This window comes from Maribacter huludaoensis (genome assembly GCF_029350945.1).
GTDB classification, from domain to species: domain Bacteria; phylum Bacteroidota; class Bacteroidia; order Flavobacteriales; family Flavobacteriaceae; genus Maribacter; species Maribacter huludaoensis.
In genome coordinates, this window is sequence record NZ_JARKMS010000002.1 from 205,159 (window position 1) to 262,829 (window position 57,671).

Annotated in this window: 46 protein-coding genes and 1 tRNA gene (2 of these 47 only partly in view); 24 read left to right on the forward strand and 23 right to left on the reverse strand. The window is 33.8% G+C overall.

The features are described 5' to 3' along the window. The 8 genes from PXC01_RS05975 to PXC01_RS06010 all read left to right on the forward strand — a co-directional run. Nucleotides 1–498 carry the 3' portion of a non-ribosomal peptide synthetase/type I polyketide synthase gene (locus PXC01_RS05975; RefSeq protein WP_276471417.1) on the forward strand. Its footprint begins 6,876 nt before the window's first position, so 498 of the gene's 7,374 nt are visible here — the last part of the coding sequence; the start codon falls outside the window, past its left edge; its stop codon occupies nt 496–498. A 39-nt stretch (nt 499–537) separates the two neighbouring features. After that, nucleotides 538–1,230, forward strand: a complete 693-nt coding sequence (locus PXC01_RS05980) for a 4'-phosphopantetheinyl transferase family protein (RefSeq protein ID WP_276471418.1) — start codon at nt 538–540, stop codon at nt 1,228–1,230. A gap of 202 nt (nt 1,231–1,432) precedes the next feature. Beyond that, nucleotides 1,433–2,224 carry a polysaccharide biosynthesis/export family protein gene (locus tag PXC01_RS05985; protein WP_276471419.1) on the forward strand — a complete coding sequence of 264 codons (792 nt, stop codon included), beginning with the start codon at nt 1,433–1,435 and terminating at the stop codon, nt 2,222–2,224. A gap of 111 nt (nt 2,225–2,335) precedes the next feature. Then, nucleotides 2,336–4,654, forward strand: coding sequence for a GumC family protein (locus tag PXC01_RS05990; RefSeq protein WP_276471420.1), 2,319 nt, complete (start codon nt 2,336–2,338; stop codon nt 4,652–4,654). A 330-nt stretch (nt 4,655–4,984) separates the two neighbouring features. Further along, complete coding sequence (locus PXC01_RS05995; protein ID WP_276471421.1) at nt 4,985–5,959, forward strand: hypothetical protein; 975 nt, start codon at nt 4,985–4,987, stop codon at nt 5,957–5,959. After that, on the forward strand, nt 5,959–7,326 hold the full coding sequence (locus PXC01_RS06000; protein WP_276471422.1) for a lipopolysaccharide biosynthesis protein: 1,368 nt from the start codon (nt 5,959–5,961) through the stop codon (nt 7,324–7,326). Before PXC01_RS05995 ends, PXC01_RS06000 begins: the two co-directional genes overlap by 1 nt. A 22-nt stretch (nt 7,327–7,348) precedes the next feature. Next, nucleotides 7,349–8,233: a glycosyltransferase family 2 protein gene (locus PXC01_RS06005; RefSeq protein WP_276472112.1), complete on the forward strand. Its 885-nt coding sequence runs from the start codon at nt 7,349–7,351 to the stop codon at nt 8,231–8,233. Next, a complete protein-coding gene (locus PXC01_RS06010; RefSeq protein ID WP_276471423.1) occupies nt 8,230–9,165 on the forward strand; it encodes a nucleotide-diphospho-sugar transferase in 936 nt (311 codons plus the stop codon). Before PXC01_RS06005 ends, PXC01_RS06010 begins: the two co-directional genes overlap by 4 nt. 38 nt (nt 9,166–9,203) lie before the next feature. On the opposite strand, the gene PXC01_RS06015 is transcribed toward PXC01_RS06010, so the two are convergent. Next, entirely contained in the window at nt 9,204–10,658 is a 1,455-nt protein-coding gene (locus tag PXC01_RS06015; RefSeq protein ID WP_276471424.1) for a right-handed parallel beta-helix repeat-containing protein, read from the reverse strand. 437 nt (nt 10,659–11,095) lie between these two features. Between PXC01_RS06015 and PXC01_RS06020 the strand changes: the two genes are divergently transcribed. From PXC01_RS06020 to PXC01_RS06030, 3 genes are all read left to right on the forward strand, one after another. Then, a complete protein-coding gene (locus tag PXC01_RS06020; RefSeq protein ID WP_276471425.1) occupies nt 11,096–11,833 on the forward strand; it encodes a WecB/TagA/CpsF family glycosyltransferase in 738 nt (245 codons plus the stop codon). A gap of 78 nt (nt 11,834–11,911) precedes the next feature. Then, entirely contained in the window at nt 11,912–12,337 is a 426-nt protein-coding gene (locus tag PXC01_RS06025; RefSeq protein WP_420828583.1) for a WecB/TagA/CpsF family glycosyltransferase, read from the forward strand. Nucleotides 12,338–12,681: 344 nt separating this feature from the next. Then, nucleotides 12,682–14,991: a hypothetical protein gene (locus PXC01_RS06030; protein ID WP_276471427.1), complete on the forward strand. Its 2,310-nt coding sequence runs from the start codon at nt 12,682–12,684 to the stop codon at nt 14,989–14,991. A 78-nt stretch (nt 14,992–15,069) separates the two neighbouring features. Here PXC01_RS06030 and PXC01_RS06035 read toward each other — a convergent pair whose 3' ends face one another. From PXC01_RS06035 to PXC01_RS06095, 13 genes are all read right to left on the reverse strand, one after another. Further along, entirely contained in the window at nt 15,070–16,053 is a 984-nt protein-coding gene (locus PXC01_RS06035) for an NAD-dependent epimerase/dehydratase family protein (RefSeq protein ID WP_276471428.1), read from the reverse strand. Continuing rightward, entirely contained in the window at nt 16,050–16,601 is a 552-nt protein-coding gene (locus tag PXC01_RS06040; RefSeq protein WP_276471429.1) for a WcaF family extracellular polysaccharide biosynthesis acetyltransferase, read from the reverse strand. Before PXC01_RS06040 ends, PXC01_RS06035 begins: the two co-directional genes overlap by 4 nt. Nucleotides 16,602–16,614: 13 nt before the next feature. Then, nucleotides 16,615–17,769 carry a glycosyltransferase gene (locus PXC01_RS06045; RefSeq protein ID WP_276471430.1) on the reverse strand — a complete coding sequence of 385 codons (1,155 nt, stop codon included), beginning with the start codon at nt 17,767–17,769 and terminating at the stop codon, nt 16,615–16,617. Nucleotides 17,770–17,798: 29 nt separating this feature from the next. Continuing rightward, on the reverse strand, nt 17,799–18,782 hold the full coding sequence (locus PXC01_RS06050) for a glycosyltransferase family 4 protein (protein WP_276471431.1): 984 nt from the start codon (nt 18,780–18,782) through the stop codon (nt 17,799–17,801). Nucleotides 18,783–18,850: 68 nt separating this feature from the next. Further along, complete coding sequence (locus PXC01_RS06055; RefSeq protein ID WP_276471432.1) at nt 18,851–19,915, reverse strand: sugar-transfer associated ATP-grasp domain-containing protein; 1,065 nt, start codon at nt 19,913–19,915, stop codon at nt 18,851–18,853. A 5-nt stretch (nt 19,916–19,920) separates the two neighbouring features. Continuing rightward, entirely contained in the window at nt 19,921–21,249 is a 1,329-nt protein-coding gene (locus PXC01_RS06060; protein WP_276471433.1) for a phenylacetate--CoA ligase family protein, read from the reverse strand. A gap of 154 nt (nt 21,250–21,403) precedes the next feature. Continuing rightward, a complete protein-coding gene (locus PXC01_RS06065; RefSeq protein ID WP_276471434.1) occupies nt 21,404–22,660 on the reverse strand; it encodes a WcaI family glycosyltransferase in 1,257 nt (418 codons plus the stop codon). A 127-nt stretch (nt 22,661–22,787) separates the two neighbouring features. Beyond that, entirely contained in the window at nt 22,788–23,945 is a 1,158-nt protein-coding gene (locus tag PXC01_RS06070; protein ID WP_276471435.1) for a glycosyltransferase family 4 protein, read from the reverse strand. 71 nt (nt 23,946–24,016) lie between these two features. After that, nucleotides 24,017–25,600: a hypothetical protein gene (locus PXC01_RS06075; RefSeq protein ID WP_276471436.1), complete on the reverse strand. Its 1,584-nt coding sequence runs from the start codon at nt 25,598–25,600 to the stop codon at nt 24,017–24,019. Nucleotides 25,601–25,648: 48 nt separating this feature from the next. Next, a complete protein-coding gene (locus PXC01_RS06080; RefSeq protein WP_276471437.1) occupies nt 25,649–27,022 on the reverse strand; it encodes a lipopolysaccharide biosynthesis protein in 1,374 nt (457 codons plus the stop codon). Between the two features lie 47 nt (nt 27,023–27,069). Continuing rightward, nucleotides 27,070–29,364, reverse strand: coding sequence for a polysaccharide biosynthesis tyrosine autokinase (locus PXC01_RS06085; protein WP_276471438.1), 2,295 nt, complete (start codon nt 29,362–29,364; stop codon nt 27,070–27,072). A gap of 155 nt (nt 29,365–29,519) precedes the next feature. Next, nucleotides 29,520–30,863, reverse strand: a complete 1,344-nt coding sequence (locus PXC01_RS06090; RefSeq protein WP_276471439.1) for an undecaprenyl-phosphate glucose phosphotransferase — start codon at nt 30,861–30,863, stop codon at nt 29,520–29,522. A 577-nt stretch (nt 30,864–31,440) separates the two neighbouring features. Beyond that, nucleotides 31,441–31,920, reverse strand: coding sequence for a UpxY family transcription antiterminator (locus tag PXC01_RS06095; protein WP_276471440.1), 480 nt, complete (start codon nt 31,918–31,920; stop codon nt 31,441–31,443). Nucleotides 31,921–32,165: 245 nt separating this feature from the next. Here PXC01_RS06095 and PXC01_RS06100 point away from each other — a divergent pair, with 245 nt between their 5' ends. Both PXC01_RS06100 and PXC01_RS06105 read left to right on the forward strand, forming a co-directional pair. Next, a complete protein-coding gene (locus PXC01_RS06100) occupies nt 32,166–32,435 on the forward strand; it encodes a hypothetical protein (RefSeq protein WP_276471441.1) in 270 nt (89 codons plus the stop codon). A 205-nt stretch (nt 32,436–32,640) separates the two neighbouring features. Then, the gene (locus PXC01_RS06105) at nt 32,641–33,291 is read left to right on the forward strand and encodes a PorP/SprF family type IX secretion system membrane protein (RefSeq protein ID WP_420828584.1); all 651 of its coding nucleotides are present in this window, start codon (nt 32,641–32,643) and stop codon (nt 33,289–33,291) included. Nucleotides 33,292–33,410: 119 nt separating this feature from the next. On the opposite strand, the gene PXC01_RS06110 is transcribed toward PXC01_RS06105, so the two are convergent. Genes PXC01_RS06110 through PXC01_RS06125 form a run of 4 tightly spaced genes read right to left on the reverse strand, consistent with a single transcriptional unit; the run spans nt 33,411 to nt 39,841 of the window. Further along, on the reverse strand, nt 33,411–35,129 hold the full coding sequence (locus PXC01_RS06110) for a hypothetical protein (RefSeq protein WP_276471443.1): 1,719 nt from the start codon (nt 35,127–35,129) through the stop codon (nt 33,411–33,413). A 7-nt stretch (nt 35,130–35,136) separates the two neighbouring features. Beyond that, entirely contained in the window at nt 35,137–36,357 is a 1,221-nt protein-coding gene (locus PXC01_RS06115) for a DUF4249 domain-containing protein (RefSeq protein WP_276471444.1), read from the reverse strand. Continuing rightward, nucleotides 36,357–39,134, reverse strand: coding sequence for a TonB-dependent receptor (locus PXC01_RS06120; RefSeq protein WP_276471445.1), 2,778 nt, complete (start codon nt 39,132–39,134; stop codon nt 36,357–36,359). The genes PXC01_RS06115 and PXC01_RS06120 overlap by 1 nt, the downstream gene beginning before the upstream one ends. Continuing rightward, on the reverse strand, nt 39,131–39,841 hold the full coding sequence (locus PXC01_RS06125) for a hypothetical protein (RefSeq protein WP_276471446.1): 711 nt from the start codon (nt 39,839–39,841) through the stop codon (nt 39,131–39,133). The genes PXC01_RS06120 and PXC01_RS06125 overlap by 4 nt, the downstream gene beginning before the upstream one ends. A 719-nt stretch (nt 39,842–40,560) precedes the next feature. Between PXC01_RS06125 and PXC01_RS06130 the strand changes: the two genes are divergently transcribed. The 5 genes from PXC01_RS06130 (at nt 40,561) to PXC01_RS06150 (ending at nt 44,343) form a co-directional block, all read left to right on the forward strand. Further along, a complete protein-coding gene (locus PXC01_RS06130; protein ID WP_276471447.1) occupies nt 40,561–40,761 on the forward strand; it encodes a hypothetical protein in 201 nt (66 codons plus the stop codon). Nucleotides 40,762–40,848: 87 nt separating this feature from the next. Continuing rightward, entirely contained in the window at nt 40,849–42,009 is a 1,161-nt protein-coding gene (locus PXC01_RS06135) for a hypothetical protein (RefSeq protein WP_276471448.1), read from the forward strand. A 48-nt stretch (nt 42,010–42,057) separates the two neighbouring features. After that, entirely contained in the window at nt 42,058–42,651 is a 594-nt protein-coding gene (locus tag PXC01_RS06140) for a hypothetical protein (RefSeq protein WP_276471449.1), read from the forward strand. 343 nt (nt 42,652–42,994) lie between these two features. Beyond that, a complete protein-coding gene (locus PXC01_RS06145) occupies nt 42,995–43,417 on the forward strand; it encodes a hypothetical protein (protein ID WP_276471450.1) in 423 nt (140 codons plus the stop codon). A 398-nt stretch (nt 43,418–43,815) separates the two neighbouring features. Beyond that, the gene (locus tag PXC01_RS06150; protein ID WP_276471451.1) at nt 43,816–44,343 is read left to right on the forward strand and encodes a hypothetical protein; all 528 of its coding nucleotides are present in this window, start codon (nt 43,816–43,818) and stop codon (nt 44,341–44,343) included. 381 nt (nt 44,344–44,724) lie between these two features. On the opposite strand, the gene PXC01_RS06155 is transcribed toward PXC01_RS06150, so the two are convergent. From PXC01_RS06155 to dnaE, 4 genes are all read right to left on the reverse strand, one after another. Further along, nucleotides 44,725–44,798 (reverse strand) — tRNA-Asp (locus PXC01_RS06155). A 72-nt stretch (nt 44,799–44,870) separates the two neighbouring features. After that, the gene (locus PXC01_RS06160) at nt 44,871–45,800 is read right to left on the reverse strand and encodes a DUF58 domain-containing protein (RefSeq protein ID WP_276471452.1); all 930 of its coding nucleotides are present in this window, start codon (nt 45,798–45,800) and stop codon (nt 44,871–44,873) included. Between the two features lie 130 nt (nt 45,801–45,930). Next, nucleotides 45,931–46,248: a thioredoxin gene (gene trxA / locus PXC01_RS06165; protein ID WP_024481982.1), complete on the reverse strand. Its 318-nt coding sequence runs from the start codon at nt 46,246–46,248 to the stop codon at nt 45,931–45,933. A gap of 179 nt (nt 46,249–46,427) precedes the next feature. Beyond that, on the reverse strand, nt 46,428–50,864 hold the full coding sequence (gene dnaE / locus PXC01_RS06170) for a DNA polymerase III subunit alpha (RefSeq protein ID WP_276471453.1): 4,437 nt from the start codon (nt 50,862–50,864) through the stop codon (nt 46,428–46,430). A 353-nt stretch (nt 50,865–51,217) separates the two neighbouring features. Here dnaE and PXC01_RS06175 point away from each other — a divergent pair, with 353 nt between their 5' ends. From PXC01_RS06175 to PXC01_RS06200, 6 genes are all read left to right on the forward strand, one after another. Further along, the gene (locus tag PXC01_RS06175; RefSeq protein WP_276471454.1) at nt 51,218–51,781 is read left to right on the forward strand and encodes a 30S ribosomal protein S16; all 564 of its coding nucleotides are present in this window, start codon (nt 51,218–51,220) and stop codon (nt 51,779–51,781) included. Nucleotides 51,782–51,794: 13 nt separating this feature from the next. Beyond that, nucleotides 51,795–52,322, forward strand: a complete 528-nt coding sequence (gene rimM, locus PXC01_RS06180; RefSeq protein ID WP_276471455.1) for a ribosome maturation factor RimM — start codon at nt 51,795–51,797, stop codon at nt 52,320–52,322. Between the two features lie 319 nt (nt 52,323–52,641). Beyond that, entirely contained in the window at nt 52,642–53,511 is an 870-nt protein-coding gene (locus PXC01_RS06185) for a sensor histidine kinase (protein ID WP_276471456.1), read from the forward strand. Then, nucleotides 53,508–54,221 carry a LytR/AlgR family response regulator transcription factor gene (locus PXC01_RS06190; protein WP_276471457.1) on the forward strand — a complete coding sequence of 238 codons (714 nt, stop codon included), beginning with the start codon at nt 53,508–53,510 and terminating at the stop codon, nt 54,219–54,221. Before PXC01_RS06185 ends, PXC01_RS06190 begins: the two co-directional genes overlap by 4 nt. A 10-nt stretch (nt 54,222–54,231) precedes the next feature. After that, nucleotides 54,232–54,945, forward strand: coding sequence for a tRNA1(Val) (adenine(37)-N6)-methyltransferase (locus PXC01_RS06195; protein ID WP_276471458.1), 714 nt, complete (start codon nt 54,232–54,234; stop codon nt 54,943–54,945). Nucleotides 54,946–55,000: 55 nt separating this feature from the next. Further along, entirely contained in the window at nt 55,001–56,179 is a 1,179-nt protein-coding gene (locus PXC01_RS06200) for an acyl-CoA dehydrogenase family protein (RefSeq protein ID WP_276471459.1), read from the forward strand. A 139-nt stretch (nt 56,180–56,318) separates the two neighbouring features. On the opposite strand, the gene PXC01_RS06205 is transcribed toward PXC01_RS06200, so the two are convergent. Beyond that, on the reverse strand, nt 56,319–57,671 hold the 3' portion of the coding sequence (locus PXC01_RS06205) for a GH1 family beta-glucosidase (protein WP_276471460.1). 3 nt of this gene lie beyond the right edge of the window; 1,353 of the gene's 1,356 nt are visible here — the last part of the coding sequence; its start codon lies beyond the right edge, outside the window; it ends in the stop codon at nt 56,319–56,321.

Genomic DNA, 57,671 nt, shown 5'->3' on the forward strand with positions numbered 1-57,671 from the left:
TCTTTGTTATATATGAAAGAGCAAGGTCCAAGTCTGCAGGCAAATATATCCGCTATGACAGAACGCATGGCCAAAAGCTTGAACGATACATTTACGAAAGAAGGTCTACCCATAGAGATTACTTATTTTGGTTCGTTATGGAGATTAAAGTTCAAGAAAGACATTCCGTATTCAGAATTGCTTTTTGTTAGCATGCGTGAAAAAGGTATTCATATTTGGGACGGTTTCCCTTGTTTCTTGACCACTGCATATACTAGTGATGATGTTGATTTCTTAATGAAAACCTTATTGTCTTCTGTAAATGAATTGGTAGCCGTAGGTATACTTTCTAAAGAGGGGGTAAACGGTAATCATGTTACAAACACAAAATCGTCTTTTGAAAAATTAAATACACCACCGGTTCCTGGTGCGCGTTTGGGTAGAGATGAAAAAGGGCAACCTGCTTGGTATGTTGAAGATGCTAGTCAAGAAAGCGGATACTTAAAAATCGATATCTAAAGAACAGAAAAGGTTTTAAACTTAGCAATGACCGTTTAAATGACATATTTACTGTTTACTAATTTAACCGATGAAAAAAACGATTCTTTTTTTGTTGAGGCTCGGCTTTGTTTTTCGGAGGAATTTGTAACTAAGTTTGAAAAGTATAAACGTTGGCAAGATGCAAAATCTACCATATTGGGAAGATTGCTTTTGGCATACGGATTAAAGAATTTATATCAAATAGATATAGACGACCTCCAAATGAATTTTACAAAGGATAAAAAACCCTTTATAGAAAATTCGGCTATCAAATTCAACATATCACACTCCAATGATGTAATTGTTTGCGCAATTACATCTGTAGGTGAGGTAGGTGTAGATGTGGAGAAGATCAATGATGTAAATATCCAAGATTTTAAAGGTCAATTTTCGAAGGTAGAATATGATGCTATAATAAATTCATCAAATGAACTGCAACAGTTTTATACGTATTGGACCCAAAAAGAAGCTGTTGTAAAATGTTATGGGTCTGGCTTGAATATACCTTTAGATTCTTTTGAAATAATAGATAATGTTACTGTGGTAGACAAACAACGCTATTATGTAAAGGAGTCTATTTTAGGTACTGCATACAAGTGTCATACGGCCACCAACACTTATTTATCTGATGATAAAATGGAGATAATTAAAATCGGTTCATCAAATTTATCGGATTTTATGTCGTTATACAGTTTCAGGTCTTTTAAATAATGGCGGTAAACATCGCGTTTGGCCGTTAAAGTGTTCTCTGCTTAATTTAAACTACGCCGTAGTCAGGTTAGAATTACCGTAATTCTTTATTACGACGATTTTATAAACTAGAATATCGGAATAAAGATGAAACAGGTTTTTGTTTAAATTAATTTTGAAGTTCACTATGAACATTAACTAAAAGCTACAAATTATTTATTTTATGAAAGCTGTATTCTCCCAAATTAACCTAAAAAGAACAAAAGCCAATCTGCTTAAATTTTCTTTGCTACTGGTAGTTGCATTACAAATTACATCGTGTGGCAGTGCTAAAAAATCATCTTACTTTAATGAGGTGGGCAACAACTCGTTCGCAACTTATTTTGAGCCTTTAGAGCCTATTTTGCAAAAGAACGATTTGTTAAGTATAAATATAACCAGTTTAAATGCAGAAGTAACAGAGATGTTCAATCTTGCCAATAAATCTGGAGGAGCACAACCTACAGGATATTTAATAGATCAAGACGGGTACATACGTTTTCCAGTTTTGGGTAAAATAGAAGTATCTGGGTTGACCAAAAAAGAACTGAGAGAATATATTAGAGGTGAGTTGATTTCTAAAAAATTATTAATGGAGCCAATTGTGGATATCCGTTTTATGAACTTTAAAGTTTCTGTATTGGGAGAGGTAAATCAGCCTGCTGTATTTACAATCCCTAATGAGAAAGTAACTTTATTGGAAGCTTTAGGTATGGCCGGTGATATGACGATTTATGCACAACGCAACAATGTGTTGCTGATCAGCGAAGAAGATGGTATTAAAAGCACCAAGAGAATAGATTTGACTTCAGACGAATTATTTACCTCACCTAACTATTATCTAAAACCAAATGATATTGTGTACGTGCAGCCAAACGATAGAAAGGTTAGAAACACCTCTAATGCTGCCCAATGGTTTTCTGTAATACTAGGCTCTTTATCATTGGCGGTAATCTCTATTTCTACTTTTAAGTAAACGTAACAATATATGCCAATAAAAAACAGTTTACTTAAAACTTAAGTTCCTGGAGCCAATTTAAATTGGTTATAGGTACTGTAGCTTAATTACCTTATAAAATTGAATGTAATGACCGAAAAGGAATATTTCGATTCACAACTATCTTCTAAAGAAAATGAAGAAAATTTTGATTTGAAAGCACTATTTAGCAAATACCTTAAATCATGGAAGTTGTTCTTAATTTCCTTGATTGTTTTCTTGACATTGGCAATTCTTGCTTTGCAGTTTGTGAATACCTCATATGAGGTAACCAGCAAAATACTTTTGAATAACGAAACCTCTAATATTGATGCCTCTGGTAACAACCTGGTAAACAATAATCCGTTTAGTAATTCAGAAAAAGTAAACAATGAAATTGAAGTACTTACTTCTGTACATTTAATGCGCTCCGTATTGGACAGTTTGTCATTGCAGGGTAAAGTAATGACTCCGGATGTTTTTCCGGAAACAGAATTGTACGGGTCTCAATTGCCTTTCAAAATTGTGGTAGACACGTTGTTTCCATTAGCATATGACACCACTTTAAAGATTAAAATTGAAGGTAGCGATAGCTTTAGTGTTTCCGAAGAGTTTGAAGATGCCGGGGATGTTTTAAGTTCTACAAGTTCATCTTATGGTTTTAACAAATACAATTATGGTTATAAGATTGAAAAACCATATGGTAACTTCCATTTAGTGGCAAATAACAAGTCAGTCTCAACAGCTAAAGAATTTGTAGTTGAATTTAGGGATATTGATGAGCTGGCACACGATTATGTTAAAAAAGCTTTGAACGTATATGTTGTAAATAAAGATGCTTCAGTTATAAACATCGTGTTAAAAGAATCAAATCCTGAAAAAGGTGAGGACATTATCAACGGTTTGGTTGAAATGTACGGGTATAAAGCGTTTTTAGAAAAAAATGCCATTGCATTAGAAAATGTAAAATTTATAGATAATCGTTTAAACAGCCTTTCTGCAGAACTTAGTGAAGTAGAAATGAACGTAGCTCAGTTTAAAACAGAGAATGAGCTCGCCAATGTTGAATTGGATGCAAATTCTTTTTCTGAACAAGAAATTGATTATGATCGCAAATTGGCAGATTCTGAAATTGAATTGAAAGTATTGAGTTCAATTGAACGTAATTTAAAAAGGGGAGATAATGAGTCTACTATCAACTCTTTAAATGTATCTAGTTCTAACCTAACGTATTTAATAGATAGTTATAACAAGTTACAGATAGATAGAAAAAGGTTGCAACGAACAGTGCCGGAAAACAACCCGAGAATGGTTGATATTAGAGATCAATTGGCACAATTAAAGCGTAATATTCTAGGTAGCCTTTCTACTTCTAAGCAAAGTTTGCGTACAACCATTGCCAGTATCAAGAACAGGTCTGATGAATTTGCGGAGAAAAAACAGAGGATACCGTCAATGCAACGTCAATTGCTTGAAATTAGTAGAGAACAGGGAATAAAGGAAAATTTGTTTTTATACCTACTTCAAAAGCGAGAGGAAGCTGCTTTAATGGTTGGCGCCAAACAAGATAATTTTACTGTAATAGATAAAGCCATTACGGATTATGAGTCTGGTTCTTCAAGTAAAAAATTATATGTGCTAATAGCTTTATTGATGGCTCTTGCGTTACCAATAGGTATCATTCATTTAAAAGATATTTTAAATACCAAAGTAAAGGGTGCCAAAGATATTGAGAAAAGAACAAGTGTACCGGTTATAGGTGAAATTGCACATAATAATTCTAGAAAAAACTTAATAGAAAAAGGGGAGGAAGTAAGTGCCTTGGCAAAAGGTTTTAGAATGATGAGAATGAACTTGGACTTTATTTTGTCGAAAAAGAAAGTGCAGACCGTTTTGGTTACCTCTGCAATAAAAGGTGAGGGAAAAACATTTTTCTCTTCTAATATGGGTGTAGCATTGGCATCATCAAGTTCTAAAGTGGTGATTTTGGAATTGGATAAACATAACCCGGAACTTATTGAAACCTTAGGGGAGACAAAAAGGGAATTTGGTGTTACCAATTACCTTAATCAACCCTATAATACCATTACCGTAAATGATCTTTTAATTCCGGTTAGTGGAAATGCCAATTTATTTGCTATTGGTTTAGGAAATGAAAAAATAGATGGCCTGGAGTCTTTTGGCTCTAAGAAAATGGAAGAGTTAATGGAACAGTTAAGAAAAGAGTTCGATTATATCCTAATTGATTCGTCACCTATAAAAACATTGGCAGATACCCTTGCATTATCAAAGTACACGGATTGTTGCCTTTATATGGTAAGGTCTGGACATTCTAAGCTAGAAGATTTAAGTATTATAGAAGATGTTAGAACCAACAAAAAATTCAAGAACCCAATGGTAGTAATGAATGATGTTAGTTCTAATAAATAGGTTGATCATTATCTATAATACTAAGCTCAAGGAAAAACAAAAATGAATATAAATTATATTGTCACTTTATTCTTTTTACTGTTCGCTTCTAAAGCAAATATCTTAGTTAAAAGTAATTTAGCTTGGTTTTGTTTAGAGGTGTTTATGATAATAATTGCCCTTAAGTTTAATAGGGTAAAGAAAAAAGATGTACAGTTTTTTATATTAAGTATTGTAATTTTTTTCATCTATATCTTATTCCGATTTAAATTAAATCAATTGCCTACAGATTATTTAAAGAGCGATATATTTTATTTTTTCAAATTTGTCTTAACATCTTATTTGTTCTGTTTGATCTTAAAGGAAAAAACATTATACTATTTGGTAAAGGTAATTTCACATTTGGCATTGATATCCCTTGTATTTTATGTAGTACAATTTTATCAAGACGGTGCAATAGTAAAGGCAATAGGTAAAGCATTTGAAAGTGTTACCGTAGAAACATTTTCTTTACGTTATACTAACTTTTTAATATTTACATATGATACTGTTCATTATTATAGAAATTCTGGCTTTTGTTGGGAACCTGGTGCTTTTGGTTCATTTTTGACATTGGCCTTATTATTTAATTTCCTAATAAATAATTTCAAGCTGAATAAAGAGGCCTTCATCATTACGTTGGCAATTTTAACTACGGTGTCCACAACGGCATATTTAGGGGTGTTCCTATTATTTTTCTTAAGGTACAGAGTACTTAACAAAGGAAGTAAAGTGGCAATAATCGTGTTTGCGATCGTGTTTGCAATAGCCATTCCTAACGTGCCTTTTTTAGGAGAAAAAATTGTTGAAATCTATGATCAAGATATTAGGGACCTAAAAGAGCTGGAACAATTGTCCAACTATTACGAAGATGTGCAAAGACAAATACCTTTAAATAGATTTGCCAGTGTAATTTTTCTTTATGAACAGTTTGACTGGAAACTTTTCTTAGGGGTCAGTAATCAGTATGACGAGTATTATATCAATGAATACAATGTAAATATATCTAATGGTATAATGGATTTTATCACAAAATTCGGGGTTGTAGGCCTGTTCGTGTTGCTCTATCGATATGGTAAACTTTGTAAGGTTTATTTAAGAAAAATGGAGTATGTAGTCTATGCTATACTTATATTGATAATTCTAAGTTTTGGTGAACCTATTCTTATGCTACCTATATGTGTCATGTTCATATTTTTACCGACATTTAAAAACAAAGATTTTTCAGCTTTGTCCTTTTATTACAGAACTAAATACTTAGCATTGCAAAAAACCGAAAATTTATAATGGTCAAAAGGTTTAATTCCATAAAAGTGCTTATTCAATCTTATTTCCAAGGAAATTCTAGGACTAGTCTGTTGATTAAGAATGTTTTTTCTTCGTTGATTTTAAGAGGCTTGGGTACGGCCATTAACTTCTTGTTCGTTCCTTTGGTTATAAATTTTGTAAACGCGGAACGTTACGGTATTTGGTTAACGTTAAGTTCCGTATTAACATGGTTTACCCTGTTGGATATTGGTTTTGGCAACGGTCTACGCAATAAATTCTCGGAAGCCGTAGCGCTAGATGATATTAAGGAGCAGCGTAAACTGGTTCATACCACTGCGGCCGTTTTAATATTGATATCGACCATCATATTTATCTTAAACGTGATATTTACGGATCAAGTGAAATGGGATGAATTTTTGGGTGTAGATGCATCGTACCGTACAGAACTACAACAGTTGGTGTTTCTATTAATATCTTTTTTTAGCTTACAGTTTATTTTTCAAATTTATAATCCTATACAATTTGCCCTGCAAAAGCCCGCAATGATTGCTAGAACAATTTTACTGGGTAATGTACTGGGCTTAATGGGTATTCTGTACCTAAGGGAATTCTCAGAGCCTTCTTTGTTTAATTTAGGTTTTGTGGTTATGGGTAGTAATGTACTCTCCATATTTCTATTTACCGCATATTTCTTTGTAGTACAAAGACCGGATTTAATACAGAAAATAGAAAAACCTACTATGGATACCTTAGGGTCTATCTTTTCCCTTGGTATCAAATTTTTCTTTTTGAACATTGCCTACATGGTGCAGTTTCAAACAAGTAATTTTTTAATAAGTAAATACTTTACCCCAGAAAAGGTAACGGAATTCAATATTGCCTTTAAGCTCTTCAGTGTTGCTTCTTTGATATTTGGTATCATATTAAGTCCGGTGTGGAGTTCTGTAACCAATGCCCAAGTAAACAATGATTATACTTGGATTAAAAAATTAATTAAAAAGCTACTGCTTATTTGGGGCGTAATTGCCGTAGGCTGTTTGATCGGGCTGTTATTGGCGCCTACCATCTATAATTTATGGATCGGTGATATCATAACCATACCGTTCATAACCTCGTTGGGTGTTGTTCTTATTGTGCTGTCCAACTGCTTTTCAGAAATATTTATCAGTGTGCTCAATGGTATGGGCAAGGTTAATTTACAGTTCTATATATCCATATTTGTAATCATATTTTTTGTGCCAATAGCTTATTTTCTTTCTGTAGAAATGGGTTATGGAATTTTTGGAATATGTATGGCAATAGTAGTTACCAATGTCAACGGGTTACTCGTTGCACCGTACCAAGTGTATGTAGAAATGAGAAAAAATCGAAAGTTACCAGCTTAAGAGTTGAAATAATATAGAGATGATGTCAACTAAAGAAAAGAAAATAATTAGTGTTTTGCTTACATGTCACAACCGTAAGATGAAAACGTATAGCTGTTTGCAAGCATTGTCTAAATGTACTTTGGATGATAATTTTGAATTGAAGATTTTCTTGGTAGATGATGGTAGTACGGACGGTACTACGGATTATTTACAAGGAAAATTTGAAAACCTTCATATCATACAAGGTTCCGGAGATCTTTTCTGGGCCGGCGGTATGCGTAAAGCTTGGAAGTTTGCAAATGAGCACGAAAAAAATACAGATTATTATTTACTGTTAAATGATGATACTATTGTTTTTGAAGATACTATTACACGCTTGTTCAGCGACCTAAAATATACTAATGAGCCTAAAAGTATTGTTGTAGGGCCCACTTTAGATCCAGATACTAAAAAGATTTCATACGGTGGGCATCAACTACTGAACAGACTTACGTTTAAAAGCAAAATGTTGATACCAAATAACGAGTTTCCGCAAAAGTGCGAATTGGGCAACGCCAATATTATGTTGGTACCCAAGGCCGTTTATGAAGAAATTGGTTCGCTTACGGAAAGCTATACCCATGGTATCGCAGATTTTGATTATACCTTAAAGGCTTTGGATAGTGGTATAAGCACCTATATTTCTAGTGCAAGTTGTGGGTACTGTGTCAACGATCATGGCGTAAATTGGCTCACCCAAAAAAGTAATTTAAAGGATAGAATCAAGTACTTGTATAGTCCTACAGGATTATCGTACAAAGAATATTTACAATTTATTAAAACACATTTTCCATTACACCTGCCACAAGCGTTTATATTGTTGTGGGGTAAGACCTTGTTCCCTATTATTTGGCAATTATTTAAAAATGAAGACTATTTAAAATGATGATAACAACACCGCAAGCACCAGTACTTTTTATCATTTTCAATAGACCTGAGCAAACAAAGAGGGTATTTGAAATGATACGGAAGGCGCAACCTAAAAAACTTTACGTTGCGGCAGATGGACCACGAAGTAATGGTAAGGATGATCAACGCTGTAAAGAAACTAGAGCTATTATAGATTTAGTGGATTGGGACTGTGAGGTTAAAACGTTGTTCAGGGAACAAAATGTTGGCTGTGGCCTAGGACCCAAAACGGCCATAGATTGGTTTTTTGAAAATGAGGAAGAGGGTATTATATTGGAAGACGATTGTTTGCCATCAGAAAGTTTTTTTAGGTTCTGTTCAGAACTGTTGGAAAAGTATCGGGATAATAGCCAGATAATGCACATTGGTGGCTCTAATTTTCAGAATGGTTATGTGTCAGATTCCGAGTACTCTTATTACTTCTCTTATTTTAGTCATGAATGGGGCTGGGCAAGTTGGCGCAGAGCTTGGAAACATTATGACTATGAAGTGTCAACGTATCCGGAATTAAAGAAGAAAGGATACTTTGACAACTATTTCTCTAACTTCATTGAAAAGAAATACAGACTTAGTAAAATTGAAAAAACAATGAAAGCCAAAGATGTTTCATGGTGGGACTATCAGTGGGATTATACAAAACTGGTCAATTCCGGCCTATCTATTATACCCCATCAAAATATGATTCAAAATCTTGGTTTTGGGGAAGATGCAACACACACCATTAGTGCAAACGATGACAGGCAGCATAATATAGCTCATGAAATAAGCTTTCCTTTGGTGCATCCTAATTTTGTAATAAGAGATACCAAGGCAGATAGAAGGTACTTTAATTGCTTTTTCAAAAGGACTATCTTACGTAGAAAAATATTGGGGTTCTTAAGAATACCCGGGTATTCTACTCGCGGGTAAGCACACGAAACAAGTGTTACTTTAAGGCGTCGTTGCTGTTAATTATCCGTAGTACAACCAAAATCCAATACTATAGGGTCTCTTGGTTCAAAATCGATATCGTCCCTGTAATCTGCCAGCTCAAAACTATAGGCAGGCCAAATGATGTTGGTTGGGTTACAAGATCCATAAACTAGGCAGTCAATTATTTTATTACCGCCAGAAGTATCAAAAGCTGCAAATATTAATGAGCCAGATTCCGGTACACCTCTATTTTGACCTAATTCTCCACAGATTATTTCTTTTGCACGTAATCTGTTAAAGGTTACATTTCCGGAACCTTCAACTGATGATGCAACACCATTGCCCATCTGTAAAAAGTCAACATCTTCCACAAGTCCGCCGGTACCGCCACGTGCACCTTCCGTATTCTGGTCTTCGAACATGACACCAACGCCCCTTGGGCTGTTGTTGCCTACGATCAATCCTTTCTTTATTTGCTGTCCGGCACTTTTATAGACACTAACATTGTCTTCTGTCCATGCAATTTCCCTGTCGTTGATTACCGAAAAATTCTCCAATAATCCACCTATACATTTATCATACTGTACCAATTGTCCTCTTGGAAAAGGACCCCTCATATTGTGGCCTTCAATAAAGGTCAATACAGATTCATCACATTGGTCCAATCTAATACCGGTAGAGCCATCTTCTACCTTAACATGTGATAGGATCAAATTTTCGGAAGCAAATCCTTCTATGCAATTTCTGGTGGCATCAGGTAAAGGTCCGGTAGCAGGGGCATCCGTATATTTTATATAGCTATTTTCTATGGTCAGATTATTTGCCCTGGCAAATTTGATGCCCACAAAGGCACCGGTGTATTCTATGATACAGTTTGATATGACTACACCGCTAAAATCATTAATTTCTATACCATGTTGGTTTGATGTTTTAATATGCAGGTTTTCTATACGCTGGTTATTTTCGGTAACGATTATTGGACCGGACTCCTGACGGATGTTCGTACATGGGGTTTCTACAACTTCGGGTTCTTCATCTACAGATTCCGTTATGGTAGGTATAACCGTATAATTTTCTTCCTCGCCAGCATCAGAAGTAACGGTATAGGTGACTTCTTCGCTAAAATCTTGTGGAGTATCGGTATCGGGTATGACCGTTGAAGCAGAATCTACGGTAATGGTTGGTTTCAATGCAAGTGTAGTAGTGCTACTGGTGTCTATTTCAACATATATCAGATTTTTATCCTCATCTATTACACCTATTATATCCGTATTCAGACCTTGGTTGTCAACAGATTGAATGCTAAATTCGGTAATTCTAAGAAGTGGAATAAAAATGGATTCTTCTGTAGTACGATCGGTTATGATGGTTTCGCTAAGGATATCTTGGTCAGACGTGCATGATCCTAATTGCAATAGAGGTAACGCAAGTAACATTAGAAAAACTACCGAAGAATTGAAGTACATAGTTTGAAATCTAGCTTTAACCATAATTCTATTTTTTTTTACTAACCATGAACTGTATATTCTTGCTTAGTTGAAAATACCTACTCCTTTTAGATAACTAGATTTCTTAGGTAATGTTGTTTATGTCATGTGAAGTTCGATTAACGGTAATTATTAATAAAAAATAAATTACAATCTTTTGTAGGTGTATTTTATCTTACATGATATTATTACTTCTATCTTTTTTACTTTAAAATTACTGTTAACATGGATTAATATTTCAAAATAATTACATAAAAACCACAAACCACAACAGATTAACGATTCTATATATGGGTTGTAATAACAAATAATATATTTACCTAGTTTTTATGATTAGTGCAATGATAATTGCAACTATCACTTATGCTTGATTAATGAGATTATATAGTTTTTTAGGCTTAAAAATGAAATACATGTACCATGCTGTTTATAGGAGCCCAATGAATTTACAACAAAAAAAATCTGAAGTTTTTTGCATGGGATACCCAGTGTTCAATACTTCTTTGGATAGATTACCTTTAAAATCCAAGTTATTGGTAAGTACTATTAATCAATATTCATATTGTATTGCAGAGGAAGATGCACATTTTAAAACTGCCTTATTAGAAAGTGATGTAATATTACCGGATGGTATTGGTATAGTGTTGGCGTCAAAATGGTTGAAGAAAGGTTCTATCAAGAAAATAGCTGGTGCAGATTTTCATGAATACCAATTAAAACGATTAAATAAAATTAATGGTTCTTGTTTTTATTTAGGAGCATCAAATGAAACTTTAAAAAAGATTCAAATAAGATTACAGAAAGAATACCCTAACGTTAAAATAGGAAGCTATTCTCCTCCTTATAAAGTTAATTTTACAGAAGAAGATAATATTAAAATGTTAGAAGCGGTTAATGCTTTTGAACCAGATGTTTTGTTTGTTGGAATGACAGCACCAAAACAGGAAAAATGGAGTCACAAGCATAAGGATACTATTAATGCTAAAATTATATGTTCAATAGGGGCTGTTTTTGATTTTTATGCTGGGACTGTCAAAAGACCTAATAAAATATGGCGTAGCTTAGGTTTGGAATGGTTAGGTCGTCTATTGAAAGAACCAAAAAGAATGTTTAGAAGATATATTTATTATGGAGTAATTTTTGCTAAACATTTAGTAAAAGCCAAAATGAATAATTAACTGTTTTAATTTAACAGATTTGAAATGTAAGTACGGTTTCAAGTTCAAGGTATAAGTTGAAAAGTTTATTTGAACTAGATTTGTAGTTCATATTTTTATTTAGGGGCTTCTAATGAAACCTTGGCCAAAATAGGCGAAAGGCTAAAAGTAGACTACCCAAATGTTACATTTGGTATCTATTCTCCTCCTTACAAACCAGAGTTTTCAGAAGAAGACAATTCAAAAATGATCGAAGCAGTCAACGCTTTTCAACCAGATGTGTTGTTTGTAAGTATGACGGCGCCAAAACAGGAAAAATGGAGCCATGCCAATAAAGACCTTTTGGTTGCCAAAATAATTTGTTCCATAGGTGCCGTATTTGATTTTTATGCGGGTACCGTAGAATGTCCTAATAAAATTTGGCAAGATCTTGGTTTGGAGTGGTTAGGTCGTCTTCTAAAAGAACCTAAGCGCATGGCAAAAGATATATTTACTATGGTGGTGTATTTACCAAACACTTGGTAAAAGCAAAGTTTTCTTCAAATAAAAAACTGGAAGCTACTGTAAGCTAATGTTCTACATTTTACTTTAGCAATAATTATCATTTTAGGTCTTAATTAGTAATTACGCTGTTGAATATTCTTACATTATATTCGATTAGTGTTAATAATTCTGAATATTATTTAGTTTTTTAACTAAAAAATCAAGGTATCAAGAAAAGTGTAGGTTGGTAATCTAAAAGACTTTAAATAACGTATTATTTAAGTTAGTTTAAACGTTTAATTCTAATAATCAATTATTATTGATTCGTTTAAACATGGACTTTACTTTTAGTATCAAGTATAATTCTACTCCCTATTATTGATTCAATGAATTTTGGTAAAAAAGCATATTTACGTACGTTAATTATTATCTGCGGCATACTAGTACAGGTATCCTGCGCTAAAGATGCTGATTTGTTATCTAGTTATGTTGTAAATGATGTTGTTGAAGATACAGGGAATGTAAAGCCACAGAATACAATTGTATTGCCAAGCAATTTTGATTGGCAAAATATCCCCCCGGAATATGCGAATTCCGTTTTAGAGATTAATGAGGTTTTTGATTTAAACGATCAAACGGTAGAATTACCTATGCACGTTACCCTTTACTTTAATGAAGGACATTTAGAAAATGGTACGGTAGAAGGGGATAGTACGGTAATTACGACAGAAGCTAGAGATCCAATTGCTGAAGACGTAACATTTACCGGCACTTATGGTAATGAGTATATTATGCCGCATTGGTTTGGAGCGGTAATGGATGGTGTTACAGATGATAGAGATGCTTTTGTAGAGACCTTGGCCTATGCGGATTCTTTAAATCTTAAAGTGCTGATAGATCGTGATATGTTTCTTGATGTAGAAGAGACAGGAAAAAAATCAATTTTTTTAGAGGATAATACTTGGATAGAAGGAGCTGATGATGCTCGGATAATAGTTAATAATATATTGTCACCAGCATTCTACATTGCTTTAAGCAAGGGTGTTACAATTAAGAATATTACTTTTTTGTATGATCAAACCTATATAGCTAATTATGGTGAAGATTATGTTGGTTTTGAGAATGATTTTCTTCTGAATTTACAGCAATTAAGGAATTATCTGCGGGATTATAAAGAGATTGATTTTAATGCTATTTTCCCAAAAGACAAAGGTTTTGTAGCATTTTATGCCATGTTTTTATTGGAGGCGGCAGAGGATGTTATTTTTGAAAATGTGAACTATATAGCTAAAGGTAATACTGCAGACACCTTTATTCCTTTAATAATTAAAATGAAGGAACAATATGCTGCAAACCAAATAGTTAGTTCTATTTTGGCTCCTACCACAATTTGTAGAAATATAGTTTTAAATAATATAATGGTAGATGGTGCCATCATGGGGTTTCAAGGTGTAGTAGATGGATTTCATGTAGATGATGTGAACTCCTATAGATATTCTGATTTCCAAGATAGAAATGGTAATTATTTAGGAGGTTTTGATGGTGTTAATTTTGACTTTCCACCTCCGCATTTATTTTATTTAAATAAAGATACAACTGTAGATACAACTGTCTATACGACAAAAAATGTCAATATATTTAATGTGAATGATTATGGTAATTATGTCGGTAATTTGGCAGTAAGAGGAAACACAGGTATTAATATTGGTTATGCAAATTCATTGAAGCTAACACAACAACCTGAAAATATTCATGTAGAAAATTACAAATCTTATAGGAGGGATGGCTTAGGTAGTTTAGATGGGGTAAAGAATGGTTATTTTAAGAATATATATGCTGAAAGTAATATTGGCCTGTTTAACCCTTCAGCTAAGGTTAGTACTTTAAGATTGTTACTTGATCATCCATTACAGAATGTAACATTTGAAAATTTCACCTTAAAAGATATAGGAGAATCAACACAAGTAATGCCACTTAGACCAGCTTATGGTAGTGGTCTTTCTTTAAAAAATGTCAATTTATATGTGAATGAGTTTAATGGTGAATTTCCCGCATGTTTTGGTTTTTATGGAGATAATAATGTTATTGAGAATGCAAGTATTCATATAGCTACACACTCATCTTCTCACACAAATAGAGGTATCATTTTTCATGATGACTATACTATGATTAATGGTGCAAATAATAATTATGATATAAAAGTCTATGGCTGGCGAAGTATAGATAATGATCCATTAGGTTTAAGTAGTAGAATGTTGTTTGCCAAACCTGAGAATTCTAACTCAAATTACGCTAAATTACATGATATAACAAATAACATAATATATGAGCAAAAGAATGAATTAAACACAATGACATGGCTTAAAACGGATACAGTGAATTTAGGAAATGGTAAAACTCAAAATGTTCCAATTATTTTACCAAGAGGTTTTAAAATAAAGCGTGTTGGTGCTAAAGTGATAAAGGTTTTAGATTATGGTGTTAAATCTATAAGTCTAGGGATAACTAATAAAATGGTAGATGGGCTTATACCTAATTTACCTATTTCTGATTTTTCAAGTATGTATTATAATGAATTGAATCAGAGTATTCCTTTAGTCGTAGATGAGAGTATTACAATTCATTCAGATGGTGATTTTAATTCTAAAGGTAGTGTAAGAGTTGATGTAGAATTAGTTATAGAAACAAATAACTAATAATATAGAGTTAAAGAATTTTTTTTCTTACTATAGTTATAAGCAACTTATGAATTAATAATAGATTTTATTGCAATGTTATTTATTTAAGTAATTATAATTTTTGTGTTTTTGTAACCACAATAATGTTTTTTGTACACCTTCTAATCTCTTTATTGGAGGTTCACCTACAACATCATATAAATTTTCCAGAGGTAAAATATTATTGGTAGTCATATTTTTCAGCCTGAAACTGCTAATAGGAAATTTAACACCAGTTTTAATCAATATATCTCCTATTTTCGAGGCAAATTTAATAAGGCTATAAGGTATTTTTTTAATAGGACCTTTTCCCATTTCTATTGAAATTTCGTTACCCCATTCTGAGATTTGTATTGGCGGATTATCGCCAATGTAAAATGTCTGCTTATGGGTATACTTATCTTCTGCATTAAGTAATTTTTCTATTTGAAAAATTGCATTTTCTATATAACCATAAGTTTTGGTGCAGGCTTTACCAAAATCAACATATCTACCTTTATATACTACATCAAAAAAATCTATATACGGTATTCCAAACCATGGACCCCAAATGGAGGTTGGCCTAATTATAAACCAATTATAATGTACATTATCTATTTCTTTAACAAGTAATTCTCCGTCTACTTTACTTTGACCATAAGCGGTATGAGGATGATAATCATTATAATCTTTTGGTATGTAACCGGGTTTACAGACATACATTGACGAGGTAAATATGACTTTTTTTAATGATTTTAAACTATCACAAATTTCTATGATATTTTCCGTTCCTTTTGTATTGGCGGCATAATATTCCGAATTTGAACCATCTAAATCTGTAACTGCAGCCAAGTGTATCAAAATATCCGGAGAAAAAGATGTTATTTTCTCTTGTAATCTTTTATAATTTAGAATATCGACTGATTCCCAAGAATTAATAAGATCATTATTTTTTGGCGGATGACTGTCAAGATTTTGAATTTTATATCCCTTGTTTTGAAGACAGGAAATTAAATTTGTACCTATAAATCCTGAGCCACCGGTAATTGTGATTTTTTTCATTTTGGTATTCTTTCTTTGATTATTTTAGATGGTGTACCTGCATTAATTGTTCCTTGCTTTACATCTTTCAAAACAGTACTACGTGCAGCTATTATAGCCCCTTTTCCGATTTTTACGCCAGGTGCAATATATACATCATTGGTAAGCCAACACTCATCTTCTATAACAACAGGTTTAGAAAATATGTCAAAAGTAGGTTTGTCATATTCATGACCTCCTGTATTTAAGTAAACTTTATGAGCTAATGCAACATTAGAACCTATTGTTATTTTATCTAAATTATATATGACACAGTCATCTCCGATCCAACTATAATCTCCAATTTTCAATTTCCAAGGATACGTAATTTTTACGGAAGAACGGATTAATACATTTTTGCCTATTTCCGCACCAAAAATTCTCAGTAAAAACCTTCTCCATCCAAATAAAAACTGTGGGGACCAACTAAATAAGGTGGCATTAATAATCCACCATAATTGTACTATGTATTTTGACCGACCTCTAAACGAAACAGGCATTTTAAATGACTGTAAATTTTGATATTCCATAGTATTGATTGTCTTAATTTATAAGACCGTTTTTAAGAGTTTGATGTAGTTTTGCCGCGGCACTAGATATCCTAAAGTTCTTCACAAATGTGTTTCTCGCATTTTTAGAATATGAAGATTTCTCTGATAATGACAAACCGTTCCAACTTCTAAGTAAGTTTATTGCGCCTTCTAAGTTGTCTTGTGAAACCATACCGCCTTTTCCAGATTCGATTTCTCTCCAAATATTGACCTTGTCACTTATAAGTACGGGTTTAGAACAAGCCATAGCTTCTGCAACAGCTATACCAAAATTTTCTTGGTGACTAGGTAAGATGAATGCCTCACTTTCATAAAAGGCCGCCCATTTTGCTTTGCCACTTAACATACCAGAAAACAATATATTTGTAGAAGATTCTGCTAAAGTTTTCATCTGACTCGCATAAGTACTTTTTAAAGGACCAGCTACAATTAGTTGAGGAAGTTTTATGTTTTCTTTCTCCAAAATTTGATAGGCTTTGATTAGGAGGTCTAAACCTTTTTTATGATGTATTCTACTAAGAAATAGAAGAAATGGTTTTTTATTCCAATCAGGAATATTTTCAAAAAGTATTTGTTTCATACTTTTTGAATAGGCCGGTGGTTCTTGAATACCATAACTTACATTAAGTTCTTTTTTTGGCCTGTAATTATTAAAAGTTGTTTTTGCTAAAAGTAGTTCTTCTTGACATGTAAAAAGTAGACCATCGGCTTCATTTATAACTTTATTTTCGATTATTTTCCAATAAACTTCGTTTCTAAGTGCTTTGAGACGTCTCTCTTTAGCTTTTTGAAAATATGGGTCTAACATGCCGTGTGGCATTACGTAAAGTTTTGGACTAACTGAATGTTTCTTTTTATGTTTAATTATCGCTTTAATAGCGGCGTAACTGTGGTAAGACCACAATCCATGTACGATAACCACATCGAATCGATTATAGTTTTCCATTAGCCATGGTTGTAACTTTTTACTGAAGGCTAATATGGTCCTGCCTTTTTCAAGAGCATGAATTTTAAATGTGTCTTGTCCTAAGTAAGAAGATTTTGGGCTATCAAGACAAACAACTTCATTCGTTGTATTTCCAATCTTTATAAGTTCGGGTATACTATTTCGGATGCCTTGGCATGGTCCACCTTTTACTGGGTCCATACTGGGGATTATTCTAAGTATCTTCATGCTTAATTAAAACTTTGATATAATTCTTTATATTTTTGTGCTATAAATTGAACAGAAAATCGTTCAATATTTTTGAGTCCATTTTCTATGATTTGTTCTCTATATTCTTTTTGAAAAATCACCTTCATATATGCTTCGCGTATAGATTCTATATCTGAAGGATTTACATATGCTACCGCACCATTAGAAACTTCTATTAAAGGTTCAATTTTAGATGTAATTACTACTCTACCTGTTTTCTGACCTTCTACTACGGGCATTCCAAAGCCTTCATAAATAGATGGAAAATTTACGATATCACATGCAATATAAGCGTCCCTTATTTCTAGGTCAGTAAGATTTTTATCGTTTGAATACTCAATTTTATGTAGTTCTAATAATTCAATTTGGGTCTTTTGTAATTTACCAATGATATTTAGATGGCAGGGTATATCTTTTAAGGCTTCTATAGTTCTGTCAAGGTTTTTATTCCAACCTGTACCAATATGTAGTATCCTTGGTTTTTCTTGGTTAAAAGACTTTTTATGAAACTCGAATATTGGGTCTACGGCATTATGAATAACAATTAGCTTATTAGTATTTATTTTGGATAAAATATTTTGCTTTGTTTGCTCGGAAATACATACTATTTTGTCAGCTATTTTAATCGGAAAATAAAACCAAAATAACCATTTGTACATTCTTTTAATTGGATTTTTAACGTTGTCCAAAAAAACCAGGTCGTGAATTGTAAGTACCGTTTTAAAACCGATCAATGCCAAAAGAACTTCGTGAACATGTCCAGTAACATGTTGAATATTTGATTTTTGCCTTTTTTTTAATGTAAACCAAAGATTGCTCATAACATCCCAAGGCATAGAACCAATGTTTGGGATATCATAAATGTCCATTTCGTAAGATTTTTTAAGTTCTGGTAGTATTGTTCTAAAGACACGGTGAATTGAATGTCCAACTTTTGGATGTCTAAAAAAATATGTTATTTTCATTTACTGAGTTGAATTTTTGAATGGGGTCTTCAAAGATTAAGCGCGTATTTTATAAAAAACAATATATATTATGGTTTTAAAGTTTCCCAGCCTAGATTCTTAAAACAAGGACCTTGACTGAATTCTGAAAAGGCTACGTCACTTCCATAGCCATTCCACTCCATCAGTACGATATCGTTATTTTCATCAACTATTACATCCCAACCTATTATTCCTACAAGCGGCATTTGTTTATGTAAGTTTAATACAGTTTCAATCATATTCTTAAATAATGGTATTTTTTTATTTTCAAAATGAACCTTACTGTCAGGATGAAAATTACAACTTGTCCAGTCAGAATAATAACCTGTAGGTTGCATTTTTCCATTTTGCATATTTATTGCTACAGCAATTTCTGACTCGTAATTTACATAACTGTCTTTTGATTGACCTATACGCAGAAACGCACCTCTAACTTCAGGACTGCCATCTAAAGATATTACACTGGTAATGCGGACACATGAAACTGAATTTGTTGTAAATTGATTGAAAAATTCGTGCTGTTTAATGAATCTTTGTAATACGCCATTGCCTAATTTTTTTAAATAAGACAAATTTAATTTCTCTATTTGTTGTATGTAAATACCTCTTCCTTGATACGAGCTATCAAGTTTGAAAACTACTTTTTCCGAAGTTTTTTTCAGTATTTCAAGAAGTTCATATTCGTTTATAGGAGTAAAATTTATAGTGTACCATCTATTATTCACTAAATAAGCTAAATCCAGATTTTTTTTACTTTTAAAAAATTTTGAATTTAGACATCTTAAATTTGAAGTTTGACCGTATTGTCCTTGCCATTTGGGCATAACCCTAGTATAAAAGTAATTTTCAGGTATCCATCCTTCCTTAAAAATTCCAGCTCTTAACGTATAAAGCTGTAACCCGATAGAATAGCCTTTCCATCCCAATATTTCTTTAGCGTAGCTATCACATTTATATTTATCTTGTTTGCTTAAAGCACCTGTTTCTGATTCAAAAGCTTTCATTTTTCTCTCAATAATCAGCTTTAAGTTTTGATTATAACGCCATAGTAGCAATCTATCCCTATTATTTTTTAAAAGGTCTGTTACTTCTTTAGAGAATATGATACTCATTTTAATTACTTTAATTCGCTAACAATTAAGGGTGTTTTCATACCAACTTGTTTTATTTCGGTTGTTTCTTCAAAATTTATATCTATCTCTTTTCTTGTTCGACGAATTAATGATTGTTGCATTTTGGTTACACTCTCATGAGCAGTTTTACGCTCTCTTGGTATAAAATATATGCATACGGAATAATCTTCTAATTGTTTTAATTGAATAGCTTTAAAATATTTCATGTAACCATCAAACATAGCCATAAGATGTTCTCCTTTAATTGTAAGTCCACTAGGCGTTTTAATTACCAAAGCTTGTCTACCTCTTACCTGATCCATCAATGACAAGGGTTTGCCGCAGTCGCATAATCCTTCTAAATATTTACCTTCATCTCCTATTTCATATCGAATAAGGGGAAAGGCAAAATTTGTTAAGTCAGTCAATAAAATCTTTCCCCTACAATTAAGGGGTACGGGCTGGTTATTTTCATCAACAAACTCAATATGAACTGTGTCTTGCATTATGTGCAGCCCTTTTTGTGAAGGACATTCTGCAGCAATAAGTCTTATTTCAGTACTTCCATATTGATCACATACAGGTGCTCCAAATGCTTTTTGAATGAGTACTCGTTGTTCTTCAAACAAAGGTGCAGATGTCACCCATACAACTTTAGGTGCATGGATTTTTATGTTGTTGTCTAATAGGTAAAGAGCAAATTCAAATACAACATCAACGAAACCTTGTACTAAACTTGGTTGAATTTTATTGAATTTTGAAATGAATTTCTCTAAATCCTGCTTACTTGGGTCAGCAGCAGCCAAAAAAATTCGTTTAGTAGGCCACCATATTAAATGATTTTTAAACCTTTCCCAAAATGACTTTTGAAAACGAAATATATAAGCTTGATTCTCCCATGGTTCAATATTCCACCATTTTAAAATTCTCCATCTTATAGGTGTTTCTGGATGTCTTTTATCATGTAATACTGAAACTGGAGGACCAGTGCTTCCTGAGGTACTTACTTTTTGACAATCATTGAATTTAACATTTTTACATTTTATAGTATCAAAGTTAGAACGTAATTCTTCTCGCGAAATTGAAGGTATTTTTAAAAATTCATCATTACTTACTAATCCTTTATGGACAAAATCTAAATGTGCATATTTTTCTTTATAGAAAGCTGAATGTTCTTTTGCGTGGTTGAATAGTTTTTGACGCTTTTTAAAATTTAATTCAGATATATCATCTGTATTAAATTCAGTTATCGATTTTTGATAGAGCTCCTCTAATCTAGGATTTAAGATTTTAGTCTTTAAAGAAAAAATTATTTTGGAAAAACTATTTGGCATAGAAAATATTAATAGCTAAACTTTGAATTGGAAAAGATGATAAGGTCGTTACTAAAATTGAAGTAATAATTAAATATATAGAGTTATCTCAAGAAAATAACATTAACTGTTGCTATTACCAGAAAATTCGATAAACTGATAGATTAATTTTATACTAAGCAGTGATTTTCTTATTAAAGGTTTGCATCACAGTGTCAATAGCCAAATATTTTTCTGCATAGTTACGTGCAGCTTTTTTAATATCTTGATTGTCGAATTCACTCAAACCTATTAAGATTCCTGTATTTAAAGCTTCTTGATTTTCTGGTGCCACTAAAATACCCATGCCGTGTTTGCTGACTACGCGATGTAAACTAGAATTAGGATTAGCAGTAATTAAGGAGAGGCCGCCTACCGCTAGAATTGTAGTAAGTTTGGAGGGCATTACTAGGTCACTGGCTTTCTCCTTTTGTATGACCAAATGCAAATCTGCCACATTCAAAAATTTATTAAAGCATTCTTTGGGTTGTAAGGGCATAAAATGAACATTCGTCAGATTCATTGTTTCTGCTTTTTCCTTTAATACCTCTTTGTAAGGTCCTGTTCCACAAATAATAAATTGTAATTGTTTGTGATCTCCTAACTCTTTTGCCGAAGTTAGTATACTATCCAATCCTTGTTTCTCTCCAATACCTCCGGAATACAATACAACATAATCTGTAGGTTTAAACCCAAATTGTTCCTTTAATGCACTATTGTCCGTAATAGGGTAAAAGCATTTTGTCTCCGTCCAGTTGGGAAAAAAGGAAATGGGCTTTAATGCCTTACGTTCAATTTTTTCAATCATGCCGTCAGATATGCTGCTAATAATGTCAGTATGTTTATAAATATATTTTTCAATACCATATAAAGCTTTTAGTAGCTTTGGAGATTTGATCATGCCCAAATCTTGTGCCGCCTCAATTTGCATATCCTGAATGTGGTGGATATGCATGGCACCTTTTAATTTTTTATAAAACACGCCCAGTAAACCAATTTGAAAAGAAGGCGCAACGGTTATAATTCTGCTATATTTTTTGCAGCATAAAAGTGGAATGCTAACTAAGAAAGCAGAAAGAGAGAAGGTACAGTCTAGTATCATTCTTTTTAGACCACTTGGTCTATTGGGCACATACATGGGGCATCTAATAATCCGTAGTTTACCCCCAGAATCAAAATTGGTCACTTCTTTTTTGTACCAAAAGCGGTTCTTTCTATAAGGTTTCTGTATTTTCCAATAGGGGTAATAAGGATATGAAGTCAGAACGGTACATTCATGTCCTTTTTCGGCTAACCAGTGCATCATTTCACCTGAGTATTTTCCTATACCGGTCAATTCCGGAGAAAAATTATAGCCAACGAATAGTATTCGTTTAAGATTATTTGTTCTCATGATAGGTGATTTAAAGGATTTGTAAAGTGATGAGGTAACTAAACCTATGTAATCGAGCGTGTTTTAACGCTGTTAATTACTCAGCAAATCTTTATAGCTAATATTTTAAAGCTATAGATTTGTAATATTAAACAGTAACGTTATGGTAAAAGTTCTCTATTTGATTTAAGATAGCTACTTTATCAAACAATTTTACTTGCTCTAATCCTTTTAAAATTAGAGTGTTTCGTTCTTCTTCGTTTAAGCGTAAAGTGCTTTCTATAACTTTGGCAGATTCGTTTGCCCAAAGTAATAATTTGTCGTTTTCAGGACAACGTTTAATATAAACAGCGGCATTACCACCAACTTCGTTCATTGGGGCGTTATCTGTCGTTATAACTGGACAACCCGAAGCCATTGCCTCAGCTATAGGCCAGCCGAACCCTTCCATTAAAGAAGGAAATAAAAAGAGCTTTGCTCCTTGATATGCCTTAAGTAGAAAATCATTTTCTACCTCTGTTAAAAAATATATATTTTCCTTGTAAGGGGAGGAGTTATAAGTTTCTATTATTTCTAAAGATGGTTCGTAACCAATCATTAATAAAGGAAGTGTAAAGTTCGTTTGCTTTCTCCATGCTGTATAAAGAGCAATAACCCCGGTCCTATTTTTATAAAAACCATTTCCGCCAACATGTAGTAAATATCCTTCTTTCAAATCTAACTTAAGAAAGTCGCTAATATGTTTTCTTGCCTTTAAAATATTACCAGTTTTAAATAGTGGATCAATAGCATTATAGACTTGTTCAATTTTACAGCGTGGGGTATTCAAAAAGTGAAGGAGATCTCTTTTTGTTTGATTTGAAATACATATAAAATTTTCTGCTTTTGAAAATCCCTTAAAAATAGAACGTTGATATAGTTTTCCTGTCCAGCTAGTTGGGTTCTCTTTAATTAAGCCCAATGCAGACTTTAATGCTATAAAATCATGACAATGAATTACGACTTTTTTATTTTTTATATTGGGCATCCACATTCCCAATGCCTGGTCAATTAATACAAATAAAGTGTCAGGTGCTTGTTTTTTAGAATTACGTATTAGTATAAATGGAAAATATACAAAAGCGTCTATATAGCGCAACCACTTTTTAATAGTTTTATTTGTACTATATTTTGCAAAAAAATTCTTTGGTGCCCACACCTCGGTATCATAACCTAGTTCTTGAAAACCATTGTTCAAGAATTGAGTATAGCGTGTCATGCTAAACCCTCTAAACTCTTCATGATGGGTTAGAAAAATAATTTTCAAATTAAAATTTTTTTGAATTATTAGATAATTAAAACCTCAGTTTTAAAGCAATAAAATAAATATGATGCTATCTAAATGTTTTTGGTTGTAACGGTTAACCTAGGGTTTGCTATCATGAATAACATTTTAACTATAAAAAAAATGATTAAATAGGTAATAATATCCTGTAAATAGCCTCTGAGTAAGTAACTGATATTACCTGAGATACCGTTTGCATTTCTAAACATACCCAAAAAATTAAAAATACTCATGATTGCAAGTGGAGCATAAATAACAGTTTTTTTGCCATAATATATAAATGTGTTCAAAAACTTGAAAACTATAAAAAATACGACCGCTTGTATGATTAAATACCAATAACCAAATGTAGCTAAACCATCACCTAAATGACTGGTAACTCTATAACCACCCAAACTTCTACCAGATAATAAATCTCCTCTTGAAAACTCGTATAAAGACTTGTTGAAAGGAATACCAAATAATTTTAAAATTGGAGAAGGCAATAAACCAATTAAACTGGTTTGGAAAAAATCTAACATTTGTTTATTTCCGTAGCCCTTCTTTTCGGCTAAATACAACGTTTCATCTGTTATTCGCATATTGGCATATCTAGCCAGCATAAAATTATCTACGTACTCTTCTGACCAGTTTTGATGATAATTTGTTAGTGGTTTATATTCTTTTTTATTTTTTTTCTCTTTTAAACGGTTCATTAAGCTTTCATTTTGTAAAGTTTCAATGGTTTGTTCAAATGCTTTTATTTTATCGGCATTATTCCTTTGTTCGGCATCGTACAGCATGACATCTCTGGTATGTAACATTGCCGTTGATAAGTTGCTAAGAAAGTTTAAAGAAATTAATATTAAAAAACCGCCTACAATAAATTTTAATGGACTTGTTAATTTTGTAATATTTATATTCTTAAATATAACATGCAAAAAGAACAATAGCCCCATGGTACCAAAAGGCGTAATAATTAGATGTCTTTTGTTAGAAGCTACATTTAAGGTGATTACCAAAATGGTATACACCCAAACTAATTTTGTTTTTCTGTATTTTAATCTTATTAAATCTGGAAATAATAGACAAATAGGGGCAAACATTAAATATTCTAGACCTATTAGAAATTTTCCGGAAACATCACCGTATTCAACACCTCCCTTACTTAAATTATAAGCTTTAATTACAAAACCAATTAAGCCCATTGCCCAAATAATTGGCGGGTTAATTTCGTAAAATTTAAACTTGTCCAAGGTCTTTTGTATAAGGTTATTTTTAATTGTAGCCTTATGAGGGTTACATGCAAAATAGAAAGCAATGGAAGAAATTAGGAACAATATGGTTTCGCCAATAAAAGTTTGATAAGGTCTTTCAAATCCGTAGGTAATAGGCTTGCCTTCCGCCAATGTCGCTATAAGGGGTAGAAAGCGATACATGAACATTGAAAGGTACATGAGAAAAGCAAATGGAAATAATTTTATGTAAACTACTTTAAAAAAATAAGAAAATACCATGTAGCTAATGACTGCCATGACACAACCAAAAAAGTTAGGTATGCTAGGAAAAAATACTAATTCACCAATGACCCCAATTACTAAAATTACTTTTAGTATTAGGTTTATTTGACGAATGCTATGGTTTTCTGACTTGATCATGACTTAATAGTAACTTTCAAAACTTTATGAGAATCTTGAAAAGAACTTTTATTTTCTTATGCTATCTAGTTTTGTTTTAATTTGATGATTTAGCAATGTAAAATCTGAAATGCCATGTCTAAATAAATCTCCTAAGGTCATTTGCATTAATTTACAACCAAGCGGTAGTATTAGAACAACCAAAAAGATATCTAACGTTAGAGCTCCTAAAGCCGCACCCACCAAGCCTAAATAGGTTGAGAATACATACGTAAAAGCTACTGATAGTATGGCGCCGATAATACCGTAAACACCCATTTTTTTAGGTTGGTTAACTGCCCTAAATATCATTTCTGCACTATACCATAAGGCGTTAAAAATTAAACCTGATATACTTACGTACCACATTGCTAAAGGCAAGTCCAGCTCATTTTTTGTCCACAGGTTATAAAACCACGGACCAAATATTGCCAATAGTATACAGCCAATAATGGATAATAAGAAAACACCTAAAATGGATATGCGAAATATTTTTCTTGCTGTTTCCCATTGGTTCTTGCCAATATAGTATTGCAATTCTGGAAAAACAGTAGGTTCAACTAAATATAAAAATTGATTGAACGATCTGCTCAAAGTTCTAACGGTATTGAAAATAGCTACCGCTTCTGGACCTAGAACAATTCTTACTACAAAGGTGGTTCCTTGAAAATATATGATTTGCCAAACCGGTAGCATTAAATAACTGAGTCCTTTGGTGGTAATTTCCTTTAGTATGATTTTATCGTTAACACCATGATGTGTTTTAAAAAGACCAATAACTTTTTTTCCCTTTATACCATAAAAAATGATAAACAATAAGGTTACTATGAACTGTGATACTGCAAATTCTATAACTCCGTAACCTAATATCAGAACTAACAACCCTGTGCCAATTAAAAATGCTGATTTTGTGGTAATTAAATTGATACTTAAAGCAGCTTTTTGTGCAGCTCTGTAATAAGACTCCATTAGCTGTAGGTAGAACATAAGTAATTGAGCAACGATCATAAACGAAACTGCAACAATGGCATCGGTCTTGTCAATTAAAGATTTTTCAAATACACCAAAATAAGCTAACACCAATATTGACAATGCACTGATAAGAATAGCTACGCAAACCATGATAGTTATGATGTAGAAGCCAGTTTTACTAATATCAGCGGCTTTCTGCTTATTACCTTCCGCATATGTCAAAACAAAGCTGTTACCCGCAGCAGATCCAAAACCAAGGTTTGAAAAAGCCATGACACTTGGTATTATTGTTAGCGTTAACCATTCTCCATAATATGCGGCTCCCCAAGCTGTAATAAAAAACGGAACTAAGAATAATTGTTCAACAACCCTTACTACTTTCTGTAGAATAGAGGCAAGACCATTATTTAGAATCCTTTTTTGTAAAGACATGTAGTGCTTTTGGTTATTGGAACATTAAAAAGTTTACCTCCAAAAAATTACATATAAGTTTCTTTGGGTTCCGTATCATTCAATAAAACCATGCAATTTTTAAGTTTGGAATTTTGGTGAATGTTTTCTACGATACTTAAGTGTTCTTTTTTGGTGAAATTTTCACGTACTACATATATGGTACTATCTATAAAAGGGTTTAGGGCGTACGCATCTGACACAAGCCCTATGGGTGCGGTGTCAATAATGATTCTATCAAAATCTTGTTTTAGTTCATTAATTAGAATACCAACACGTTCATGCATTACCAACGTACTAATTTGACCGATTACTTTACCAGAGCCCATAATATGAAGATTTTCAATATTACTATACGTTTGAAGTAACGGTTCTTTATCTATTCCCTTTTTTATAATGAAATCTGTAATACCATTTTTTTCATCTAAATTAAAGTAGCTCATTAAAGAAGGCTGCCTTAAATCAAATGATAATAAAGCTACTTTTTCACCTACCGAAGCTAGCGATAGCGCAAAATTTGCGGCAATAAATGTTTTTCCCTCGCCTTTTACCGAAGAGGTTATCATTATAGTTTTATTGGATGCATCTTTTATTAGGTAATCTATATTAAAGCGTAATAATCTAAATAATTCCAGGGTAGGGGATTGTTCTTCACCCTCTTCTTCTTTGGTCAGAATTAGCTTGGAATCTTTATTTTTTGAAATTTCTCCTACTAAAGGTGCGTTGGTCAACTGCTTAATGTCGTCTGCAGAAGTGATATTGGTATTAAAGGTATTTTTGAAATAAATAATGGATACCGGTAGAAAAAGACCTAGTAATAAACCGGCTAAATATGTTAACTTTTTGTTCGGACTAATAGGATATATCCCCGCTTTTGGTCTGTTGACAACTCTTGTAGAAGATGCAGGTGCCGCTAACGATAAAACTTCTTCTTCTCTTTTTTGAAGTAGATATAGATATAGCCCTTCTTTGGTACTTTTATCTCGGCTAATATCTAATAACTGTTTTTCCATACCGGGTACTCTTGCCAATTGAGCATCATATCTATTTGCATTGTCTTGTAAGTTGCGCTTTGCCAATAAGAGTCCGTTTTTTGAACTTTGTACATTTTGTAATATTGATTTGCGCAGGTTTGTAAGGTTGGCATCAAGCTTTACGATCATTGGATTAGAAGTAACAGCCGATTGTGATAAATTTTGTCGTTCTACTAAGGTAGAATTATACGTGCTAATTTGATCGGTAAGTGTTCTGTCGTTAATAGAAAATCCTCCACCAATAGAATTTTCAATGGTACCGTTTAGTAGTGTCTGTTCTATTTGGCTTAAAATGTTTATTTGACTTTGATAGTCAGAGGCTTTTTCCTTGTAATCATTGGCTTGCTGTATATAGGTGTCCGCATTACTTGCAACATCTGTAACAACGTTTTTAGTTTTAAAATCAACTACGGATTTTTCTACATTTTCAATTTCACCTGATAATAATTTTAAACGATTATCAATAATTTTGATGGTGTTTTCAGCTAATTCATTCTCATATTTAATTGTTTTCTCAATATAAGTATCAATCAATTTTGAAAGAATGTCTTCTCCCTTTGTTTTATGTGAAGAAACAAAGGTCATTCTAAGCAGACTCCCGGTATCATTGTCAGGATATACACTAAGGTTTTTTAGATAATCACTTACCAGAATTTCTTTGTCTGTTAAAACAAAAGTCATAGGGTCAAATTCAGTAATACTTTTTACTTCTGGCTTTTTCAAAATAGTGATTGTACCATACTTGGTGGTTACAGTTTCACCAAAAGCATGTGTGCTGCTTATTTCTTGTTTTTCGTATTCAGTTTTTAATTGGTAAGAGATTTCATCGATAAAAACTAAATCAATAAATAGATCATAAGGTACAACGTCTGCATTTTCGTCTACCAAGATTTGTACCGGTACATCTTCACCGTAAATTTCTACATCCTTTATCTTTCCTTTATGATAAAAATTAATATTGAAAAAATTATCTGTAATGACCTCTTCCATGATGCCTGAAGAAGTAATTATTCCAATTTCATCCTCTAAACTTTGCGTAGTTTTAATAAGACCAAAATCTCGAAATCCTTCAATGTCTCCCGTGTTCTTGCCTGAACTTATATTTTTTAAGAAAATAGTACTATTGATCTCATATTGATTTTGAGACCAATATCTTAAATACAAAAAAACAATGGCCAAGCACATAATGATTGACAGGGTAATTAAAAGCCAATGTTTGGAATAAGATTTAAATACTTGCCCTAAATTTTTATTCTCAGAGGAATTTAAATCAAAATTAATGTCGTTCATTTTTGTGGATATATCTTTTATTGTTTATTGCTAAAAGTAAACCATAAATAATTGAGGTTTAAACTTTTAGTAATTGCTTCGTTTTTGCTTCGTAAATTTTAAAACATTACTCAACTACTAATTGCAAATAAATGTACTGAAGTTTTTTGTTTGTATTAATACGCCTTTTTATCATTAAAGAAAATATTGGTAACAGTACGTATTATTATTTGAACATCAAATAAAATGGACCATTTCTCCATGTAAAAAATATCGTACCGTACCCTATTTACAATGTCTGACTTGTGTATAATTTCGCCTCTATAGCCTTTAACCTGGGCAAGCCCTGTAATGCCCGGTTTTAAGAAATGACGTACTAGATATTTTTCTACAGAAGTTTCATATTGCTTGGTATGTACTTCCATATGCGGTCTTGGACCCACAATGCTCATGTCTCCTTTAAGTACGTTAAAAAACTGTGGTAGTTCATCAATACTGGTCTTTCTTAGAATTCTACCTAGCCTGGTAATACGCATGTCATTCTTTGTGGCCATTTTAGTGTCACTATCGGCGTTTTTTGCCATGGATCTAAATTTGTAGCACCAAAAGGTGTTCTTGTTGACCCCATGTCTCTTTTGTTTAAAGAACAGTGGTCCTTTAGAATCTAGTTTCATTAGAATGTATACCAACGGTGTTAACCATGACAACACAAAAATGATGGCAAATAAAGAAAATAGAATATCAAAAATTCGTTTAATTAGATTGGAGTATTCCAAATCTAATGGCGATGCCCTTAAATTTAATACGGGCACGGAATCATACAGTTCTATGGACATGGCCCTGGAAAACAACTCTTTATTATCCGGTATAATTTTAATTTTTTTTAAACTGTTGTCCGCAATGTTCATAAGGTGTTTGATCTCATCTTTACTTAGACGAGAGGCCAGGCAGTAAACTTCTTCCACATTGTTCTTAAAGATATAGTTGTAGCTACTTTCTATAGTGCCTAAATAGGTAGGGCTGGTAGAGGGCGTATTATCAAAATAGCCCATGTATTTATACCCATATTCCGGAATATCAAAAATGCGTCTTATTTTCTTGAGGTTTTTATCTCTACCTATGACCACCGCCCTGGTAGAAACATATTGCTTACGGCGAATAAAATTTCTGCTCCAATAAAAGAGAATTCTAAATAGAATAAACAGTACACAGATAATAAAATAAACGAACAGCAAATATATGCCTGTATAAGCATGGGCCAGGAACGCAAAAGAGCTAAAATATATTAATCCGTACAATAGGATCAATGTTAAAAAGCTTTTAAGATTGACCTTAAAGCTCTCTCTACGAGCAGTAGGGTAAAAGTCTATACTATAGGTGACTATGAACCAAGAAATATTATAATATAAAATGCTATATATATTGGTATAGGTTACCGGTGTAAAAATATATAGGGCAATATTAATTATTAATATATGTGCTATAAACGATAAGGGTATGACAAAAAATGATTTTTTCATTACACTTTTTTGTTACGGTTTGGTCATGTTAAATTAGAGAATTCAATGATTTAAAAACCTTTTATATATAGGTTTTTGTTTAACAGTTAATTGTCCGGAAACTACTAACCCTATAAGTTTTTTAAGAAGTACGGAGCGGTTTATTTTTAAAATTTAGCGTAGCGCTCCGCGCGGTCAGCCACATAATTACGGTCTAACACAAGGTGAAAAGTTATGAAAACAGAGCTCACCCAGAACTCTTTAAAAATTTACGGGGGAGGGAATTTACTTAAACAAACATAGGAAGCTATTTCCTACATTCCAAAATTTAATGTTAACGAATCAATAAATTATGAATAACCTAATTTAATGTAAAATTAAAGTGGTTATTTATAGAAATGGGTACCTGTAATTATTACCTTCTAATATGAATTGCCAAATTATAAGGAGATTAGTGACGGATAATCTTACAATGGCGGTGATTTATATTAAAATCGGTAAGAATGAGTAGCTAAAAAAGGTGTTTTAAGTAAATTGTTCAGCAATTATGCAAAGTAAAATGCAGGCTATTAATGAAAATTTATTTCTAGGAGCTTATTTAGGCAAGATCTTTGATCTTCATATTAAGAACTACACCCATACCTTCTAAAATTAATCTGACCCTTGTTTTTCCTATTTCAATAATCTGGGCTTTCTTATCCTTTAAAGCACCATATTTAATAGCTACCTTATCGCCAGATTCTAGCTTGGTCAAACTATAATTTTCAACGGTGTCGTCAGTCAACCATTTTTTTAAGGTTTCCATTTCAATATCTCGTACAACGGCCGGTTTTCCTAACCAGTACAAATACCGTACAACTCCCGGTACATCAAAAACACGTTGTCTTTCCCCTTCAGATATGTTTATGAATACATAAGACTTAAATAAAGGTGCTTCAATAGTTTTTTTTCTATCGCTCCATTGCTTTACTTCTTTGATCATGGGGCAATATACTTCTACCTGAAGTGCAGATAACCTTTGGGCTACCTTCTTTTCATTTTTAGGCTTAACATAAAGTACGTACCAATTTTTGGTCATAGGGTGTAAAAGTAGATTACGTAATAAGGTAACACTCTTTTTAGTTTTCTAGTATTTAGGGGTGCCTTAAAATGTGAATATCATAAGTATTTTTTTAATCGATGCGCTTAAGAGATTGCTATTCTGCTACTTGAACATTTTATAGTTAGTATTGAAAAAAATTTTATTGTAAGAAAAAGATTACTTATATTATACTATTATCAGGTTTAGGTCGTTTTATACTAAACCCAAAATCTTATCGCCTTATGTTTTTTAATCTATTTAAATTCGGTTCCAAACAAGAGAATACACAAGTTATTTCAGAAAATTCGGTCTCCATTGAATTAAATTCTCTATTGTCTAATTTAACGATCAGTAGCAGCAGAAAACAGAAAATTTCAAAAGATGAGGTTTCTGTAAAAGAGAAAACTTCTACCGTAGTTTCTTCATTGGAAAAACAAATAGAGGAAAATCAAATTATATACGCTAAAATTATGCAAGAGCGTATGATGAGAACTCGTAGAAAGCTAGTGTAATCTTTACCTATAAATAATCGTTATTTTTCTTTTTCTGAAAGGAATTTGGCATTTGTTAAAAAACAAAATTTTTCATCCTCTTTTTAAATCCTTATGGACCAGTAACAGTAGATATTGGTATTGTAGGTTATTGTTTGTAATGGTCAAAATTTTACTGGATTTTTGACCCCGGCGTTTAAATGCTGCTTAAAAAAAAACTCTTGAAATAGGCCCTTCTTCTGAAACATATATTGATGGTAATTACGCGCATCAATTGGTTGTTAATCGTAAAGGAGATAAGCTAGCACTTGGTTTAAAAGCTGGGGTTCGTTTTTTAAATATAGATTGGAGTAAAGGCCTGTACAGAGATGAAGGAGATGTTTTTTTAAATGAGAACATTAACGGAAAGCTGTTACCGTCTATTGGTGCAGGTGTGTTTTATTATACCAGAAATGCATATATAGGTTTATCTACACCTAATATTTTAACCAATACCCACTATGATGAAATACAGGAAGCCGAAGCGGTGGAACGTGTCCATTTATTTTTAATTGGTGGTTATGTTTTCGATTTAAATCCGTTTTTAAAATTCAAGCCTTCATTTTTTGTAAAGCATGTTTCAGGTGCACCGCTTTCTGCAGATGTGTCGGCAAACTTCTTAATGAACGAAAAACTGACCCTTGGTGTAAATTATAGATGGGACGACAGTGTAAGTGCGCTTTTTGGTTTACAGATAACACCGCAGTTAAATATGGGATACGCCTATGATTTTTCTACGACCCAATTAACGGCGTATAATTCTGGAACGCACGAAATCTTTTTAAGGTTCATGCTCAAATCTAGGGATAGAATAATTAAGTCGCCTAGATTCTTTTAATAGCAAATAAATAAAACAAAAAAAAGCTCTCAAGAAATTGAGAGCTTTTTGCAGTCTGTATATTGACTCATCTATCATAAACTAGTAATCTTAGCATGACAGATAAGTTCAATAATTGATTATTCTACATTGAATCTTTTTGTTACTTGTATTGGTACGCCCGTACTACTAATACCCTGTATGCTTATTTCATAATCTCCGGTAACATCAGAAGTATAAAAATTTAGGTCAAAACTATTTTCCGTTTCGGCTATTTCAGGAATCCATGCTAATTGATTACGAAAATCTGGTATATGTTTTTTTTGCTCTTTTTTGTTACCGGAATAATCCTCTCTGTAATATTTTTTAATAACTCTAAATTGTTCATTTTTGAAACTTTGCGTGTTATTGTCTAAATAATTTTTATAAGAATCTCCTTCAAAGGTTCTGATGTCCATTATACCTTGAAAACTATATGAACCGTAAAGATATTGGTCTCTAGCAATTGTAATTTTTTCAATTGACTTGGAAGGAAGGTTTAAAAGTCTTTCGTGGTCATGAATATAAGCACCATCTAAGAGTACCAAAGAAGAAATACCCGAATCAAGTAATGGTAATTTGGGAATTATCTTGAAAATTGTTTTACCTTTAGAATCTTTGCCTATTGAAACAAGTTTTAATATTTCTACAAATGTTTCTTTTAAAGTAGAGAATCTTTTGTATTCATCTAAGATATATTGGGTCTTTTCTCCACTATAGAAAGGAGGTAGTGCCTTTGTTTGAATTATAGAGTCTGGTTTACTGTCAAAATAAGCGTTTTCTATTTGATTATGAATGCTCCTTTCTACAATAAGATTCTTCATTTCCTTATTTATAAGGAATGAATTGAAATTTACCATTCCGTAGTCTATGTTTTGGTTATTCCTTATACTGATTTTTTCAAAGTTACCATTACTTAAAAACGGTCTGATATACATATCTTCATTGTTGTTTCTAACTGATAACGGAATGTTGAAATCCCCTGTACTATTTGTACTCGCCACATGAAAAACATTATTTTCCCCAGGAAATGAAATCATCAATTTTTGAGCGGAATTTTTTTCTTGTTCTATATTACCTGACAGAAATTCGCCTCTTGACTCTGGTAAAAAAGGATAAGATGAGGGTCTCTTGTGGTTGTTTCTGTTGGTAATTAAACTTCTGATGGTGTCAATACCATTATCAAGAGTAGTTATTCTTCTTACGGATATGGAATATGTGCCGGCCAATTTTGTTCCTGGAATAGCGGTAACCTCTAAATTCACTTTTTCTCTTTGTTTATAAACATTCTTGTCAATTTTCAGGTTGATAATATTATTAGGTTTATTCTTTTTATTGGAGGTGCTATTAAAGATGTTTAATGTATCTTTTATTTGGTCATCTTTAAGAAATACATTTTGGTCCCCTAAATAAGGATTGAGAATGGTAATGTCCTGTTTGTAAAAAGTTACCGGTCCAAAATTTCGCATCCAATTTGTATAGCCAATAAGTTTGTAATTACCAGAGGGTAAATCTGCAGGTATAAAGAACTCACTAAACCCTGTACCTTCTGTAAGTGTAAGTTTATGTTGAAATATGATTTCTTTTTCTTCGTTTATTAAATCTACATACCCCACTTTACTAAGTGTACTGTGCAATAATGATTCTGATAATACGCAATAAAACTTGTAATAGAGATATTCTCCGGCAAAGCATAAACTTGTATTAGTATGTATATGTACAGTTTCTTCAGGTATATTATCTAAAGTAGTATTCGCCGTTTGTCCATATAACGTACTACTAGAGATAAATAAAAGGAATAAGAGAATTATATATTTCATTTTCTTGTTATTCTTCCCAAAATTCTGGGACAATTTTACTGCTAAATCTAGTGCAATCTCCACAACCTGCTGGAGTCATCAAGAAAGGACCGAAAATATCAAAATTGAGAGGATTAGCTTCACCGTCATAAACACTGAAAAAATCTACTGCATTTGCTTCAATTAAACTAATTATGGGGGATTGGCCTGCTTCGTTAGCCAATGGGGGCGAAACAATGCTACAATCAATGATGTAATTTGGTATTTCTTCCCCGGGAAAAAGATCTTCGTAATTAAAAAACAATCGTTTTTCACTGACCGAGTTTACTTCAAAAAAACCAATAACCTTTTCGTTGTTATTTTGTTGTGAGCGAATATTGCCCTCTAAAAAGCCGGTTTGTACTTGAGAAAACAAACTTTCTGAGCTAGAGAATGTATTCAAGGTTTTATAATAGGAGTAAGCCTCTTTACTTTGTACAAACTGTTTTACCAGTATACTATACCTATGTGATAATATGTAGTTTTCACGATCAATAAATCGAACTGGGAATCTACTGACTCTATCTTCGCCTAATTCAATTGTTGATGTCTGAATGATTTTTTTGGAATTATCTGTACTATAACAAATAGCTGAAACCTCATCAGATAACCTATAATCAACGGCGGGAGTAGGTAAAGGTGATACTACATAAGCTTCAAAGCCTCTTGAAGAAAGAGGGGTTATTATTTTATAGGTTTCTTCATATTCATATAAATAGTAGTTACCACTGTTTGTAGGGTCAAAGCTGTTAAGATATATAAACACCCCTTCTTCTAAATCATCTTTAAACTCACGTACTGCAATAATTTCATCAATATTTGATTTTGCCCTAATACTACTAGGTTCCGAAATATAGGAATTTCCATTTGAGGTAGTAATACTTAAGGTGTATGATCGGTCTTGTTCAGCGGCAAATGGAATCCTAGAATTATAATTACCATTACCCACATCCTCAAAGTCAAAAGTTCTTCCTGTTTCATCTGTAATTTGAACACTTGCGCCAACTTCCACTGAAGATATTATGGTGTCTAAAGGGAACGAACGAGATATGAGTATGTTCTGTATTTTATTTTGGTCCGTGATTCTGGCCTCTATGACAAGTGCACTTTCAAATACAGGTTTGTCTTCAAATTCAAAAGGTTCCGTACAGCTATTAAGTGCCAACAGAAATAGACCTACAAAAAGAAAACGGTAAATTATCGTATTCATTAGAATTTTAAATTATAGGTTATCGTAGGTATTGGTATGGTGAAAATTGAACTTTGTAACGGTTTTAATTCCCCATTTTCAGTAACAAAAAATACCGAGTATGGGTTGTTTCTACCTAGTGCGTTGTATACGGATATATTCCAAAAGCTATGTGCAATTTTTTTTAGTTTATGATTGCCTTCAATATTAAAACCTAGGTCAAGCCTATAGTAATCTGGAATTCTAAATGCATTACGGTCGCTATAATAAACATATTCGGCGCCATTATAGTTATATCTGCCAATGGGAAAGGTTACAGGTCTACCGGTCTGGTAGACAAAGTTTGCAGAAATACTATAACGTTTGGTAAATTTATAGTTAAGTACAGCACTAAAATCATGTGGCTTATCATAATTGGTTTTGAAAAATGCTCCGCCATTTACACGTTCTTCGGCAAATTCACTATCTAGTTTTAAGAAAGAACGGGAATAAGTGTATGATATCCAGCCATTTAATGCGCCATAATTTTTTCTGGCTAAAAATTCTACGCCATAAGACTTGCCTTCTCCTTGTAGTGTTTCCGTTTCAATGGTTTGGTTCAAAAGTAAATCTGATCCTACTTTAAAATCAAGGATATTTTCTGCAGTCTTATAATAACCTTCAAGGCTAAATTCATAAGTATTGGCATCTAAATTTTTGAATAGGCCAATGCTATATTGATTGCCCAATTGAGGTCTGATGTTGTTGTCCGATAATTTCCAAGTGTCAATTGGTGAAATGGTGGTATTGTTAGAAAGTCTATGTATATATTGATATGTACGGTTATAACTAGCTTTAAGGGATAAGTCTTCTTTTAGTAAATAACGGGTGGCCAGTCTTACTTCTAGCCCTCCATATGTTTTGGAAAATTCACCTTTTTCGTAGTTTACGGTATCAGAACGGGTTTCATCGTTTTTAGGGGCATTTTCTTCATATATACGTTCTTGTCTTTCTCCAAAGGCTGCAAAAAAGGAATATCTAAGACCAATGTCAATCAAGAATTTATTGCTCACCTTATAATTGTCAGAAAGATAAATTGCAGATTCTAATGCACGTTCTTCATTAATGTTTATGCTATTTACTTCAGATTCTTCGTTTAACGGATCAAGGTAACCTGGTTGCGTTCTGTAGAATTTTGCCATGATCCCATAATCGAATTTATGTTTTTGACTGTGCAGGTATTTCATGCGCAACTTGTATTCTGTTTCGTTTATATTAAAACCTAGGTCAAAATCATTGTTAGAAGCACCATCATACTCAATATTAAATTGGTATTGACTATTGGCAACGGTTAATTGTGCAATATTTTTTTCATTAAACTTATGTTCCCAGTCTATTGAAAAAAGTCGATTGTTATAGCTAAAAATTGAATCTGAAGTAATACTGAAATTGTCCTTACTGTAGTATCCCGTTGCTTTAAGTGTATTGTTTTCGTTTATAGTGTGGTTATACTTGGCAATTGCATCGTAAAAAGAAGCTTCACTATTTTTTAAAGATTCTTCGTCAAGTGAACGTAGAATCCAATTGGAATAAGTACTTCTACCCCCGATCAAAAGACCTGATTTTTCTTTAATGACGGGTATTTCCAAAGCTACATTACTAGTTACAGGACCAATTGCGGCCTCACCTGAAAATTTTTCAGTATTTGCGTTCTTTGAAGTAATATCAAAAACAGAGGATAATCTACCCCCGTATTGTGCAGGTATGCCACCGGTATAAATTTGTACGTCTTCTGTTGTAAAAGGGTTTACAGCTTGAAAAATTCCAAAAAAATGTGATGGATTGTAAATAACGGCATGGTCCAATAATATTAAATTCTGGTCTGTAGATCCACCACGAACATTAAAACCTGCGGCCCCTTCACCTGCTGTAGAAATTCCTGGCAGCGTGGTTGCTACTTTCAGCACATCTCGTTCACCCAAGATTAAAGGTATGTTCTTGGTCTCTTCTACAACAATTGATGTACTACCTGTTAATGCTTCTTCAACATTTTTATTTGCATCTGCCGCTACGACTACCTCATCTAAATATTCAATACTTTCTCTTAATGATACATTTAAGGTGCCATCACTGTAAACTATTACTCTTTTGACAGCGCTTTCAATTCCTATAGAACTGTATTTAATGAAATTCTCTCCCAATGGAATCATGAGCTCATAATAACCGTTAATATCGGTAGTAGTACCCGTTGATCTATTATTTAAGGAAATAGTAAGGTTTTGTAATGGTTGATTGGTGTTTTCATCTACTACAACACCACTAATTTTGAAATTTTCATTCTGTTGGTTTAAATTTTCTTTGCCGATACGTATTGTTTCTACTACGTTTTTGGACTGTTTGGGTTGTTCAAAATAAATAGGTCTTTGCGTTCTAACAATACTTTCTTTAGTTATGGTATCGCGTTTCGCTCCAAAAAATGTGCCGGGTAGTTCGTCGTAGATAAGGTTGTTTTCCGTTAGTACAATTTGAGCATTGGAATACTGAAAATAGTTAATGGTTGTGCCAGTTAGAATATTTTCTAAAATTTCTTCTAATTTTTTATTGCTTGCAACATAATTTACTCTTTTATCTTCTAACCATTTTTTTTTATAATAAAAGTGAATGCCCGTTTCTTTTTCCAGAACATTAAAAACCTCTTGCATACCAACATCGGCAAATTCAACCGAAAAAAGTTTATTATCTTTTCTTTCCTGTCCGTTTACACATTGACCCAATGTCATGAAAATAATGAGAATGGTTATTTGTAAATATTTTCTCATTTTTCAATAGATTTTTGTAATTCTCCAAAGATTAAAATGTAGTTTTCTTTTGGATTAATTTTTACCAACCGCTTATTGTAAAGTTCATTGATTTCTTTTCTAAATTCAGGAAATACGTTAAGTAAATCACCCTTTTTATTTAAGGGATGAATCTGATTATTATATTCAAAAAAGTAACTACTATCATCAAAAAACTCATAATGAACGAATTTTGTAGAATATCTTTTAAGCTTTTCCTTTTTGTGTTTTTTAAGAAACTTTATATCGTCTGAAGACCATAAAACTTCGTGAAATCCTTTGGTAATTTTAGAGGCATTGTCGCCAATATTAATGAAGTTTTTGCCATTAAGACTGAATTCACTAAGTCTATTTCTATATAGTTTTAAAACAGGAAATTTTTTTAAATGTGAAATATCAAGTAATATATCATCAGTGTCAAGATCATACTTAAAAGGAACATTATTGTAATATTGATTTCCATAAACAATACTTCCTGTTAAAAAATCTTTGCTTTCAAAAAATTTATGGTTTTCGTTTATGGTTCTATAGTACTCTACGTACATTGTACCATTATATAATTCTGTATTCTCTAAGCCTATTGCTTGATCTATACTTTGAAGAGCGTTTTTCAAATATGCTTCTTGTGCATGTATTGCACCTGATAAAAGAAATAGTACAATAAATAAAAAGGAAATAATGCGTAGCAAATTTGGTGGTTTATTTTGGTTGACTTAAAAGTAAAAATTTTAGTGAGATAAAATAGTTTTGTAGGTAAATTATTATAGATAGTGATAAGTAAGTTAGCAATAAAAGTAGTTTTGATAAATATATAGTGGCATATATTAAGATATGATATTTTTAAGTTTTGATTTAAGGATGAAATTGAATAGAGGGTTTTTAAGAAGCTAAAGCACACAGAATTTTTCAACCTAATAATGTTATCAAGTATTTGCTAATCTAAAATTATAATTATGGAAAAATATTTCATATAACATATACTGCTCTAGTAAATTCTTTCACTTATTTTGATTCATCTTTTTAAGATCCTTTATTTAACGGCAATTATTTAATTCTTCATTACTAAAAATTTATTGTTAAAAAAGAAAGGTGTTTGCAGGTTAAATTATGTGTCTGCCACTTAATTTTTATCGGGTAAATAAATATTATTTATATTTAAAGAAAATATATCTATAAAAATGAGGATTATTACTACAAAAAAACATTATTAGCAGTATTTTTTATTATTTTATTTTTGGGTTGTGAACAAGAACCTGTAAATAATATTCTTGTTAATACTGACGAAGCTTTAGTAAATGATTTGGAATTTCCAACATTGAATTACGTCACTGATTTGGACATACCTGATGTAATGGGAGGGCTTACTGCTAGAGTTCCTGCTTAGTAGTCCAAACGGACAACTTCAAAGATGAAATATAACAATGTAAATATTTATCTTAAAGACATAAAGGAGGTAATAGCTGAAGGTGGCGAGAGCAGTTACTCCTTTGCACTAGAAGTTAAGGATCAACCCAATCATATTTATAATATTATCATGGCCAAGAATTCTGGCGGCAAGTTTAAAGAACCATACATTATAGGCTATGAGCTGACCCCAGAGTATGTGTAAGCCTTTTTTGAGGGAAGTGAAGATTTTAGCAAATTTAAGGCTACCTATAAGTATTATAGTTTTGATAGTTTCTTTAATGATAGCAAGTTGGGGAAAGTAGGTAAGAACGGGGACTGCGGTGGCGGGTCTACTGGAGGTAGCGGAAGCCCAGACCCTATATCAAATACCCCCGCAGGTGGTTCTTTTACCCATACCTACCAAGGGCATACGGTAACAAGTAATTTCCGGGACCGCGATATTCAGATTCCATACGGGTACAGTATTACCATAAACCCTGGTGACGGTAGCTCTTCTACAGTTGTTACCAATGCTATAACGCCGGTGGAGACCATTACGGCTGGTATTTCAGACATGGGTACCGCACCTACGGCTACATTGCCTAATTATAGTTCAGAAACAGTTACATGGACTGAAAGCCGAGTAGATTGGGGTCCAGGTCCTGATGGTGGTAGCGGTGGTAGTACGAGTACGGAATGTTCAAGGACCGTCATCACCATGGGTTCTATGCGTTTTGAGACCGGCATTTCATGTGTACAGATATCCAATCATAATAAATCCTATTCTCCGGGCATCAACAAAACCGGTGCTTGTTTAGATACCTCTGGGGTTACGGCGATCAACACGGCGGCCAAGCCCGTACAGAAATTACACGGATATATTGGGCTGAATGCCAATGAAATTGAGTATTTTAACAGGGATGATACCAATAGAGCTAAAGCAAGGCAGATAAACCGGTTTTTGATTGGTCAGAACTTCAGCCTACAGTCCATAGAATTGGCGAAAGAAGTAGTAAACTATATTTTAGAGGAAAACAGTGAATATCCAAGTTGTCAAAGTTTTGAATTTAGCACAGTTGTTGGCAACGATGGCTGGAAAGCTGCTGGTGTTTCTGGGGTATGGGATGTTGCTTGGAAGTTTGGTAAATGCCCAGATTTGGCGATGGCAAGCTTCTCTGAGCCTGTATATTTTCAATTACCTGGCTATTATAATTATGAAATAGCGGCATCTACCTCTGCTCTTCTGCTCTGGACAGCCTTTGAAAACTGGGGAGCCTGGTATCGAAGAACATATGCGGTAGATTGTGTAAGCGATTGGAACCCTTTGATTAGGGAACAGTTGATGATCGAAATGAAGGAAGCTTTTGAAGAAATAGGAGGGCGGGTAGATAGAGTCCCACCGCCGGGGTTCAACGGTATTATAACTCAATATAAGGAAGCCGGCGTATCAGGAAATTTCTTTTGTAATTGATTAAAAGTATCGTACTGTATGTTGAAATTTAAAATCATATTGTTATTAATGGCATTACAACAAAGTTCAGAGATAAACGAATACTCATTGGGAGATGATTTTAGAAAGTATTATAGTCAAAAGGTTCTTTCGTTAAATGATCCCTTAACTAGTATTGAATACGGTGTGGCTGGGGGATATAATTATTTATATATAGCAGATGATGCAACATATAGTTTTTTAAATAGAGTAATTAAAAAGGTCGCATTTAAGGTAAAGGAAAATATAATAATCGAACTCATGATATTTATTGATACCGACGATGTAAATGAATTCTACTTTGAGTTAACAAAGAAGTTTGGAAAACCTAACATTGCCAGAATATCCAGCACATATCTTGAACGTTATGGATATAGACATCTTGCTAAATCAAATATCGGTCTAAATGTTCTTCATAATAATGTACCAGAACCTAAAGTCAGTGATTTTCAATATCTGAATGGTGTCTCTTGGTTCGATTTTAATAATAAACTGGATAAAACAAAATTTGAAACGTCAATGCACGTAAGAAATGAGACTACAGGTAGTCAAGACAATAAGTATCTTAATACTATGATAATAAGATTTAAACTTTATAATTTAGATAAAACAGGCATGGAATAAAATATAATGTCTTAGTAAATAAAAAAAAATAACAAGTCTATCCTTATGCAAATTAATATAATTTACAAATTTTTAATTTTGTGCAACATTTATTAAATTCTAATTAGGGTTTAGAATTTAATTATTACTTTAATAAGCATGAATTAGCAACCGTACTTGCAACTTATACGCAAAAAAGCAGCTTCAATCATTCCTTTAGTTATTTCAAAGAAACGGTAAAAAATGGTTTGACACATTTCAAATGTATTTAAGAAATTTTATATATCAACATTCTATTTGTTAATGCAGTACCTAGTTCTTTGAATATATAATTAATCTTATATTAGGAAATAAGGTAAGAACGATGAAAAATTCAATTTATATTCTTTGTGCCAGTCTAATGGTTTTTGGGTGTTCAACTCAATCGAAAATAGGCGATTTGTCGAATTTAAACGATGCGAACTACATTTTTTCCAGGATTTATCCCGAAAAACCAATTTATAAGGAATTATGCATCTCACCATATTTTAAGTATTCGGATTATAAAATAACCCCTGAAAACTTCTCCGAAGGTACTGAGGAGTTTTTAGATAGCTATATCATTTCCATTACTCCAGACGGTGATTATTATACTTCAAGTAAATTATCTAAAATAGAGGGTCTTTTCAACCCAAAAATATTAAAAATTGAAGAGAAAAAATATCCGATTTTCAGTTTGAGAATAGAATTCGGACCGTATAACGAACGTATTGTCAAGGAATTTAATTTGGATGGAATTGTTGAATGATACACTTATAACTGATAGGGTTCAATTCCCTGTAGCCTGCCAAAAATTTAGATAATATCAAGTTGTTTTGTCGATAAGAGGTTCTTAGTTTAGAATATATAAACTTTTTAAGTTAATTTGTGTGCTTCCCCTTTTTAGGACACCTATAATGCCTATATTTTCTGTATGTAATTTTCAAGAAATTAGGGATGCAATAACCTTTTAATTTGTTTTACAACCGTTCATGCGCATGTCCACTTAGGTGACGTTATGTTTGGAGACTCTTTTTGGGGAGAATTACATATGTCAAGTGGAAATGAGGAAGATGAACCTGAAATAGTTTTCGAAAAGGTGATATTTGGAGAAACAGTTTAGAGAACTAACGCTGGTGTAATTCTGAAAAAACAAAATTGATTTTTATGAAAAAAAACAGATGTATTTGGTTTATTATGTTATTTATTATAATAGGGCAAATGATTTTTGCACAAAAGATGGAGTGTCAAGAGATTGAATTCTATAAAAAGGCAATAGCTTATACTTTGGATGATGTAAAGGATTCTTTAGTTATTAATGTCAATAACATACCCAGCTTAACATTTATAGGCGATTGGAAGAAGCAGGGTTTCATTAATAGTAAAGAAAAGAGAAAAATAGAACTCGCATTTGAAAAAAAATCTGATAGCAGTGTATGTAATGAAATAAAAACGTTAATACTAGAACTTAATTCCTCACAAAAAGTTTCAAAGGGGAACTATTATATAAAATACCTTTTTTCAAAACCCGTAGTTATCTCAAAAACAAGGGCTGTGATGTTTAGGGAAAGTATATTAAAAAATAAAATTTATCCGTCTGGAGGTAAGGCTGTAGGTTGTAATATGGGAATTTTCTTTTCGAATAGTTCTGGGATATGGCAAGTCGATGAAAAAATATGTTTAGAGATGTATTAGAGGAGGTAAACCTGAAGATAGGTCAAATCAAAACTATGCGTGCCATCAAATCATATAACAAATTAATTCAAACTTTTTTTGACGGTTATAACTTTTGACTGGTTTGAAAGGGTAGATTAAGGTAAAACAATTAAAATGAAAATGAATTTGAGATAAAAGGTGAGGTATGGGTAAATAAGGTATCATTTGTTGATATAATATACTTTGTTTTCTAAAGAAGAATTACCTTGTAATAGTGATTTAGAGGATGAACAGAGTTACTTAGGTTGTTCAAATTTTATATAAAATGGACGAGTCATCTCCGATAGTTCTAAAGCGTAAAATCTAATTGGTAGATATCTAAATATAAAAAAAAGCTCTCAATTTCTTGAGAGCTTTTTGCGGTCTGGACGGGACTCGAACCCGCGACCCCCTGCGTGACAGGCAGGTATTCTAACCAACTGAACTACCAGACCGTGGCGTTTAGCGAGTGCAAATATATGTGGTTTATTTAATTGCACAAACATTTTTTTTACTTTTTTTTAAATCTAGAGAAATTTATTTCTTTCTACGAGAAAAGTATTGAGCACCGTTGAGAAATCTCTGTGTATGTCTATGTCCACATATTTGATTTTATATTGAGCGCATTTCATTTTAATATCAGATAGATACGTAGTAATTCGTTCGTTATATGCTTCTTTAATATTGTCTGCGTAAAGGTCTAAATGCTCTCCTGTTTCTACATCAACAAATCTTTTGGGCGTGTTTTCAAAATCGAAAAATAATTCATGTTGCTTGTCCATCGGATGAAAAAGAACCACATCATGTTTGTTATATTTTAAATGACGTAGTGCTTCAAACAGTTCATCATCGTTTTTTTCAGTTTGAAACATGTCGGTAAACAGAAAAATGAGACTTCTTCGCTTTATATTTTCTGCAATCTGATGTAAGTAGGTGTAGGTATTTGTTTCTTTTGGAGGATTTTTAGCCATGCCTACTTCACTTAATTGCGCCAATAGCATCTGAAAATGACGTTCGCTACCTTTTTCAGGTGCGTAATAATTGTAGGCATCAGAGTAAATACTCAAACCTACGGCATCACGCTGCCTTTTAAGCACGTTCATCAGCGCAGCGATTGCTAAGACGCTAAATCCTATTTTATTTAAGGAATCAATGCTTAAATTGTCTATCTGCGGATAATACATAGACGCAGAGTTGTCCAGTATCATATGACATCTTAAATTCGTCTCCTCTTCATATCTTTTGGTGTAAAGCTTATCTGTCTTTGCAAAGAGTTTCCAGTCTATATGTTTGGTGCTTTCACCATTGTTGTAGATTTTATGTTCGGCAAACTCTGCAGAAAACCCATGAAAGGGACTTCTGTGTATTCCGCTAATAAAGCCTTCGACAACTTGATTAGCTAGCAGCTCTAGGTTAGAGAAGAATGATGATTTGTTTAATTCTGATTGTAGATTCACAATACTAAAGATACTAAAGACGGTTTAACTTTAAGGAAGCGATGAATTAAAATTATTCCAAATAAAAAATCCTGCTAAAAGCAGGATTTTTTAAATTTTATATTCCCCTTTTGGGGGTTAAAGGGGTCTTTTACAAAGCTGCGTCTATAGCATCTGTGTAAACTTTCTTAGGTGATACACCTACTTGTCTGCTTACAATTTCACCACCTTTAAATACCAATACCGTTGGTATGTTACGTACGCCGTATTTAGCGGCAAATTCTTGATTTGCATCTACGTCTACTTTTCCTACAACAGCTTTACCGTCATATTCAGTACTAACTTCGTCAATGATAGGACCTACCATACGACAAGGACCGCACCATGCTGCCCAAAAATCAACTACTACTGGTTTATCGCTTTTTAAAACTACCTCGTCAAAAGTAGCATCTGTTATTTCTAGTGCCATTTTAATATCTTTTATTGATTATGCAAATTTAGTCAATTATTCTTCTGTTTCCTTACAGGCTGGTAATTCGTTTTACCTATTAAGGTATCAAGCTAATTTATTTGTTTATATAGTTCTTTTCTTACATCTACAACTAAACAAAAGTAAATTTTAGATAGCGTAGCATAGTACTTAAGATTCTAATTCAGTTTAAAATGAACGTCTTGTTTTTCTAAAAGTTGTAATAACTCTGTAGAAATATTGACTTTTTGTTTTCTGCTATTTAATGTCACCTTAATTTTCTCTTTCATTTCATACACAATAAAGTTGACCGGGTGTTCCCCTTTATGATTTGTAAAGGTGTCTTTTAAGGTTCGTACATTTTCCTCTTTTAAATCGGCAATGTTCAATTTTATGGTAAGTTTTCTGGCGTAGGTCTCCATCACTTCTTGTAATAGCATAAAGCTATTGAACTGCATTCTAGGGTCTCCTTTTTTTCCGGTGTCCTTATTCATCCATCCATCACGAACAAATAATTTAACGTAGGCAAACGAATTGACCATTAAAAAATGCCTGAATTTTAGATACTCTTCCCCAAAAATCCGGAATTCATAGGAGTCCGTATAATCTTCCATGGTAAATGCCGCCCAGCCTTTCCCGTTTTTAGATACTCTGTGCTGTACATCTGTAATTACCGCTGCAAAGGTGAGTTCCCTATTAACGTAGGTGGGTAGGTCATTTACGCAAGCTATGTTGGCGTTACAGAATGCTTTCACTTCCGTTTTAAAATCATCTAACGGGTGACCTGAAATATAAATACCTACTACTTCTTTCTCACGACGTAGTTTTTCCATAGTTCCCCATTCTTCACATGGCGGCACCACAGGTTCCGGTATTTGCACTTCACTGGCATCTCCGAACAAACTTACTTGGCTAGAGTTTTCGCTTTCTTGGAATTTAGCGCCATACTTTATGGTTTTTTCCAAAAAGGTAACTCCGTCTCCTTCGCTATGAAAGTATTGGGCCCTGTGTGTATCGCCAAAGGAATCGAAGCCTCCTGCAACGGCCAAACTTTCAAATGCTTTTTTGTTCGCTGCGCGAAGGTCTATACGCTTTGCAAAATCAAAAACGGATTTATATGGTCCGTCTTCTTTTCTGTTTTCAACGATGGTTTCTACGGCGCCACGACCAACACCTTTTACGGCGCCCATGCCAAAACGTACGGCACCGGCATCGTTCACGGCAAACTTGTAGTAAGATTCGTTTACGTCTGGACCAAGAACTTCTAGGCCCATACGCTTACATTCTTCCATAAAGAAGGTAACCTGCTTAATGTCGTTCATATTATTGCTCAGTACCGCGGCCATATACTCGGCAGGGTAGTGGGCCTTGCAATATGCGGTTTGGTAAGCAATCCAGGCATAGCAAGTGGAGTGCGATTTGTTAAAGGCATAAGCGGCAAATGCTTCCCAATCTTTCCAGATTTTCTCCAGTTTATCAACGGCATGCCCTTTGGCCGAAGCTTGTTCAATGAACTTTGGCTTCATCTTGTCCAGTACGTGCTTTTGCTTTTTACCCATTGCCTTACGCAAGACATCAGCTTCACCTTTTGTAAAGTCTGCCAATTTCTGCGATAGCAGCATCACTTGCTCTTGGTATACCGTAATACCATAGGTTTCCGCTAAGTATTCCTCACAGGCATCAAGGTCATATACAATTTCTTCGGTACCGTGCTTACGGGCAATGAAACTTGGTATGTATTCCATAGGACCAGGTCGGTACAAGGCGTTCATGGCAATAAGATCCGCAAAAACCGTTGGTTTCAGCGATCTCATGTGCTTCTGCATTCCGGGAGATTCATATTGGAAAACACCTACCGTTTCTCCTCTTTGAAAGAGCTCGTACGTTTTTATGTCGTCTAAAGGAAAATTTTCAGGGTCTAATTCAATACCATGTTTCGCTTTTACAATTTTAACGGTATCCTTGATCAGGGTCAGTGTTTTCAGTCCCAAGAAATCCATCTTCAGTAATCCCGCATCTTCCACAACAGAGTTGTCAAACTGCGTACAATACATTTCTGAATCTTTCGCTAGGGCAACGGGAACGAATTTGGTGATATCATCTGGCGTAATTATGACCCCGCAGGCATGAATACCGGTGTTACGAACCGAACCTTCTAAGATATAGGCCTGATTTAAGGTTTCAGATTCAGGACCATCGCCTTCGGAAATTGCTAAAAGTTCGTTTATCTTTTCTAAATCTTCTGACCTGAATTTTGAACGTAATACCTTTTCATCTACCCCAATTATCTTTTTTAGCTTGGACATGTCTGGTATCAACTTTGCCATGCGATCAGAATCTTGCAGAGGCAAATCTAAGGCACGTGCCGTATCTCTAATAGCAGATTTTGCGGCCATGGTACCATAAGTGATAATTTGAGCTACTTGGTTTGCGCCGTACTTATCTATTACGTAGTCCATTACACGACCACGCCCTTCATCATCAAAGTCAATATCAATATCGGGCATACTTACACGGTCCGGATTTAGGAAACGCTCAAAAAGAAGGTCGTACTTAATTGGGTCTAAATTCGTGATCCATAAGCAATAGGCAACGGCGGAACCTGCGGCGGATCCACGACCAGGGCCTACGGATACATCCATGGTCCTTGCTGCCCTAATGAAATCTTCCACGATCAAGAAGTAACCTGGATAACCGGTTTTTTCGATTACTTTAAGCTCAAAATCTAAACGCTCGTCAATTTCAGGAGTAATTTCCCCATATCTTTTCTTGGCACCTTCATAGGTAATATGGCGTAAAAATTTATTCTCGCCGCGTTTACCGCCGTCTAGTTTGTCTTCTTCAAATTGAAATTCTTCTGGTATATCGAACGCAGGTAACAATACATCACGTGCCAAGGTAAAAGTTTCTACCTTATCTATAATTTCTTGAATGTTGATGATGGCTTCGGGAATATCCTTAAAAAGCTCCTTCATCTCTTCAGATGACTTAAAATAGTATTCTTGGTTGGGCAGCCCGTAACGATACCCGCGACCACGACCTATGGGTGTTGCCTGTTTTTCACCGTCTTTTACACAAAGAAGAATATCATGCGCATGTGCATTTTCTTTTTCTACATAATAGGTGTTGTTGGTGGCTACCAACTTTACATTGTGCTTTTTTGCAAATTTTATCAATACTTGGTTTACACGGTCTTCATCTTCCTGTCCGTGACGCATGATTTCTATGTAAAGGTCATCGCCAAAAGTTTCTTTCCACCAGATCAAGGCTTCTTCTGCCTGGTTTTCACCAACGTTCAATACTTTGCTAGGAACTTCACCATATAAGTTTCCTGTAAGCACCATTACATCTTCCTTGTACTGCTCAACAATTTTTTTATCTATACGTGGTACGTAATATTTACCGCTAACAAAAGCAATAGAGGACATTTTTGCCAGATTCAGATATCCTTTTTTGCTCTTGGCGAGCATTACAATTTGGTAGCCGTTATCTTTTTGGGACTTATTGGTATGATCCTCGCAAACTTGAAATTCACATCCTATGATCGGTGTAATTTCCTGTTCAGGTTCCGGTAATTCGTTTAAGGGTTCCTGGCCTTCTTCAAGTGTACCATTTTGGGTGGCTTCAAATCTTTTTTGGTTGGCCTCGTTTCTAGAAACCACTCCTTTGTTGTGGTTCAAAACTCCGTTTACAAAGTGAAAGGCACCCATCATATTTGCGTGATCTGTCATGGCAACAGCCGGCATATTGGCTATTGCCGCGGCTTTCACCAAGTCAGGTACGCTTATGGTAGATTGTAGTATGGAGAATTGTGTGTGATTGTGTAAATGTGCAAAACTTGCATTCTCTAAAGTAGCTAAGTTTTCTTCTATCTCTTCTTGAGAAACACCACCTGTATCTTTTGCCCAAAGTGCATCGGCAATTTTTTTCGATGCTTTCTTGAGGTTAATGTGCTTTAAGCCGATAAGTTGAATCTCTTGCGGATTTGCTTCCGAGAAATTCTTAAAATAATCGGGCTGAACGTCTAACTGTTCTTTGGTGTATTGTTGCTTACGAATAAGCTCTAGAAAACAACGCGTAGTTGCCTCAACATCGGCAGTTGCATTGTGCGCTTCACCAAATGGTTCACCGAACAAAAACTCATGAAGTTCCGTTAATGTCGGTAGTTTAAACTTACCACCACGGCCACCGGGTATTTGGCATAATTGAGCCGTATGTTCTGTACATGTGTCTAGAACAGGTAGTTCTTGTAATGGATTCTCAACCCCTAAACGGTGAAATTCCGCCCCCATAATGTTTACATCGAACCCAACATTTTGCCCAACAATGAATTTTGTTTTGGACATAGCTATGTTGAATTTCTCTAAAACCTCTGCAAGAGAAACACCTTTTTGTTCGGCCAGTTCCGTGGAAATACCGTGAATTTGTTCGGCATCGTACGGAATATTGAATCCTTCAGGGCGAACCAGATAATCTTCATGCTCAATACAATTTCCCATATCGTCATGTAACTGCCATGCAATCTGTATACAGCGTGGCCAGTTGTCAGTGTCGGTTATAGGTGCGTTCCAGTTTTTAGGAAGACCGGTAGTTTCGGTATCAAAGATGAGGTACATATTGTGTATTCTGTGTGTTCAAAAGCGGTCAGGTATTTGACCTAAAAAGTGCGTATAAAATTACGAAAAAGTAGGTGTTGCAAAAAACGTAGTTGCTAGGAGTTATTAACGGTTAAATTTTTAGCTATTTTGCTTAGGGCTATTCCTGATTTAAAGGATTGAATTTGAGTGTTTTTAAACCTTGAAAAGATTTTTGGGTTAGTTGATTCAAATAACTTTAAAACATTGTTGCCAATTCAGCATTTTAAATTATATTTGCACCCGCTTTCAGATAAGCTTTTTTACTGATGGCGAACGATTTTAAAAAATAGAATTAATAATCAAGGGTCGGGCACCCTACAAATTAATGTGATATGCCAGTAAAAATTAGATTACAAAGACACGGTAAAAAAGGTAAACCATTCTATTGGGTAGTTGCTGCAGATGCAAGAGCAAAAAGAGATGGTAAATTTTTGGAAAAATTAGGTATCTACAATCCTAATACAAACCCTGCAACAATTGAGCTTAATGTTGATAGTTCTGTAAAGTGGTTACAAAACGGAGCACAGCCAACAGATACTGCAAGAGCTATTCTTTCTTATAGAGGTGTTCTTTTAAAGCATCATTTATTAGGTGGTGTTCGTAAAGGTGCATTGACCGAAGAGCAAGCTGAAGAAAAATTCAACGCTTGGGTTGCTGAAAAAGAAGCTGCAATTGCCGATAAAGTTGGTGGATTGGACAAAGAAAAAGCTGAAGCTAGAGCTGCTGCACTTAAAGCAGAAAAAGAAGTAAACGACAAGCGTGCCGCTGAAGCTGCCGCTGCTGCTTTACCGGAAGTTGCCGAAGGTGAAGATGCTGAAGCTGAAGTAGAGGCCGTTGAAGCTGCTGGTGAGCCAGAACAAGCTACCGAGGCTCCTGCTGAAGATGATAAAGCATAAATTTTAAGAAACGATGCGCAAGGAAGATTGTTTCTACCTAGGTAATATCGTTTCAAAATATAGTTTCAAAGGTGAGGTACTGGTAAAACTAGATACCGATGATCCTGAGATTTACGAAAATATGGAATCAGTATTCGTTTCTTTAGGAAACAATCTGGTTCCATTTTTTATTAAAAGATGCCGACTTCATAAATCTAACTTACTTCGTATAGATTTTGAAGAGGTAAAGTCTGAATCTGATGCAGATCGCATCATGAAATCCGGACTTTATTTGCCCCTTACCATGTTGCCCAAACTTACAGGGAATAAATTTTATTACCACGAAATTATCGGTTTTACCATGATAGATTCCGTTCACGGTGATATTGGTATTATACAGAGCGTAAACGATACTACGGCCCAAGCGCTTTTTGAGGTGGAAAAAGACGGTGCTCAATTATTGATACCTATAAACGATGATATCATTACAAAGGTAGATCGGGAGAATAAACGTATTCTTGTTACTACACCAGAAGGTCTAGTAGATTTGTATCTCTCATAATTATTTTTTTGAATTATTTGGTACTAAAGCGGACAACCATGCTTTTATAGAATTACAATTATCCAATTGTGTATTGCTTGGTTAAAAACACTAATTTTCCAATGTGGATGTTAGATTAAGAAAGTTTTTACGCAGACCAAATTTTTTAGGTACTACAGATATTAAACCTTGGCACCATATTTTATTCTGGTTGGTTTACTTCGTCTTCAATACTTTTCGGTGGACGTTTATTCATGATGACTTTTTATTATCGTTACATACCAATTTAATCGGTTTTCCCATACACATTTTTTTGGCCTATTTAAATGCATATTATTTAATGCCCAAATTTATATATACCAAAAAATATGTCCAATATACGATGTGTATACTTTTGGCTTTGGTATTAATGCTCTTGGTCAAGTACAATCTAACGTATTATTTGGTAAGTAAAGATGTAATGCCCGAAGCGCAAGAGGTTATAGATTCATTGACAATTGGGTATGCGGTGCAAACAATGATCGGGGAGGTGTATGTAATATCGTTTTTTACAGCTATTAAATTGACCATAGATTGGTTGCGTGAAAGTAGTAAACTGCATAATCTTGAAAAACGGCAACTTACTACAGAACTTCGTTTTTTAAGATCACAGGTATCTCCGCATTTTTTCTTTAATACTTTAAATAATATTTACGCTTTAACTTTGGAAAAATCTGACCAGGCGCCGGAGGTTATTTTAAAGTTGTCTGAGTTAATGCGCTATCTGCTGTATGCCACTAAAAAACAGCGTCAAGATTTAACAAGTGAAATTAATTGTATTAGAAATTACATAGATTTGGAGCGTATTCGGTTTAATGATGCGTTAGAGGTAGATATGAATATTTCTGGTGATATTACTAATTGTAAAATACCACCAATGCTTCTGATCCCACTTATTGAAAATTGTTTTAAACACGGGGCAAATAAAAATATTGGCGAAATGAAAATCAGTATCAATGTAGAGGTGTACGACCGTTTTATGGATTTTAAAGTGTCTAACTCCATTCCACCGGTAAATAATGACTACGGAGATATTAAGGAACAAGGTGGCATTGGGCTCTCTAATGTAAAAAAACGGTTAGAGTTAGGGTACGGTAAAAACGATTACGATCTAAAGATTTTTGAAAAGGATAATATGTTCAATGTTTTTTTAAAGCTTAAGGTGATATGATTTTGAAAGTTATAGTTGTAGATGACGAGCCGTTAGCAATAAATGTGCTTAAAAATTATATTGAAAGAGTAAAGGAGCTGCAGTTAGAGCGTACTTTCTCTAACGCCATAGACGCATCTTCTTATGTTAGGGACCATCAAGTGGATATTCTGTTTTTGGATATCAATATGCCTTTACTTAACGGCTTGGAGTTTTTAAGCACCTTACAAACCAAACCTTTTGTAATTATGACTACGGCACATGAAGAACATGCTTTAAAAAGTTTTGAACTACAAGCTATAGATTATCTGGTAAAACCAATATCATTGCCTCGTTTTTTTAAAGCTGTGGACCGTGTTATCGATTTAAAAAGAGGTTCTGACAGTAATACATCTGCTAAAGACGTAAAAGCATCCATCTTCGTTAAAGTGGATAAAAAGAAACTGCAGAAAATCTATCTAGACGAAATTATGGTGATAGAAAGCCTAAAGGATTATATTAGAATAATTACCCCTTCTAACAAATACATTATTCATAGGACTTTAAGTAGTTTTACGGATGAGCTTCCAAAAGATAGCTTTATTAGAATTCATCGTTCCTATACTATCGCCGTAGATAAGGTAAGCGTGGTTGAGGGCAATAGTGTAGAAATTGGTGGTATTAGATATACCATAGGTAGAAGTTATTTAACGGATGCAAAAAGTAGGATTTTAAATAATTTAACTGATTAGTACATTTATATTGAGCAAGCTATTTAAATTTAAACAATTCAGTATCAACCAAGATCGCTGTGCTATGAAAATTGGTACGGATGGTGTATTGCTTGGTGCGTGGACCAGTATACGGCACAATCCAGATTCTATTCTTGATATTGGGGCCGGTACGGGAGTTATCGCCTTAATGCTGGCACAAAGAAGCAACGCCGAGGTAATAGATGCAATAGAGATTGATGCGGATGCCTATGAGCAATGTGTTGAAAATTTTGAAATATCGCCTTGGGGAGATCGTTTATACTGTTATCATGCCGGTCTAGACGAGTTTGTTGATGAGATTGAAGATCAATATGAATTGATCGTTTGCAATCCGCCATTTTATTCTGAAACCGTTAGTTCAGGTAATGTGCAACGAGACCAAGCACGACAAAACGAGTTTCTTCCTTTTAATGAATTGTTAGAAGGCGTTTCAAAGTTATTGGCAGAAAATGGGTTGTTCTCTACCATTATACCTTTTAAGGAAAAAGATGCTTTTGTAAAATTGGCGGCAGATGTAAACTTGTTCGTTAACGAATGTTTGCATGTAAAAGGAAATCCTAACGCAGATACCAAACGTGTTTTATTGGCTTTTTCCCATAAAGAACAAGATTATAAAACATCAGAATTAATTATTGAAAGTAGTAGACATCAATATACCATTGATTATGTGAATTTAACCAAAGCATATTACTTAGATATGTAACTTTAACCTTGTGTAATGTTATATTTCTTTATTTATCTTTGAGAAAAGCATTGTTATGAAACCAGATCTATTTGAAGCACCAGACTATTATAACTTGGACGATTTACTATCAGAAGAACAATTGTTGGTTCGTGATGCCGCACGCCAATGGGTAAAGAGAGATGTATCTCCGATTATAGAGGAATTTGCCCAAAAAGCGGAATTTCCGAAGCAAATTATTAAAGGTTTGGCGGAGATCGGTGCTTTTGGACCATACATTCCTGAAGAATATGGTGGTGCCGGACTGGACCAAATAAGTTACGGACTTATTATGCAAGAAATTGAAAGGGGAGATAGTGGTGTTCGTTCAACGGCGTCGGTACAGTCTTCCTTGGTCATGTATCCTATCTATACCTATGGAACCGAAGAACAACGTAAAAAATACCTGCCTAAGTTGGCTACTGGCGAATGGATGGGCTCTTTTGGGTTGACAGAACCTAACCATGGTTCTAATCCTAGTGGTATGGAAACCAAGTATAAGGACATGGGAGACCACTATCTTTTGAACGGTGCCAAACTTTGGATTTCCAATTCGCCATTCTGCGATATTGCCGTGGTGTGGGCAAAGAATGAAGAAGGTCGTATTCATGGTTTGATCGTGAAACGTGGTATGGAAGGTTTTACAACCCCTGAAACACATAATAAATGGTCCTTGAGAGCTTCGGCTACCGGTGAATTGATATTTGATAATGTAAAGGTCCCTAAAGAAAATCTGTTACCCAATAAATCTGGTTTAGGAGCGCCACTGGGATGTTTGGACTCTGCTAGATTCGGTATTTCTTGGGGTGCCATAGGTGCTGCTATGGATTGTTATGATACCGCATTAAGATATGCCAAAGAACGCATTCAATTTGGTAAACCTATTGCGGCAACACAATTGCAGCAAAAGAAATTGGCAGAAATGATTACGGAGATTACCAAGGCCCAGTTATTGGCTTTTAGACTAGGTCAATTAAAAAACCAAGGCAAGGCAACTTCTGCCCAAATATCTATGGCAAAAAGAAATAATGTAGAAATGGCCATAAAAATAGCACGTGAGGCTAGGCAGGTTTTAGGTGGTATGGGTATTACCGGCGAGTATAGTATTATGAGACATATGATGAATTTAGAAAGCGTAATTACCTATGAGGGCACACATGATATTCATTTGCTGATAACAGGTGCCGATATTACAGGAATGCCAGCTTTTCAATAACGTAACATTTTGGTAGTTTACCCTTAACATCAATACAAAAAGCGACTGCTATCTTTGTCTTGCGCTAGTAAGATGTGTGCATGTTTTTTGGATAAAAGCTTAAGCCGATGGGAGCATCGGCTTTTTTTGTGCCCTTATTTTAGCTTGATAGAAAATTGGAAAACCATTTTCCCGATTCTTTAATTGTTCTCTTCAATGTTTTAAAATCTATGTGTACCAATCCAAATCTAGGATGGTAACCTTCTGCCCACTCAAAATTATCTGTAAAGGTCCACACAAAATAACCATGGATATTCAACCCTTCTTGTTTTGCCTTTAGTACTTGACCTAAGTACCGTTTTAGGAAATCTTTACGTTGGGTATCGTCAATTTTTTTTTCGAACATGGTATCCTTAAAAGCGGCCCCGTTTTCTGTGATGATTATTTTTTTGATTTGGGGGTAGTCGTTATATTTTTTGATCATATTGTAAATGCTGGGCGGGTACACTTCCCAATCCATCAATGTGGTTTGTACGTTTCTCTTACTGGCCTTAACAATTTTAGCTTTTATATAAGGTACAAAAAGGCTGTATTTTACCTTCTCCCGTGTATAGTTCTGGATACCGATAAAGTCAAAATTGAACTGGCAATCTTCCATATCGGTAGATTGGATGTAAGGCTGAAGTTTCTTTAGAACCGGAGCTTCGTTTATGGGATAACCTAACCCAAGCGCGGGCTCAATAAATAAACGATTAAGCAAAGCATCAACCTGAACGGCTGTTTTTCTATCTCTTTTATTGTTTCTGTAAGGTGTAATTTGTGAACATGAAAATGTAGTGCCTATATGCGCTTTAGGTACAAGTTTGCGAAGTAATCTGCCGCCTTCCGCCTGGCACAAAACCGCATGATGTGCTGCTGGCAGAAAATTTTTAAGTCCTTTTTTACCAGGTGCATGAACGCCTAAAAAGTATCCGGCGCCTGTAAAAACCATAGGTTCGTTCAATATCATCCAGTTTTTTATCCGATCTCCAAAAGCGTTTGCACACACTTTAGTGAATTCTGAAAACCAATTTAAAATGTCTCTATTGGTCCAACCGCCTTTTTCTTCTAAGGTTTGTGGCAGATCCCAATGATACAAAGTAACCCAAGGGGTTATATTTTGATCTAAACAGAAATTGATGACATCATTATAAAATTGAATTCCTGCTTTATTGATAGCTCCTGTACCGTTGGGTAAAACCCTTGGCCATGAGATCGAGAAACGATAGTTGTCAATATTCATCGATTTCATTAACAAGATGTCTTCTTTATATCTATGGTAAAAGTCACATGAAACATTTGCATTGTCCCCGTTAAGGATTGTTTTGGGTGTAGCGGTAAATTTGTCCCAAATAGATGGTCCTTTGCCATGAAGATCATGTGCACCCTCAATTTGGTATGCTGCGGTTGATACTCCCCATATAAAATCTTCACCAAAATCTGATGCGTTTAAAATGGCCTCTTTATATGTTTT

Excerpts from the sequence above, each read along its gene's own strand:
- PXC01_RS05980 (WP_276471418.1), top strand. The coding sequence starts at position 538 with ATGACATATTTACTGTTTACTAATTTAACCGATGAAAAAAACGATTCT.
- PXC01_RS05985 (WP_276471419.1), top strand. The coding sequence starts at position 1,433 with ATGAAAGCTGTATTCTCCCAAATTAACCTAAAAAGAACAAAAGCCAAT.
- PXC01_RS05990 (WP_276471420.1), top strand. The coding sequence starts at position 2,336 with ATGACCGAAAAGGAATATTTCGATTCACAACTATCTTCTAAAGAAAAT.
- PXC01_RS06000 (WP_276471422.1), top strand. The coding sequence starts at position 5,959 with ATGGTCAAAAGGTTTAATTCCATAAAAGTGCTTATTCAATCTTATTTC.
- PXC01_RS06005 (WP_276472112.1), top strand. The coding sequence starts at position 7,349 with ATGTCAACTAAAGAAAAGAAAATAATTAGTGTTTTGCTTACATGTCAC.
- PXC01_RS06010 (WP_276471423.1), top strand. The coding sequence starts at position 8,230 with ATGATGATAACAACACCGCAAGCACCAGTACTTTTTATCATTTTCAAT.
- PXC01_RS06015 (WP_276471424.1), bottom strand. The coding sequence starts at position 10,658 with ATGGTTAAAGCTAGATTTCAAACTATGTACTTCAATTCTTCGGTAGTT.
- PXC01_RS06020 (WP_276471425.1), top strand. The coding sequence starts at position 11,096 with ATGAATTTACAACAAAAAAAATCTGAAGTTTTTTGCATGGGATACCCA.
- PXC01_RS06030 (WP_276471427.1), top strand. The coding sequence starts at position 12,682 with ATGAATTTTGGTAAAAAAGCATATTTACGTACGTTAATTATTATCTGC.
- PXC01_RS06035 (WP_276471428.1), bottom strand. The coding sequence starts at position 16,053 with ATGAAAAAAATCACAATTACCGGTGGCTCAGGATTTATAGGTACAAAT.
- PXC01_RS06040 (WP_276471429.1), bottom strand. The coding sequence starts at position 16,601 with ATGGAATATCAAAATTTACAGTCATTTAAAATGCCTGTTTCGTTTAGA.
- PXC01_RS06045 (WP_276471430.1), bottom strand. The coding sequence starts at position 17,769 with ATGGACCCAGTAAAAGGTGGACCATGCCAAGGCATCCGAAATAGTATA.
- PXC01_RS06050 (WP_276471431.1), bottom strand. The coding sequence starts at position 18,782 with ATGAAAATAACATATTTTTTTAGACATCCAAAAGTTGGACATTCAATT.
- PXC01_RS06055 (WP_276471432.1), bottom strand. The coding sequence starts at position 19,915 with ATGAGTATCATATTCTCTAAAGAAGTAACAGACCTTTTAAAAAATAAT.
- PXC01_RS06060 (WP_276471433.1), bottom strand. The coding sequence starts at position 21,249 with ATGCCAAATAGTTTTTCCAAAATAATTTTTTCTTTAAAGACTAAAATC.
- PXC01_RS06065 (WP_276471434.1), bottom strand. The coding sequence starts at position 22,660 with ATGAGAACAAATAATCTTAAACGAATACTATTCGTTGGCTATAATTTT.
- PXC01_RS06075 (WP_276471436.1), bottom strand. The coding sequence starts at position 25,600 with ATGATCAAGTCAGAAAACCATAGCATTCGTCAAATAAACCTAATACTA.
- PXC01_RS06080 (WP_276471437.1), bottom strand. The coding sequence starts at position 27,022 with ATGTCTTTACAAAAAAGGATTCTAAATAATGGTCTTGCCTCTATTCTA.
- PXC01_RS06085 (WP_276471438.1), bottom strand. The coding sequence starts at position 29,364 with ATGAACGACATTAATTTTGATTTAAATTCCTCTGAGAATAAAAATTTA.
- PXC01_RS06090 (WP_276471439.1), bottom strand. The coding sequence starts at position 30,863 with ATGAAAAAATCATTTTTTGTCATACCCTTATCGTTTATAGCACATATA.
- PXC01_RS06095 (WP_276471440.1), bottom strand. The coding sequence starts at position 31,920 with ATGACCAAAAATTGGTACGTACTTTATGTTAAGCCTAAAAATGAAAAG.
- PXC01_RS06100 (WP_276471441.1), top strand. The coding sequence starts at position 32,166 with ATGTTTTTTAATCTATTTAAATTCGGTTCCAAACAAGAGAATACACAA.
- PXC01_RS06110 (WP_276471443.1), bottom strand. The coding sequence starts at position 35,129 with ATGAAATATATAATTCTCTTATTCCTTTTATTTATCTCTAGTAGTACG.
- PXC01_RS06115 (WP_276471444.1), bottom strand. The coding sequence starts at position 36,357 with ATGAATACGATAATTTACCGTTTTCTTTTTGTAGGTCTATTTCTGTTG.
- PXC01_RS06120 (WP_276471445.1), bottom strand. The coding sequence starts at position 39,134 with ATGAGAAAATATTTACAAATAACCATTCTCATTATTTTCATGACATTG.
- PXC01_RS06130 (WP_276471447.1), top strand. The coding sequence starts at position 40,561 with ATGAAATATAACAATGTAAATATTTATCTTAAAGACATAAAGGAGGTA.
- PXC01_RS06140 (WP_276471449.1), top strand. The coding sequence starts at position 42,058 with ATGGCATTACAACAAAGTTCAGAGATAAACGAATACTCATTGGGAGAT.
- PXC01_RS06145 (WP_276471450.1), top strand. The coding sequence starts at position 42,995 with ATGAAAAATTCAATTTATATTCTTTGTGCCAGTCTAATGGTTTTTGGG.
- PXC01_RS06150 (WP_276471451.1), top strand. The coding sequence starts at position 43,816 with ATGAAAAAAAACAGATGTATTTGGTTTATTATGTTATTTATTATAATA.
- trxA (WP_024481982.1), bottom strand. The coding sequence starts at position 46,248 with ATGGCACTAGAAATAACAGATGCTACTTTTGACGAGGTAGTTTTAAAA.
- dnaE (WP_276471453.1), bottom strand. The coding sequence starts at position 50,864 with ATGTACCTCATCTTTGATACCGAAACTACCGGTCTTCCTAAAAACTGG.
- PXC01_RS06175 (WP_276471454.1), top strand. The coding sequence starts at position 51,218 with ATGCCAGTAAAAATTAGATTACAAAGACACGGTAAAAAAGGTAAACCA.
- rimM (WP_276471455.1), top strand. The coding sequence starts at position 51,795 with ATGCGCAAGGAAGATTGTTTCTACCTAGGTAATATCGTTTCAAAATAT.
- PXC01_RS06185 (WP_276471456.1), top strand. The coding sequence starts at position 52,642 with ATGCCCAAATTTATATATACCAAAAAATATGTCCAATATACGATGTGT.
- PXC01_RS06190 (WP_276471457.1), top strand. The coding sequence starts at position 53,508 with ATGATTTTGAAAGTTATAGTTGTAGATGACGAGCCGTTAGCAATAAAT.
- PXC01_RS06200 (WP_276471459.1), top strand. The coding sequence starts at position 55,001 with ATGAAACCAGATCTATTTGAAGCACCAGACTATTATAACTTGGACGAT.